The sequence below is a fragment of the Paenibacillus sp. FSL R5-0345 genome, from assembly GCF_000758585.1.
Classification (GTDB): Bacteria; Bacillota; Bacilli; order Paenibacillales; family Paenibacillaceae; genus Paenibacillus_AQ.
On sequence record NZ_CP009281.1, the window covers coordinates 1 to 57,671 of the forward strand.

Below are 57,671 nucleotides of genomic sequence, written 5' to 3' on the forward strand. Positions count from 1 at the left end.
GATAAATATCAGCACCAACCTATTTTCTTCGACATTTCCACTTCATGGCTGATGCCACATTTGGAAGATTTAAAGGAGTGACAGTCTGTGGACAGCCATACTTCCGAATTATGGCAGCAAATTTTATCGATTATTCAAACCAAATTAAGCAAGCCGAGCTTTGATACCTGGTTTAAGGCTACCAAAGCCGTAACCTTCAACTCCCAGGTTCTCATTATTTCGGCACCTACAACGTTCGCAGTAGAATGGCTGGAAAGTCGCTACACCAAACTAGTAGGAGCTACGGTTTACGAAGTTACAGGGAAACAAGTGGATGTAAAATTCGTCATTGAAGAAAGCAAGCCGCCTGAGCTTGTGGTTCAACAATCGGCCCCCACTCCCGTAGTATCACGAGAAGAAGCACAAACGCATCTACTCAATCCCAAGTACACCTTTGACACTTTTGTAATTGGCTCTGGCAACCGTTTTGCGCATGCAGCCTCACTGGCAGTAGCCGAGGCACCCGCCAAAGCATACAATCCCTTGTTTTTATACGGTGGTGTAGGACTGGGCAAAACCCATTTAATGCACGCCATTGGGCACTATGTTCTGGAACATAACCCAAATAACAAGGTTATTTACATCTCTTCAGAGAAATTCACGAATGAATTTATCAATTCAATCCGTGATAACCGCGGTGAAAGCTTCCGCAATAAGTATCGTAACGTTGACATTTTGCTTATTGACGATATTCAATTCCTCGCTGGAAAAGAGTCCACGCAGGAGGAGTTTTTCCATACGTTCAATGCGCTCCACGAAGAACGCAAGCAAATTATCATCTCCAGCGACCGACCGCCAAAGGAAATTCCCACACTGGAAGAACGCCTACGTTCCCGGTTTGAATGGGGCTTGATTACGGATATTCAACCACCTGATCTAGAGACCCGAATTGCGATTTTGCGCAAAAAGGCGAAAGCAGAGAACCTTGATATCCCTAATGAGGCCATGATGTATATTGCTAACCAGATTGACACCAATATTCGTGAACTCGAGGGTGCATTAATCCGGGTTGTTGCTTACTCATCGCTAACCAACCAGGATGTAACCACTCATTTGGCAGCTGAAGCACTCAAGGATATTATTCCTTCCAGCCGGCCTAAGATGATTACCATCGCTGATATTCAGCAAAAAGTCGGTGAATACTACAATTTACGCCTTGAAGACTTCAAAGCACGAAAACGTACGAAAGCCGTAGCATTTCCACGTCAAATCGCAATGTATCTCTCCCGTGAACTAACGGATTATTCGCTTCCTAAAATTGGCGAGGCATTCGGTGGACGTGACCATACGACCGTAATTCATGCGCATGATAAAATTACACAGTCATTAAAGGTCGATCAGGAGTTGTACAAAGTGGTAAATAATCTTGCGGAGAAAATTAAAAATCCTTCCTAAGAGGAACAAAGAGCCTATACACAATCTATACACATGTGGGTAGGCTTAATTTTATGCTATTTGATAGGGTTATCCACATATTAGACGCCCCTACTACTAATACTATTAAATAACTATAATAATTCATCATGTAAAGACGCGTAATAAAGAACAGCAAATACAACGAAATCCCCAATTTTTCAGCTAGGAGTGAAATCATGAAAATAAGCATTCTTAAAAACGAGCTCAACGAATCCATTCAACACGTATCCAAAGCTATCTCCAGTAGAACGACGATCCCAATTCTGACCGGTATTAAGCTGGAAGTTAGCCATCAAGGCGTCACACTAACTGCAAGCGACACCGATATTTCCATCCAATCGTTTATTCCAGCAGAGAATGACAGCCATACGATCGTGAAGATAGACCAGCCAGGAAGTGTAGTTCTTCCCGCTAAGTTTTTCGTCGAGATTATTAAGAAGCTGCCCTCCAAAGAGATTCACATGGAAGTTAAAGAAGGATTCCAAACATATATTTCTTCTGGATCCACGGAGATTCAGATCGTAGGTTTAGACCCTGAAGAATTCCCGGTGTTACCGAGTATTGAGGAGAACGATACCATCTCCCTGCCAGGTGATTTGCTGAAAAATATGATTAAACAAACCGCTTTTTCTATTTCTACCCAAGAGACAACTCCGATTTTAACAGGTATACTGTGGAATCTGGCTGATAATGAGTTTAAGTTCACAGCGACAGACCGTCACCGCTTAGCTACAAGAGCAGCAAGACTAGAAGGTACGGAGAATGTCCAATTTGCAAATATCGTAATCGCCGGTAAAACCCTTAATGAGCTAAGTAAAATTATCCCTGATCAAAATATGCTCGTTGATATTGTGGTTGCAGACAATCAAGTTCTCTTTAAAATCGACAAAGTACTGTTCTATTCACGGATCCTTGATGGAATTTATCCGGATACTTCTAGAATTATTCCAACAACCTACAAAACAGAACTAACTTTGGACACAAAAAAATTAAGCGAATCGATTGATCGCGCTTATTTGCTGTCCCGTGAAGAAAAAACCAATATTGTGCGCATGCAGACGCTTGAACAAGGCGGCATTGAAATTTCTTCTAGCTCTTCTGAGCTTGGTAAAGTTCGTGAGGAACTTGAAGTCATTGATTTCAAAGGTGAACCTCTCAAAATATCTTTCAACTCCAAATATATGCTCGATGTCTTAAAAGTTATTGAGAGTGAGCAGCTTGTCATAGCATTTACAGGAATGATGAGTCCGATCATTTTGAAGCCACTTGACCAAACGAATAGCTTGTATATCATTTTGCCTTACCGTACAACAAATTAATGCCAACATTCATGAACATGTGGATAAGTGGCTGAAAGGATAAAAACCATGAAAAAAATACTTATCCACAGTGGATATATTAAGCTGGATCAATTCCTGAAACTTTCTGATTGTGTATCCACAGGTGGAATGGCTAAAGCTTTACTGCAAGAAGGACATGTACTGGTTAACGGAGAAGTAGAGGAACGACGTGGAAGAAAGCTGTATCCGGGTGACCAAATTGAAGTGCAGGATAACGGCACCTTTCAGGTTGAAGGTGGAGGAGTTAAAGAGGAGTAGGCTAGGGGAGGAACCATTTCGTGTTTGTTAAAAATATCGGTCTGCAGCATTATCGAAATTACGGGCTGCTGCGTCTGGAGAGCCTGGGCGATGTCAATCTGATTCTGGGTCAGAACGCTCAAGGCAAAACAAACCTCATGGAGGCATTGTTCGTCCTGGCGATGACCAAAAGCCACCGCACCTCGAAAGATCGCGAACTTATTTCATTCGATGCCCCTGGAGACGCTGCTCAGATCATTGCCGAGGTAGAACGTAAGTACGGCGATCTCAAGCTAGAGCTCACCCTTTCTGCCAAAGGTAAAAAAGCTAAGATTAACGGTTTAGAACAACGGCGCCTTAGTGAGTTTGTAGGATCACTTAATGTGGTCATGTTTGCACCGGAAGATTTAGAGATTGTAAAAGGCACACCTGGCATCAGACGGCGTTTTCTTGATATGGAGATTGGCCAAGTCCAGCCCAGTTATCTATTTCACCTCCAGCAGTATCAAAAGATTCTCTTACAAAGGGGCAATTTGCTGAAGCAGTTGTGGGGGAAAGAGGCAGCGGGAAAAGATCTTTTGGAAATCTGGGATGCTCAACTTGTGGAGCACGGTGTTAAAATCGTAAAAAAAAGGAAACAATTCATAAAGAAGCTGCAAATATGGGCTGAAAGCATACACCGGGGGATTACGAACGGCGGAGAAGAACTGAAATTGCTCTATGTCCCCTCTTTCGGCGATCGTGATGAGGAAGATGAAGCTGTCTTATTAGACAATTTTATGTTAAAGTTATCACAAACGAGAGAACAAGAAATCAGGCGCGGCATGACGCTGACGGGTCCCCATCGGGATGACCTGTCCTTTTTTATCAACGGAAGGGAAGCTCAGGTCTACGGTTCTCAGGGACAGCAGCGTACCACGGCTTTATCGCTCAAGCTGGCGGAAATCGAGCTGATCCATGAAGAAATCGGAGAATATCCTGTGCTGCTTCTTGATGATGTTTTATCCGAGCTTGATCCTTACCGACAGACCCAGCTTATTGAAACCTTTCAAAGCAAGGTACAGACATTCATTACCGCTACCGGAATTGAGGGTCTGAATGCCGATAAATTAAAAGGCGCCAGCCTATATCATGTTCATGATGGAAAAGTGGAGTTATAAAGAGCGGAGGAAGATCATGTATATTCATTTGGGCGGGGAGAAGATTATTCGCTCTTCGGAGTTAATTGCAATATTTGATATTTCGATTGAGAAATCTTCCAAGGTGTCTAAGCAATTCGTCATTCACTCTGAGCAGGACAAGAAGCTTGAGCGGATTGGTGAAGAGGAAGCAAAATCTATTGTCGTAACTAAAAATATCGTGTATTACTCCCCCATTTCCTCCTCCACTCTCAAAAAAAGAGCCAAAATTTTGCTCGAGATATAACTTGCGTTTAGTAACAAAGAGATAATCTGAAAGAAGTAGGTGAAGGCATGTCAATGAATCAACCGACATATGATGAGAGCCAGATTCAGGTACTAGAAGGGCTAGAAGCTGTCCGGAAACGTCCGGGCATGTATATTGGTTCCACTAGTTCTAAAGGTCTCCATCACTTGGTGTGGGAGGTCGTAGATAATAGTATCGATGAAGCCCTAGCAGGTTATTGTGACCGGATTCAAGTGATTATTCATGAGGATAACGGGATTACTGTTATCGATAATGGACGTGGCATACCTGTAGGTGAAAATGAAAAACTTAAAAAGTCGACGCTTGAAGTTGTAATGACAGTACTGCATGCAGGCGGTAAATTCGGCGGCGGCGGATATAAAGTATCAGGCGGCTTACACGGTGTGGGTATCTCCGTAGTAAATGCCTTGTCTGAGAAGGTTGTTGTTAATGTTAAGCGTGATGGGCATGTTTATCAGCAGGAATACAGACGTGGTGCACCACAGTATGAGATCAAGGTTGTTGGAGATACGGACGAGACAGGTACGACTACAACTTTTCATCCAGACCCTGAAATCTTTACTGAAACCACGGTCTTTGAATATGCGACATTGCTTACACGTATTCGTGAGCTAGCTTTTCTTAACAAAGGAATCGAGCTTTCACTGCATGATGAGCGGACCGATGTTACCAACGTGTTCAAATACGAGGGTGGTATCGTTGAATATGTGAAATATTTGAATGAGAAAAAAGAAGCGCTGCACGAGGAACCAATCTACGTGGAAGGCTCACGAGATATGATCCAGGTTGAAGTAGCTCTCCAATACAATGATTCGTATACAGAGAACATCTACTCTTTTGCGAATAATATTAATACTCATGAAGGCGGAACGCATGAATCCGGCTTCAAAAGTGCGCTAACACGTATCATCAACGATTATGCCCGTAAAGCGGGTGTGCTGAAGGATGGTAATTCAAATCTGACTGGTGACGACGTGCGTGAAGGATTGACAGCGATTATTTCTGTCAAAATTCCAGAGCCTCAGTTCGAAGGTCAAACGAAGACTAAGCTCGGAAATAGTGAAGTACGCGGAATTGTAGAATCACTGTTCGGAGAGAAATTGCAGGAATTCCTAGAAGAGAATCCAGCAGTATCTCGCCGTGTCCTTGAAAAGTCGCTTTCAGCTTCACGTGCACGAGAAGCTGCTCGTAAGGCTCGTGAGTTAACACGCCGTAAGAGTGCGCTTGAAGTTAGTGCACTACCTGGTAAACTTGCAGACTGTTCATCCAAGGATGCGTCTATCAGCGAATTGTATATCGTCGAAGGTGACTCTGCGGGGGGATCGGCCAAGCAAGGCCGGGATCGTCATTTCCAAGCGATTCTACCACTGCGTGGTAAGATCCTAAACGTAGAAAAAGCTCGCTTAGACCGTATTCTATCCAACGCGGAAATTCGGGCGATCATTACGGCTCTGGGTACAGGGATCAGTGATGATTTTGATCTATCAAAGGCTCGTTACCATAAAGTCGTTATTATGACGGATGCCGACGTCGATGGAGCTCATATTAGAACTCTGTTGTTGACATTCTTCTACCGTTACATGCGGAAGCTAGTAGATGCAGGTTATATCTATATCGCACAACCGCCATTGTTCAAGATAGAGCGCAACAAAGTGATCCGTTATGCAGGAAGCGAGAAGGAACGCGATGAGATTATCGCTTCTTTTGGAGAAAATGTTAAGGTCAATGTCCAGCGCTACAAAGGTTTGGGTGAAATGAATGCTACCCAGCTGTGGGACACGACGATGGATCCTGAAGCGCGTATGATGTTGCAAGTAACGATTGAAGATGCGATGCTCGCTGATAGTATTTTTGATACGCTGATGGGCGATAATGTTGAACCAAGACGTGACTTTATCCATGAGCATGCGAAAGACGTCAGATATCTTGATGTGTAAGAATAAAATATAAGGATAATGTATAACGTGAAACTTATACCTACTTATATTTTTAACAAAACCTCCGGCTTCTGTTCCTAATGGAATTAGAATGCTGGAGGTTTTTTTATTTCAGAGCTGTTTTTTAGGCCTTGGTGATTTGTTTGTTGCGGGTAGTGTATGGAGATTTTCTAGCTTTTACACGCCCGTATGCTACAGCATAGCGGTGTATTCTACGATAGATAGATTTATCAGGAAATAACTTAAATATGACTATGGATGGAAGGGTGTTGACCTCAAGCAGCCACATATCCATATGCTGATCCATGGCAATATCCAGACCGATTTCTTTAATCCCTGGATAAGTAGTTTCCAATTGGCCTGCAATTTGTACGCCTAAAGATTTTAATTGATTAACGGTGGAGAGTGTTTCAGAAGAGTTCATATGACTTTTTAATAATGTATTTACTGACACAATACTGCCTCCGTTATGATAATTGGTGACGATTTTCTGAGGGGCAGCTACTCTTCCGAGCATTCCTGTCGTTTCCCATGCGCCTGACGGACTCTTTTGGGCAAGAACTCGAAGGTCGAAGGGACGGTCTTGATAACGTAGAAGGTCAATTCCCTTTTGGATCAGGTAGGTACGGTTCTGAATTCGTTTCTGTAAGGCTTCATGCAGCTCTTCGGGGGAGAAGAAAACTTCTGCCGTTTTTGCATATCTTAAAATATATAGGAGCTGTGTTTCTTGTTGTTCTATCTCCTCGTTATCGGTGGTGGCATTTTTTTCAGACTTCCGCTGGCTAGGGCTCAAAATCACCGTACGCTGCTCGGCTCTCATTACACCAATGCCAAAGCTTCCGCGGTCAGGTTTAATATAGACCATTGTATATAACACAAGCATTTCTTTAAGAACACTTAAATCGTATTTACGAGTATCCGGTACATATAGAGATAGAGATTGATTTTGAAGAATGACTTTTGTTTTTGCCCATTTACTTGGGACACGTTGAATCTTCATTATCTTCCTCCTTAACAATTTTTTGCAGCATTTGGTCTTTTGAATTCCTTTGTACAAAACTTGCTTTGAAAGCATAATCTTTGACGGCTGAAAATCAGGACAAGCTACCTAAACAATGGTATAATATAAGGATATGGGGTTATGCCTTATCGAACGATACTAGGATAATAAAACCGTGTTTCTTGTCTTTACAGTCTATGTACTAAAGACATTTGCGGAAAGGGCGAATACCCTAACCAACGCAAAAGAAATCAATATTAGAAGATAAAAGGCTATCATGTTTAATTGTGCTACTTTTGTGAAAGTAATATAATTAAGGGTAGCGGTTTTTTAACTGAAGGAGGTCCAGCAATTCATGGCTGAACAAAATAACCCACAAGTCAAAGATCGGGACATTGGCGTGGAAATGCGTGAATCCTTTATGGATTACGCAATGAGCATCATTGTTAGTCGGGCTTTGCCAGATGTGCGGGACGGACTCAAGCCGGTTCACCGACGCATTTTGTTTGCGATGTCGGAACTTGGAATGTCTGCGGATAAGCCTCATAAGAAATCGGCAAGAATCGTCGGTGAGGTTATCGGTAAGTACCACCCTCACGGTGACTCAGCCGTCTATGAAACAATGGTACGGATGGCTCAGGATTTCTCTATGCGCTATATGCTTGTGGACGGTCACGGGAACTTTGGTTCGATTGATGGTGATATGGCTGCAGCGATGCGTTATACAGAAGCCCGTCTTTCCAAGATTGCAGGCGAAATGCTTCGAGATTTGAACAAAGAAACAGTTGATTTCGCACCCAACTATGATGGTGAAGAGCATGAGCCAGTTGTATTGCCAGCTCGTTATCCGAACCTGCTCGTGAACGGGGTATCTGGTATTGCTGTAGGTATGGCTACTAATATCCCACCGCATAACCTAGGTGAAGTTATCGATGGTGTGCAGGCGATGATTAAGAATCCCGATATCACACCTATGGAATTGATGGAGTATATCCAAGGCCCTGACTTCCCTACGGCTGGATATATTTTGGGTCGTGAGGGCATTCGTCAGGCTTATCGTACGGGGCGTGGTTCCGTGACCATGCGTGCCAAGGCAACAATTGAAGAGAACAACGGTAAGGCTCGCATCATTGTACATGAGCTGCCATATCAGGTAAACAAGGCAAGACTGGTTGAAAAAATCGCAGAATTAGTACGTGAGAAACGGATCGAGGGTATAACGGATCTTCGAGATGAGTCTGACCGTAACGGTATGCGTGTAGTTGTTGAGATGAGACGTGATGTGAATCCAAATGTTGTGTTGAACAATCTATATAAACATACTTCAATGCAATCCACATTTGGGATCAACATGCTTGCCATCGTCAACAACGAGCCGAAAATCCTTAATCTGCGTGATGTGCTCTATCATTATTTGCAGCACCAGATTGAAGTTATTCGTCGTCGTACAATATTTGATCTTAAAAAAGCTGAAGCACGCGCTCATATTTTAGAAGGTCTGCGTATTGCGCTGGATCATCTGGATGAAGTTATTGCGTTAATCCGCGCTTCGCGGACAACGGATATAGCTCGTGACGGATTGATGAGCACCTTTAGCCTCAGTGTAGAGCAGGCTCAAGCAATCCTCGACATGCGGATGCAGCGTCTGACCGGTCTGGAACGGGAAAAAATCGAGAATGAATATAACGAATTGTTAGCTAAAATTGCAGAGTACCGTGAAATTTTGGCGAATGAGCATCTCGTACTGGAAATCATCAGCAACGAGTTGCAGGATATTCGTGATAGATATTCTGATGATCGCCGAACAGAGATTACGGTTGGTGAAGAAAGTATTCTCGATGAAGACCTTATTCCACGTGAAGAGGTTGTTATCACTATTACGCATACTGGATACATCAAACGTCTGCCTGTCAGCACTTACCGCAGCCAGAAGCGTGGGGGCCGCGGAGTAATGGGGATGGACACCAAGGACCAAGATTTTGTGGAGCATCTCTTCGTGAGTAACTCTCATAACTATCTGATGTTCTTTACCGATAAGGGTAAGGTGTACCGGATTAAGGCTTATGAGATCCCAGAGCTGGGACGTACTGCGCGTGGGACACCAATCATCAACCTGATTCAAATTGAACAAGGTGAGAAGATTAGTGCCGTTATCCAGGTGGAAGAGAGCGATAGTGACAAGTACTTGTTCTTTGCTACCCGCGAAGGTATCGTGAAGAAGACGCCACTTGAGGATTACAATAACATCCGCAAAGGCGGACTTATCGCTATTAATCTTCGGGAAGAGGATTCCCTGATTGAGGTTAAGCTGACAGATGGCCAGCAAAATCTTATTATCGGTACAGCACGCGGAATGTCGATTACGTTCTCAGAGAATGATGTTCGTTCTATGGGTCGTAGCGCAACTGGCGTGAAGGGTATTACACTCGATAGTAATGACCATGTCATTGGTATGGACTGTGTCGATAAGGAGCTTGAGGTTCTGATTGTTACTAGCAAGGGTTATGGTAAACGGACACCAGCCGGCGACTATCGTTCCCAGACTCGTGGCGGTAAAGGAATCAAGACCATTAATCTCACTGAGAAGAATGGACCTGTAGTTGGTCTTAAAGTTGTTAAGAACGACGAAGACTTAATGATCATTACTACAAGCGGTACCTTGATTCGTACCAGCATGGATGGAATTTCTACTATGGGTCGTTATGCGCAAGGGGTTAAGCTAATTAACATCCGCGAGGATGATGCTGTGGCTACCCTGTGCAGAGCCGATAAGAATGAAGAGGACGAAATGTCTGAAGATATAGAAGGCCTCGAGGACCAAGTAACAGTTGATGAATCTGGCGATATAGATCAGCCGGAAACAATCGCTGAAGATCAAGAGGATAACTTAGAATAGTTTATATTCAATAAAGAGCAAGGGGTTCTGTAATAGAACCCCTTGCTCTTTTTACTATGATTAATTAATAGTTAGTTATTTTATGAAATGTAATGAGTAATTTTTAAAAGAATAGTTTTCATTGCACTAGTCGCTTCCTTTTATCCGTACTATAATTAGCCGATAGAGTATAAATCAGTATATAAAGTACTATTTTCTCAGAAATTATCTGTCATATTAGATTTGGGTAATCCTGAGCTTATTGTTATAGAAATTAAGGGGCTGAGTATATGCCAAATGTATTGGTTGGAGAAGTTAAAGCGGGCTCAAAGATAATCAAAGATGTAATTACACCTTTGGGTGGGATTTTGTTTACCAAGGGAAAAATACTACTCCCCCGTGATCTAGAAATTTTGGAAGCTTTCTTAGTTGGGCAAGTGGAGATCGAGGGTGTTCAAGGAGAGGGCAACTCTGATGCTGCCAAAAAAAACTCGAAGCAAACATCACTTAAAGCCGGAGCCATTATAAATGAATCAATGCTGGTTAAGAACAATTCCCCACTACACGATGAATATGACAAAATGATCGGACTTATTAGGACAAGCTATCGTTCGGTAACGGCAGCCTCTCTTCCTATTTTTGAGTTGCGGAGTCAGTTAGAGGTACTAATTAGTCATTTGAAGGATTATCATGTCTTGAAGTTTTCTCCACGTACGCTAAAAGACGAGGATTACAACTATCACAATGCCGTATTGTCCGCGTTAACATCATATAAGATTGCTCAGTGGTGCGGGTATCCGCAAAAGGATTGGATGCAGATCGCTTTTGCTGGATTGCTGCATGATATCGGAAACGCAAAAGTAGATAGTTCTCTCTTACATAAGCCGGAGTCACTTAATAGTGCCGAAATAGAAGAGGTTCGCAGACATACTACATATGGCTATCAATTATTACGTAATGTCACAGCGATTAATGAAGGGGTAAGACTAACGGCGTTGCAGCATCATGAGAAGGTTGATGGGTCTGGTTATCCACTTAAGCTAGAAGGTAGCCAGATTCACTTTTACGCTAAAGTAGTTGCGGTAGCAGATATATTCCATGCTATGACTTTGGAAAGAGCTTATAGAAAGGCGCAGTCCCCTTATCTAGTATTAGAGCAGATTATGACAGAAAGCTTTGGTAAGCTTGACCCAGTCGTTGTACAGACCTTTATACAGAAGAGCACTGATTTATTTAATGGAACCAGAATACGTTTGAGCGATGGGCGTCACGGGGAGATCATATTCACTGATCGTGCGAATCCTACACGTCCTATGATTAAGGTAGAGGGTACAATTGTTAACTTAATGTTGGAGCGGGATCTATATATTCAAGAGATTATTTCTTAGTGTAGTAAGTATTGAAACACTTCAGAGCTGAGGCTGTGCTGCCTAGTGCATACGAGTATATTTAGTATGATTAGTAGCACAGTCTCTTATTTATAGATTATATTAAAAAAAGTGTTGCAATCAATCTCTATACATGATATATTCTAAGTCCGGCCAAGAAATACACATGCCGAGCTCGAAAAAGAAGTTAAAAAAAGAGCTTGACATTAAACAGCCGGACATGATATAGTATAAGAGTTGCTGCTGAGACATTAAACGGCGCCAACGAGAACTTGATCTTTGAAAACTGAACAACGAGTGAGTAGGAAATCACGAAAGTGAAATCCAAAACTGATGAGTTTCACAGCGTATTTTACGCTTTTGAAATTTCATCGTGAGAATTAATTTTCTCGTCAGATGTTTCAAAATGAGCATATCGCTCTTTTCAATACTAATTGGAGAGTTTGATCCTGGCTCAGGACGAACGCTGGCGGCGTGCCTAATACATGCAAGTCGAGCGGAGTTATTTTGAAAGCTTGCTTTCAAAATAACTTAGCGGCGGACGGGTGAGTAACACGTAGGCAACCTGCCCCTTAGACTGGGATAACTACCGGAAACGGTAGCTAATACCGGATAATTTCTTTTTTCTCCTGAAGGAAGAATGAAAGACGGAGCAATCTGTCACTGAGGGATGGGCCTGCGGCGCATTAGCTAGTTGGTGGGGTAACGGCCCACCAAGGCGACGATGCGTAGCCGACCTGAGAGGGTGAACGGCCACACTGGGACTGAGACACGGCCCAGACTCCTACGGGAGGCAGCAGTAGGGAATCTTCCGCAATGGACGAAAGTCTGACGGAGCAACGCCGCGTGAGTGATGAAGGTTTTCGGATCGTAAAGCTCTGTTGCCAGGGAAGAACGTCCGGTAGAGTAACTGCTATCGGAGTGACGGTACCTGAGAAGAAAGCCCCGGCTAACTACGTGCCAGCAGCCGCGGTAATACGTAGGGGGCAAGCGTTGTCCGGAATTATTGGGCGTAAAGCGCGCGCAGGCGGTCATTTAAGTCTGGTGTTTAAACCTTGGGCTCAACCTGAGGTCGCACTGGAAACTGGGTGACTTGAGTACAGAAGAGGAAAGTGGAATTCCACGTGTAGCGGTGAAATGCGTAGATATGTGGAGGAACACCAGTGGCGAAGGCGACTTTCTGGGCTGTAACTGACGCTGAGGCGCGAAAGCGTGGGGAGCAAACAGGATTAGATACCCTGGTAGTCCACGCCGTAAACGATGAGTGCTAGGTGTTAGGGGTTTCGATACCCTTGGTGCCGAAGTTAACACAGTAAGCACTCCGCCTGGGGAGTACGGTCGCAAGACTGAAACTCAAAGGAATTGACGGGGACCCGCACAAGCAGTGGAGTATGTGGTTTAATTCGAAGCAACGCGAAGAACCTTACCAGGTCTTGACATCCCTCTGAATCTGCTAGAGATAGCAGCGGCCTTCGGGACAGAGGAGACAGGTGGTGCATGGTTGTCGTCAGCTCGTGTCGTGAGATGTTGGGTTAAGTCCCGCAACGAGCGCAACCCTTAACTTTAGTTGCCAGCAAGTAATGTTGGGCACTCTAGAGTGACTGCCGGTGACAAACCGGAGGAAGGTGGGGATGACGTCAAATCATCATGCCCCTTATGACCTGGGCTACACACGTACTACAATGGCCGGTACAACGGGAAGCGAAGCCGCGAGGTGGAGCCAATCCCATCAAAGCCGGTCTCAGTTCGGATTGCAGGCTGCAACTCGCCTGCATGAAGTCGGAATTGCTAGTAATCGCGGATCAGCATGCCGCGGTGAATACGTTCCCGGGTCTTGTACACACCGCCCGTCACACCACGAGAGTTTACAACACCCGAAGTCGGTGGGGTAACCCGCAAGGGAGCCAGCCGCCGAAGGTGGGGTAGATGATTGGGGTGAAGTCGTAACAAGGTAGCCGTATCGGAAGGTGCGGCTGGATCACCTCCTTTCTATGGAGAATCGTCTTCTGCAATGAAGACATTCAAATCGGAAGTTAAACTTCCACAATCTCAGGTTTAGGCCTGTTACTCACTCGTTGCTCAGTTTTGAGAGTTTAAGCTCTCAAGTAAGACTTGATCCTTGAAAACTGGATACCGAAACGAATTTGCGTTTTAGAACATCTTTTAGCAACTTGTGCAAACAAGTAAATGTTATTAGTGAGATGATTCCAAGAGAGATATCGTATGATATTTTCCTGCGGAAAAATCAAGGTTAAGCTAATAAGAGCACACGGAGGATGCCTAGGCGCCAGGAGCCGACGAAGGACGTGGCGAACAACGAAACTGCCTCGGGGAGCTGTAAGCAAGCTTTGATCCGGGGGTGTCCGAATGGGGAAACCCAGCTGTGGTAATTCGCAGTTACTCATACCTGAATACATAGGGTATGTAGAGGCAGACCAGGGGAACTGAAACATCTAAGTACCCTGAGGAAGAGAAAACAATAGTGATTCCGTCAGTAGCGGCGAGCGAACGCGGAACAGCCTAAACCTAAGAGCTTGCTCTTAGGGGTTGTGGGACGTCTCACATGGAGTTACAAAGGAATATGGTAGGTGAAGAGGTCTGGAAAGGCCCGCGATAGAGGTAAAAGCCCTGTAGCCTAAACTGTGTTCTCTCCGAGACGGATCCCGAGTAGTGCGGGGCACGTGAAACCCCGTATGAATCCAGCAGGACCATCTGCTAAGGCTAAATACTACCTGGCGACCGATAGTGAAACAGTACCGTGAGGGAAAGGTGAAAAGCACCCCGGAAGGGGAGTGAAATAGAACCTGAAACCGTGTGCTTACAAAAAGTCAGAGCCCTATCTATGGGTGATGGCGTGCCTTTTGTAGAATGAACCGGCGAGTTACGTTTAACATGCAAGGTTAAGTCGAGAAGACGGAGCCGCAGCGAAAGCGAGTCTGAATAGGGCGAATCAGTATGTGGACGTAGACCCGAAACCGTGTGATCTACCCCTGTCCAGGGTGAAGGTGCGGTAACACGCACTGGAGGCCCGAACCCACGCACGTTGAAAAGTGCGGGGATGAGGTGGGGGTAGCGGAGAAATTCCAATCGAACTCGGAGATAGCTGGTTCTCCCCGAAATAGCTTTAGGGCTAGCCTCGGTATAAGAGTAGTGGAGGTAGAGCACTGATTGGGTGCGGGGTCCGCAAGGATTACCAAGCTCAGTCAAACTCCGAATGCCATATACTTATTGCCGGGAGTCAGACAGTGAGTGCTAAGATCCATTGTCAAAAGGGAAACAGCCCAGACCATCAGCTAAGGTCCCCAAGTGTGTGTTAAGTGGGAAAGGATGTGGAGTTGCACAGACAACCAGGATGTTGGCTTAGAAGCAGCCACCATTGAAAGAGTGCGTAATAGCTCACTGGTCGAGTGACTCTGCGCCGAAAATGTAACGGGGCTAAACACACCACCGAAGCTATGGCTAGATACGTATGTATCTGGGGTAGGGGAGCGTTGTATGTGGGTTGAAGGTGTACCGTAAGGAGCGCTGGACAGCATACAAGTGAGAATGCCGGTATGAGTAACGAAAAGATCAGTGAGAATCTGATCCGCCGAAAGCCCAAGGTTTCCTGAGGAAGGCTCGTCCGCTCAGGGTAAGTCGGGACCTAAGGCGAGGCCGAAAGGCGTAGTCGAAGGACAACAGTTTGAAATTACTGTACCACCGTAATCCGCTATGAGCGATGGGGTGACGCAGGAGGGTAGTGACGCGGACTGATGGATATGTCCGTCTAAGCAGTGAGGCTGATGTGTAGGCAAATCCGCACATCATTAAGGCTGGGCTGTGATGGGGAGCGAAAATTGTAGTAGCGAAGGTCATGATCTCACACTGCCAAGAAAAGCCTCTAGCCAGGAGAAGGTGCCCGTACCGCAAACCGACACAGGTAGGCGAGAAGAGAATTCTAAGGCGCGCGGAAGAACTCTCGTTAAGGAACTCGGCAAAATGACCCCGTAACTTCGGGAGAAGGGGTGCCCCGGTAGTGTGAATAGCACGAGGGGGCCGCAGTGAAAAGGCCCAAGCGACTGTTTAGCAAAAACACAGGTCTGTGCGAAGCCGCAAGGCGAAGTATACGGGCTGACGCCTGCCCGGTGCTGGAAGGTTAAGGGGAGTGGTTAGGGGTAACCCGAAGCTATGAACCGAAGCCCCAGTAAACGGCGGCCGTAACTATAACGGTCCTAAGGTAGCGAAATTCCTTGTCAGGTAAATTCTGACCCGCACGAATGGCGTAACGACTTGGGCGCTGTCTCAACGAGAGATCCGGTGAAATTTTAATACCTGTGAAGATGCAGGTTACCCGCGACAAGACGGAAAGACCCCATGGAGCTTTACTGCAGCTTGATATTGAATTTGGGTACGATCTGTACAGGATAGGTGGGAGCCGTAGAAATCGGAGCGCAAGCTTCGGTGGAGGCGCCGTTGGGATACCACCCTGATCGTATCTAGGTTCTAACCTAGTGCCCTAATCGGGTACGGGGACCGTGTCAGGCGGGCAGTTTGACTGGGGCGGTCGCCTCCTAAAGAGTAACGGAGGCGTTCCAAGGTTCCCTCAGAATGGTTGGAAATCATTCGAAGAGTGCAAAGGCATAAGGGAGCTTGACTGCGAGACCTACAAGTCGAGCAGGGACGAAAGTCGGACTTAGTGATCCGGTGGTACCGCATGGAAGGGCCATCGCTCAACGGATAAAAGCTACCCTGGGGATAACAGGCTTATCTCCCCCAAGAGTCCACATCGACGGGGAGGTTTGGCACCTCGATGTCGGCTCATCGCATCCTGGGGCTGAAGTAGGTCCCAAGGGTTGGGCTGTTCGCCCATTAAAGCGGTACGCGAGCTGGGTTCAGAACGTCGTGAGACAGTTCGGTCCCTATCTGTCGTGGGCGCAGGAAATTTGAGAGGAGCTGTCCTTAGTACGAGAGGACCGGGATGGACGTACCGCTGGTGCACCAGTTGTTTCGCCAGAAGCATGGCTGGGTAGCTACGTACGGACGGGATAAGCGCTGAAAGCATCTAAGCGTGAAGCCCCCCTCAAGATGAGATTTCCCAATTAGTAAGACCCCTTGAAGACGACGAGGTAGATAGGTTGGAGGTGGAAGTGCAGTAATGCATGGAGCTGACCAATACTAATCGGTCGAGGGCTTATCCTATACTTAAAACGCAAATTCAATTCGGATTCAGTTTTCAGGCATCAAGCCTGTAACACGCTTAGAAATTTATTCTCACTTCTGGTGATGAACTAAATTTCACGCGGCAGCGTCTGTTTCACAGACGCATGTTTGGTGGCGATAGCGGAGGGGTTCCACGCGTACCCATCCCGAACACGACCGTTAAGCCCTCCAGCGCCGATGGTACTTGGACCGAAGGGTCCTGGGAGAGTAGGACGTTGCCAAGCACGCAAGACCACTGTTGAGTCATCGACAGTGGTCTTTTTGTTGTATCTATTTGCTTAAAGGGTTGGTACGATTTAAATTTTGTTTGACAGACTACAGTGTTTAACCCATAATACAATTCATACTAAACATATAAGAATTGTAGGGGGAGCGGATTATGTCATATTTTAATTTATCTTTTAAGAAGCCGATTCTGTTTGGGGCAATATCTATTTTGCTATTGATGGTAATTGCAGGTTGCTCTGGATCTAATAATAAGGCTGCTTCAAATAAAGATGTGCAGGAAAGTGCGAGTCCAGCAACAGCAACTCAGAGTCCTCAAACAGCAGAGCCGGCAGTAGGAGGAACCTTCGTCTATGGACGCCCTGCTTCTGTAACCTCGCTGGATTTGCATAATCAGATTACATCCAACAATGCTTTTGCTATCGATAAAGTATTTGAATCATTAGTTGCTTTTGACAGCAAGGGCGAAATTGTAGATTGGCTTGCGAAGTCACATAGTATCAGTGAGGATGGATTGACGTATACTTTTGAACTTCGTGAGGGTCTGAAGTTTTCAAACGGTACGGATGTGACTGCGGAAGATGCCGTATTCTCCCTTGAGCGGCACTTGAAGGTTGGCGGCCCGCTGGCAATATCCGCTAAGGTTGATTCAATCAAAGCACAAGATAACAAAACGCTTGTTATTACGCTTAAAGAACCTTATACACCATTTATCTCAGAGCTGTCCAATTTCTCCAATGGCATCGTTCCTAATAATTTTGGTGGAGTTTCCGAAGAAGAATTCTTCAAGAAACCAATCGGAACGGGACCTTTTGTCGTTGAAACATGGGACACTGCGGGTGATTTGACTTTCACTAAGAACAAATTCTACTGGCAAGAAGGTAAACCATATATTGATAAGCTTGTTTATAAGTTGATTGAGGACGATAGCCAAGCGATCAACCAGCTGAAGGCTGGGGAAGTTAATGCTATTGAATCTTTGGCCTTGCAAAATGCTAATGAGATCAAAGATGGAGCCGACACTAAAGTAATTACTAACGGTAGTTGGGTGACAGAGCAATTATTCTTTAATACGCTGGATGAGCATTTTTCGGATGTACATGTCCGCCGTGCACTGGCTCTGGCGCTTGACCGTGAAGGCTTGACCAAAGCGTTAACCTTTGGATATGCACAAACAGCAAACTCATTACTGCCAACAACGATTCCTTATAACGCCAATGATACAATCAAGGCTCTGAACTTCAATGTCGAGGCAGCCAAGGAAGAGCTTGCTAAATCGGCTTTCCCTAATGGTTTTACTACCAAGTTACTTGTAGCCTCCGGTAATAGTACAAGAGCGCAAGAGGCACAAATTATTCAGGCAGCCGGTCAAACCATCGGGATTAAAATTGAGATTGAATCGATTGAGCTTGCCACTTTCCGTGAACGATTCTTTGCTTATGATTTCGCCGCAATGTTGAATAGCGGTCAAGCTGATTCCCCGGAAGCGAATTCGATTATTGCCTTCCAAACCGATCCGGAAGGCTTCAGCAAATCGTATTGGACCCATTATACGAATGATGAAGTAACGAAGCTTCTATATGAGGGCCAAAAAACAGCAGATGGCGATGCTCGTGCGCAAATCTATACCAAGCTGCTGCAGACACTTGCTGATGAAGTACCTTATATTCCGCTTTATTATCCAGATGTTTTGAAAGGTATTCGTTCTTCAGTGGATGGTCTAGTTGTGCTACCTAATGGTAGCGCCCGTTTCGAAGATGTCCGCATCAGCCAATGATGAATCTTAAGCAGGTGTTAAATCAACCTAGAGGAAGTAAGGACTCTTACAACTGGCTTGTAATATCGCTTATAAAAGCATTGGCAGTGATCTGCTGCGTAATGATAGCCGTCTTTTTCATCATCCGAATTGTGCCCGGAGATCCAGCGAAAATGATCTTGGGAGAATACAGTACCCCTGAGGCGCTCAAGAGTATGCATCATACTCTTGGGCTCGACCTCCCTTTATGGGAGCAGTTCATGCGATTTGTGAAGACGCTGTTTACGCAAGGAGATACTGGAAACTCCATTATTATGGGGACATCAACAAGAGAATTGATTACACAGCGGGCTCCTATCACTTTGTTGCTCATAGTGATGGCCTGTGTGTTGGCAATTATCGTATCGCTTCTGCTTGCTACGGTAGCTGCTACGCATAAGGATAAACTGCTGGACCATTTAATACGTATATTTCCTACAATAACTTTGGGTATGCCAATCTTCTGGGTTGGCTTACTTTTAATTTTGCTCTTTAGTGTCCGGCTTGGCTGGTTTCCTGTCGGGGGAGTTAGAGAAGGGTGGGTTGGAACCTTGCACAGTCTTGCACTTCCGGCAATCACCGTTGCTTTTTCACAGATTCCTACCCTGGTCCGTTCCTTAAGAGCGCAGATGCTTGAAGTGTTAGAATCGGATTTTGTAGTCACCCTTAAAGCCGCGGGAATACCAAACAGGGTTATTCTATTAAAACATGTGTTGCGCAATTCTGCTCTTCCTACACTGATGCTGATGGGTGTGAATATTTCTTATCTAATCGGCGGCACATTGGTCGTTGAACAGGTATTTGGAATTAAGGGAATTGGCAGTTTGCTGTTTACTTCAATTTCGAAACGGGACTTTCCAGTTATTCAAGGAATAGCACTTTATTGTGCGCTATCTGTTGTGATCATCAGTCTCTTGATTGAAATCATTTCTTGGTGGCTTGATCCCAGAACGAAGGGAAAACAATGAAAACGATAAGACTAGAGCCACAATTGTATGAAGGCAACAAGATGACAAGCGGCTTAAAGCGCATATGGAATACCCCTTCTTTGTTAGTAGGAATGATTATGTTTGCAGCCCTTATTCTCTTAACTGTGTTTATACCGTATATAAGTTCCTATGATCCATCCGAGCAAAATTTGAGTGCCTTTCTGCAGCCTCCGTCGGCTGAACATTGGCTAGGAACCGATCAACTTGGGCGTGATCTGTTTACTAGACTGATCTATGCAGCGAGGACTGATCTGAAAATCATGGTCTTGGCAGAAATCATTCCCTTTTGCACAGGTGTATTCCTAGGAATGCTAGCAGGGTATTACGGAAAATGGGTTGATGCAGTTATTTCGCTGTTGTCAGATACATTTATCGCTTTTCCTTTTTATCTGATCGTTATTATCGTTGCTTTTGCCAGTGGAGCAGGAGAACGAGGTATTTATATTACGTTTATCCTTGTAGGTTGGATTGTCTTTGCCCGTGTCGTCAGAGGTCTCAGCGCATCTTTCCGCAATCAGGAATGGGTGGCGTCTGCTCAAACATTAGGGCTACCCGGAGTAAGAATTATTTTGCGTCATCTGCTTCCCAATGTACTTCCTCAAGCCGTAGTCGTTCTTATGACAGATATGATTGGATTGCTTGTCGCCATTGTGACGCTCGGGTATCTTGGGATCGGCATTACACCGCCAACTCCAGACTGGGGGACAATGATCTCGGATGGACAGCCCTTCATCACTACAGCTTGGTGGCTATCGGCTGTTCCAGGATTAGCAGTGGTGTATACAGGAATAGCTTTGTCGCTCCTAGGTGATGGTCTGGCAGACTTATGGAGGAAAAAATGATGTCTACACAACCCATTTTAGAAATAGAGCAACTAACACTGGCAGCGAAGACAAATGAGAGATTAGTCAACAATGTTAGCTTTTCGCTGGGCAAAGGAGAGAGTCTAGGATTAGTAGGTGAGTCGGGCTCGGGAAAATCGCTTACGCTGCGTGCAATTCTGGGACTACTTCCAAACGGTGTTGAGCAGATAGGCGGCACCATTAAGAGTGATGTAAGCAGTGCGATGGTTTTTCAAGATCCAAGAGGTGCGCTTGATCCGCTCTGTATGGTTGTTAATCAGCTGGCTGAAGTCGTGTATTACAGACAGAGAGTAAGCCGAAAGGCTTCCCGAATGATTGCGCTGGAACTGCTCGAAAGGCTTGGTCTCCCCGAATCTTTAAAGAAAAAGGACCGGTATCCGAGCCAGCTGTCAGGCGGTCAATGTCAACGGGTAGTCATCGCTTTGGCACTGGCATGTAAGCCAGGTATTCTTCTCTGTGATGAGCCGACGACGGCGCTGGATGTCACGGTTCAACGACAAATTATTGAAACGATCACCAACCTCCAGCAGGAGCTGGGATTTGCCATGGTTTTTGTTACGCATAATCTCGCGATTGCAGCCAACTTGTGCTCACGCCTATGTGTAATGAAACAAGGGCAGATTGTTGAGCATGGCGCTACCCTTGATATTTTGCAAAATCCATCCGACCCTTACACACAGATGCTGATTAATTCGGTGCTTCCTTTGCCAGAGCTTGAAGGGAGTAGAGACTCATGGAACTAGCCTTGCAAATCAAAGATTTAACTGTTCATTATGGCGGCTTTACTGCGCTGGATTGTATTAATCTGAATCTTGAGCAGCATACCACTCTTGGGCTTGTTGGAGAATCTGGATCAGGAAAATCTACGCTGGCACGAGTAATTGCTGGACTGATTGCCCCGCATGAGGGAAAGATCCTGTTAGGTACCCAAGAGTTAAAAAAGAAAAGAAGCCGTGAGCAGCGAAAAATAATCCAAATGATCTTTCAAAATCCGGATGCGTCGCTGAATCCCAAACATTCGATTAGAGAGATTCTTTCTGAGCCCTTATTGTTTCATAAAATTGTGGGACGTACGGGTGTCGAGCAGAGATGTAAAGAGTTACTGAACCAAGTTCATTTGGAGCAAAAGGCATTAGACAAATTCCCACACGAATTTTCTGGGGGGCAGCGTCAACGGATAGCGATCGCCCGCGCATTAAGCGTTGAGCCCAACATCCTGATCGCAGATGAACCTACAAGCGCGTTGGATGTATCTGTGCAGCTAAGTATGCTCGAACTGTTCAATGCACTAAAAGCTGAACTTGATCTCACCATGCTTTTTATTTCTCATGACTTAGGAGTAATCAATGCAATTAGTGATACAGTTGCAGTCATGCGGCATGGGAAGCTTGTGGAGCAGAGTCCGAAAGATCAATTCTTCATCCGACCTAAACATGAATACAGTTACGAGCTGTTGTCGGCGGTTCCCAAAATGCCAAAATCAAGTACATCAGGAGGTTTCTTATGAGCCCAGAACAAGAACATAAAGGATATGTGCCACTTTCAATGGCTGAGTACAATAAGCTTACACATTTGATTTCCGACATCTTGTTTACTGATCATCCACCGGTTATTATCCCAGCTGAGGCAATTTTGGGGATCGAGGCCGTGGCTGCCGGAATAGCCGCACCTGGTCGAACCATTGTAAATATAGTAACAGGTCCCTATGGAAGTTTATTTGGAAAATGGCTTGAACGGGGAGGAGCATCGGTTGTTGAAGTAAAGGTTCCTTTTGATGAAGTGGTCACTGGCAACCAGGTTGCTTCCGCAATTAAAGAGTTTAGCCCTTGTGCCCTTTCCTTTGTTCAGGCTGAAGTGGTTACAGGTGGATCTAATCCGGCTAAAGAAATAGTTAAGATTGCAAAGGAGTTCAATCTCATTACTGTAACGGACTCGGTTTCTGCGGTTGGGGGAGAGGCGTTACTGGTCGATGAATGGGGAATTGATTTTGCTGTGATAGGCGCGCAAAAAGCTTTGGCTGGACCTAACGGTGTTAGCGCCGTCAGTATTTCACCACGTGGCTGGGAATTTCTTGAGTCTAATAAAAATGCACCGCGTAACTCCTTTCTGTCCTTGCTGGATCTCAAACCTTCGTTGGATGGGGCCGCGCCAATACGAGTTGCTCCAAATATTCCTACACTGGAGGCTAGAGCCTTGATTCAAGCTTTGATGCGAATTGAAGAAGAAGGATTGGATCAAGTAATCAAACGCCATGAGAGAGCTGCTGCAGCTGCTGTAGCTGGTATCCAATCCTTGGGGCTTGAACCTTGGCAGAAGGATAGCAGACATTATTCTACACTGACTACAACGGTACGGATTTCTGGAAAGCAAGATTTGCAGATCGAACAGCCCATAGGAATTGTAGCTCCCGGAGACGGAGAATTATTTGGGCTTCTTCTACGAATTAATCATTTTGGAACAAATGCTGCTCGGCAAAGTGTGGAGGAAGCTATATTAACGCTTGCTGAGTTGTTGAAAGAAGACCCTGATCAGGCATTACAGGCTGTTAGGCAGGCTTGGGGGGAATGAAGATGATTCATAAGCATCCAGAGTTACAGACATTTAAGGATATTTATATAGCAGGTATCGAAGGCAGACGTTTTGATGTTGTAATCAAAGATGGGCGTTTTTCATCTATAACTGAAGCGGAGCCACATAAAGGTAACTCAACGCTTAAAGATACAGATCTATGGATAAGTCCAGGTATTATTGATCTTCATACGCATCTTGCTTGGACAGACTTTGATCATGCGGACCAATTGAAGCGCGATACCCGCGAGATTGAAACCATGCAGGCGCAGGCTTTTGAAGCTACTCTTAGGACGGGTGTAACGACTGTACGGGATGCAGGTGGAATTCTGCCAAGCACAGTGCAGCATCTTGTTCATCAGTATCAACAGCCTTTAAGAGTGGAGACCAGTAGCGACATGCTTGGAGCAGCAGATGCTCGTGGTCTTAAGCATTTGGAACAACGGATGGCGGAAATCTTTGCAACAGGAGCGGGCTGGATAAAAATCATGGCCACAGGCGGTCTTGGAGCACCTACTGAGAAGGTCGTTGATCCGATCTTTTCCGAAGAAGAGTTCTCATTTATTGTTCGTAATGCACATGCCCATGATAAAAAGGTGTTGGTCCATACCTGGGGAGGAGTGACGATAGACTGGTCCATCCAGTCTGGCGTGGAATCTATAGAGCACGGGATGTTTCTAACAGAGGATCAGGCGGGAAGACTTGCTAACTCGGGGGTAGCTTTTGTACCTACTACATCCATCTATCGTATTGCTGCAGATCCGAACGGTGTTCTAGCATTGAACCCTATCATTTGCGAACGAGCTGCCCGTGCTGCCGAATCACATTCCAAAGCTATTAATTATGCCAAAAGAGAAGGTGTAAGCATTGGATTCGGCACAGATTATGCCACACCTGCACTACATGGTTATAATCTTCAAGAACTGGATACGTTGATTGATTATGGTTTATCTCGAAGAGAAGCGTGGCAGTCTGCAACAAAAACCGCTGCTGACATTCTAGGTAGTGGCAACGAGCTGGGGCAAATTGCAGAGGGGTTTATTGCAGATGCTGTTGTTTTCAAAGTGAATCCGTACGAGGCCCACAATGCAGAGGTACTTCGAAAGAGTATCGTTTCCGTGGTTACTGGAGCGAAGGAAGCAGATTTAATCTAGATTCGTCTAAGCTATTTTCTAAAACAACTGATAACCTTGCAGTTGTTTTTCTTTGTAGTTTATAGAAAAATATAATTCCCTTTTCATATTTCATATATAGGGTATACACTCCTTCTTATGCCGCTAAGTAACGAATGTATGTAAGGCGGCAGAATAGAAGGGTGAGTGGATGCTTTAATACATGATGTACTTTTAAAACTTTTATAAAAAAAGTGTTGCAATCAATCTCTATACATGATATATTCTAAGTCCGGCCAAGAAATACACATGCCGAGCTCGAAAAAGAAGTTAAAAAAAGAGCTTGACATTAAATAGCCGGACATGATATAGTATAAGAGTTGCTGCTGAGACATTAAACGGCGCCAACGAGAACTTGATCTTTGAAAACTGAACAACGAGTGAGTAGGAAATCACGAAAGTGAAATCCAAAATTAGAGAATTAATTTTCTCGTCAGATGTTTCAAAATGAGCATATCGCTCTTTTCAATACTAATTGGAGAGTTTGATCCTGGCTCAGGACGAACGCTGGCGGCGTGCCTAATACATGCAAGTCGAGCGGAGTTATTTTGAAAGCTTGCTTTCAAAATAACTTAGCGGCGGACGGGTGAGTAACACGTAGGCAACCTGCCCCTTAGACTGGGATAACTACCGGAAACGGTAGCTAATACCGGATAATTTCTTTTTTCTCCTGAAGGAAGAATGAAAGACGGAGCAATCTGTCACTGAGGGATGGGCCTGCGGCGCATTAGCTAGTTGGTGGGGTAACGGCCCACCAAGGCGACGATGCGTAGCCGACCTGAGAGGGTGAACGGCCACACTGGGACTGAGACACGGCCCAGACTCCTACGGGAGGCAGCAGTAGGGAATCTTCCGCAATGGACGAAAGTCTGACGGAGCAACGCCGCGTGAGTGATGAAGGTTTTCGGATCGTAAAGCTCTGTTGCCAGGGAAGAACGTCCGGTAGAGTAACTGCTATCGGAGTGACGGTACCTGAGAAGAAAGCCCCGGCTAACTACGTGCCAGCAGCCGCGGTAATACGTAGGGGGCAAGCGTTGTCCGGAATTATTGGGCGTAAAGCGCGCGCAGGCGGTCATTTAAGTCTGGTGTTTAAACCTTGGGCTCAACCTGAGGTCGCACTGGAAACTGGGTGACTTGAGTACAGAAGAGGAAAGTGGAATTCCACGTGTAGCGGTGAAATGCGTAGATATGTGGAGGAACACCAGTGGCGAAGGCGACTTTCTGGGCTGTAACTGACGCTGAGGCGCGAAAGCGTGGGGAGCAAACAGGATTAGATACCCTGGTAGTCCACGCCGTAAACGATGAGTGCTAGGTGTTAGGGGTTTCGATACCCTTGGTGCCGAAGTTAACACAGTAAGCACTCCGCCTGGGGAGTACGGTCGCAAGACTGAAACTCAAAGGAATTGACGGGGACCCGCACAAGCAGTGGAGTATGTGGTTTAATTCGAAGCAACGCGAAGAACCTTACCAGGTCTTGACATCCCTCTGAATCTGTTAGAGATAGCAGCGGCCTTCGGGACAGAGGAGACAGGTGGTGCATGGTTGTCGTCAGCTCGTGTCGTGAGATGTTGGGTTAAGTCCCGCAACGAGCGCAACCCTTAACTTTAGTTGCCAGCAAGTAATGTTGGGCACTCTAGAGTGACTGCCGGTGACAAACCGGAGGAAGGTGGGGATGACGTCAAATCATCATGCCCCTTATGACCTGGGCTACACACGTACTACAATGGCCGGTACAACGGGAAGCGAAGCCGCGAGGTGGAGCCAATCCCATCAAAGCCGGTCTCAGTTCGGATTGCAGGCTGCAACTCGCCTGCATGAAGTCGGAATTGCTAGTAATCGCGGATCAGCATGCCGCGGTGAATACGTTCCCGGGTCTTGTACACACCGCCCGTCACACCACGAGAGTTTACAACACCCGAAGTCGGTGGGGTAACCCGCAAGGGAGCCAGCCGCCGAAGGTGGGGTAGATGATTGGGGTGAAGTCGTAACAAGGTAGCCGTATCGGAAGGTGCGGCTGGATCACCTCCTTTCTATGGAGAATCGTCTTCTGCAATGAAGACATTCAAATCGGAAGTTAAACTTCCAAATCTCAGGTTTAGGCCTGTTACTCACTCGTTGCTCAGTTTTGAGAGTTTAAGCTCTCAAGTAAGACTTGATCCTTGAAAACTGGATACCGAAACGAATTTGCGTTTTAGAACATCTTTTAGCAACTTGTGCAAACAAGTAAATGTTATTAGTGAGATTTTTCGAAAGAAAAATCAAGGTTAAGCTAATAAGAGCACACGGAGGATGCCTAGGCGCCAGGAGCCGACGAAGGACGTGGCGAACAACGAAACTGCCTCGGGGAGCTGTAAGCAAGCTTTGATCCGGGGGTGTCCGAATGGGGAAACCCAGCTGTGGTAATTCGCAGTTACTCACATCTGAATACATAGGGTGTGTAGAGGCAGACCAGGGGAACTGAAACATCTAAGTACCCTGAGGAAGAGAAAACAATAGTGATTCCGTCAGTAGCGGCGAGCGAACGCGGAACAGCCTAAACCTAAGAGCTTGCTCTTAGGGGTTGTGGGACGTCTCACATGGAGTTACAAAGGAATATGGTAGGTGAAGAGGTCTGGAAAGGCCCGCGATAGAGGTAAAAGCCCTGTAACCTAAACTGTGTTCTCTCCGAGACGGATCCCGAGTAGTGCGGGGCACGTGAAACCCCGTATGAATCCAGCAGGACCATCTGCTAAGGCTAAATACTACCTGGCGACCGATAGTGAAACAGTACCGTGAGGGAAAGGTGAAAAGCACCCCGGAAGGGGAGTGAAATAGAACCTGAAACCGTGTGCTTACAAAAAGTCAGAGCCCTATCTATGGGTGATGGCGTGCCTTTTGTAGAATGAACCGGCGAGTTACGTTTAACATGCAAGGTTAAGTCGAGAAGACGGAGCCGCAGCGAAAGCGAGTCTGAATAGGGCGAATCAGTATGTGGACGTAGACCCGAAACCGTGTGATCTACCCCTGTCCAGGGTGAAGGTGCGGTAACACGCACTGGAGGCCCGAACCCACGCACGTTGAAAAGTGCGGGGATGAGGTGGGGGTAGCGGAGAAATTCCAATCGAACTCGGAGATAGCTGGTTCTCCCCGAAATAGCTTTAGGGCTAGCCTCGGTATAAGAGTAGTGGAGGTAGAGCACTGATTGGGTGCGGGGTCCGCAAGGATTACCAAGCTCAGTCAAACTCCGAATGCCATATACTTATTGCCGGGAGTCAGACAGTGAGTGCTAAGATCCATTGTCAAAAGGGAAACAGCCCAGACCATCAGCTAAGGTCCCCAAGTGTGTGTTAAGTGGGAAAGGATGTGGAGTTGCACAGACAACCAGGATGTTGGCTTAGAAGCAGCCACCATTGAAAGAGTGCGTAATAGCTCACTGGTCGAGTGACTCTGCGCCGAAAATGTAACGGGGCTAAACACACCACCGAAGCTATGGCTAGATACGTATGTATCTGGGGTAGGGGAGCGTTGTATGTGGGTTGAAGGTGTACCGTAAGGAGCGCTGGACAGCATACAAGTGAGAATGCCGGTATGAGTAACGAAAAGATCAGTGAGAATCTGATCCGCCGAAAGCCCAAGGTTTCCTGAGGAAGGCTCGTCCGCTCAGGGTAAGTCGGGACCTAAGGCGAGGCCGAAAGGCGTAGTCGAAGGACAACAGTTTGAAATTACTGTACCACCGTAATCCGCTATGAGCGATGGGGTGACGCAGGAGGGTAGTGACGCGGACTGATGGATATGTCCGTCTAAGCAGTGAGGCTGATGTGTAGGCAAATCCGCACATCGTTAAGGCTGGGCTGTGATGGGGAGCGAAAATTGTAGTAGCGAAGGTCATGATCTCACACTGCCAAGAAAAGCCTCTAGCCAGGAGAAGGTGCCCGTACCGCAAACCGACACAGGTAGGCGAGAAGAGAATTCTAAGGCGCGCGGAAGAACTCTCGTTAAGGAACTCGGCAAAATGACCCCGTAACTTCGGGAGAAGGGGTGCCCCGGTAGTGTGAATAGCACGAGGGGGCCGCAGTGAAAAGGCCCAAGCGACTGTTTAGCAAAAACACAGGTCTGTGCGAAGCCGCAAGGCGAAGTATACGGGCTGACGCCTGCCCGGTGCTGGAAGGTTAAGGGGAGTGGTTAGGGGTAACCCGAAGCTATGAACCGAAGCCCCAGTAAACGGCGGCCGTAACTATAACGGTCCTAAGGTAGCGAAATTCCTTGTCAGGTAAATTCTGACCCGCACGAATGGCGTAACGACTTGGGCGCTGTCTCAACGAGAGATCCGGTGAAATTTTAATACCTGTGAAGATGCAGGTTACCCGCGACAAGACGGAAAGACCCCATGGAGCTTTACTGCAGCTTGATATTGAATTTGGGTACGATCTGTACAGGATAGGTGGGAGCCGTAGAAATCGGAGCGCAAGCTTCGGTGGAGGCGCCGTTGGGATACCACCCTGATCGTATCTAGGTTCTAACCTAGTGCCCTAATCGGGTACGGGGACCGTGTCAGGCGGGCAGTTTGACTGGGGCGGTCGCCTCCTAAAGAGTAACGGAGGCGTTCCAAGGTTCCCTCAGAATGGTTGGAAATCATTCGAAGAGTGCAAAGGCATAAGGGAGCTTGACTGCGAGACCTACAAGTCGAGCAGGGACGAAAGTCGGACTTAGTGATCCGGTGGTACCGCATGGAAGGGCCATCGCTCAACGGATAAAAGCTACCCTGGGGATAACAGGCTTATCTCCCCCAAGAGTCCACATCGACGGGGAGGTTTGGCACCTCGATGTCGGCTCATCGCATCCTGGGGCTGAAGTAGGTCCCAAGGGTTGGGCTGTTCGCCCATTAAAGCGGTACGCGAGCTGGGTTCAGAACGTCGTGAGACAGTTCGGTCCCTATCTGTCGTGGGCGCAGGAAATTTGAGAGGAGCTGTCCTTAGTACGAGAGGACCGGGATGGACGTACCGCTGGTGCACCAGTTGTTTCGCCAGAAGCATGGCTGGGTAGCTACGTACGGACGGGATAAGCGCTGAAAGCATCTAAGCGTGAAGCCCCCCTCAAGATGAGATTTCCCAATTAGTAAGACCCCTTGAAGACGACGAGGTAGATAGGTTGGAGGTGGAAGTGCAGTAATGCATGGAGCTGACCAATACTAATCGGTCGAGGGCTTATCCTATACTTAAGACGCAAATTCAATTCGGATTCAGTTTTCAGGCGATGAAGTCTGAGCATTACGCTGTAATGCCCGTTTGGTGGCGATAGCGGAGGGGTTCCACGCGTACCCATCCCGAACACGACCGTTAAGCCCTCCAGCGCCGATGGTACTTGGACCGAAGGGTCCTGGGAGAGTAGGACGTTGCCAAGCAGATTAAGCCATTGTTGATAATATCAGCAGTGGCTTTTTTATTTTTTTATTATGCGACTGTTTAAGGCTAGTAATAGTATTAGAATAGGTTACTGTGGAATGACATTTTTGTTACCGACGCCGCGTTGGATACAAGTATAATAGAAAAGTGCTAATAGTTAGCAAATCTTTAATACGAAGGAACTACTCATAAATTCTAACTTTGAATTTTCTTGTGTCTTTAGATGCATTGTAGAGGTAAGGAGGATTTAAGGCATGAAACAATTTAAAATATTTAGTTTAATAATGATTTCTTGTATTTTAACTTTAATACTAGCAAGTTGCGGGACCAAAGAACCTACGTGGGATACTTTTGAGGGTGCACTGAATGAGAAAAGCTTCCCTGTGCCCCATGAGGCCAACTCGCCCGACCAGACTACTACTAATGTTGCTATGGATTATGTACGTTATTCTTTACCTGGCCTAAAGGAGAAGAATGGTATTCCGGATCCTTATATGGAGGCTATTAAAGCTTGGGGCTGGACCGAAGAGGAAGATGATGATAGTGATTCCTCAGGTGTTTTTTTAAAGGATGGGTTAACGGTTCATTTAACAGTGCATGATGATTATTTTGTAGTGATGATTCCTAAAGAAAAGAAGACCTCTATTAAAGGCCTTAAGACCAAATAAACAATCGCCATCCTTAAAGGATGGCGATTTATTTTTTTAATGTGAAAATGTATGAGCTATATTAGGGACTGCCCTTTACTGAGAGTAATAGGATACATCGGTTGGATTGAATTTCAGCATGCCTCCCTGACCCTGTTTATTCAATCTCAGCAGTGTATAAAGACGGGGCAGTAAGAGCCATAAGTGGCAAGTGATCAGAGATACTGTAAATGCTGGTGGTGACCAAAAAATAAAGAGTGCTGCAATACAAAGGCCGATATAGAAGTTATGTAATTGTACTTTTCGGAATATACGGTAACTAATGTGTTGATCAGGCATAAACCCCAGCCAAGGCAGTTTAAATGAGACAGACCACCTTTTTGAAATGGGATGCCCTGAGATTAAAAGAACCGAGCGTGAAATGACATATTGGACCCAAAAGGCTACAGGCGCTGCTATGACGATGTAGAGAATGCTCCACCAGGAAAGAAAAACGGTTTCAAGCACAAGGACTAATAGGGGAAGCATAATATAAATAGGCAGCAGGCGTGCCGTTAGATTGATTTTTTTAATTAGTTTATATTGATAGAATGTAGCTGCACCTTTGGTAGTGGGTTCCATAGATAATAGTCTAACCTCCTCGTGAATTCGTATGTTCTTAATATCGGCGATTAGCTGTATTTTATTAAACTGGTGCGGAAATTCACCGATATAACGGCAACGGAATATATATAAAGCACGATACAAAGGATATGAAAAAACTATGAAAAGGTTTAAAATGATAGAAGGTGTATCATACTGTTCTTAAAAGAGTCAAGGTGGGATGGTTATGGAACAGCAAACCGGGCAAGCTTGTATCATTTGTGGACAGGTAAAAGAGGAAGGTATTGTGATTGTCTCGCATTTTATTTGTGAGGAATGTGAGGCTGAGATGATACGTACCGAGGCTGAGGATGCCAAGTACCGTTTTTTTATCGGCCGGATGAAGAAGATCGGATTGCAAAAGAACGCTTAAGTAGAGTAACTCTGTTAAATGATGCGGTTAAGAGAGCAGTCTGGATGAAAGATACGATGGCTGCATTAGTGATATTTAGTATACGGCTTCCTCGTTCTTCAGGCGGGAGAAGCCGTTTTGTTGTCCGTGGGGTTGCTTTTGTACTGAAGCATAGGCGTTTATGAATATTTACGTTAAAATAGAAGGAACCCTATGGGAAGGAATTTAATATGAATAAATTACAACGTTGTAGGGCGCCTATATACGAAATGCTGGAACAATATAGAATTATGGGTAATAGATCATATCATGTGCCAGGTCATAAAAATGGAAAGGCATATGATGGCGTTGAAGGCGCTGGCTTTTTAGGTGAGGTAATGAAGTATGATGTTACGGAAATTTCCGGAACGGATGATCTTCATCATCCTGAGGGAGTTATCAAGGAAGCGCAAGAGCTGGCAGCAGATTGCTTTGGAGCAGAGGAAAGTTTTTTTCTAGTGGGTGGGAGTACAGCCGGCAATCTGGCTCTTATTCTAACCGCTTGTCCCGAGCCTGGAATGCTTATGATCCTTCAACGCAATGTGCATAAGTCAGTCATTCATGGGCTGATGTTGGCTGGAGTGCGTGCTGTTTTTCTGGAGCCGCTGATTGACCCTCTTAGCGGCTTAGCAGTGGCGCCGGCGGCAGAAGCTGTTAAGGCTGCACTTGCAGCATACCCTGAAGCCGCAGCCGTACTTGTAACCATGCCGAATTATTACGGCATGGGGAGTGACCTTGCGCCCCTCGCGCGTATCTGTCACGACAGCAGTGTACCGCTGCTTGTGGATGAGGCGCATGGGGCGCATTACGGGCAGCACCCGGCGCTGCCTGCCGGGGCACTAGCTTGTGGCGCGGACGGTGTCGTGCAGTCCACGCACAAGATGCTCACAGCGATGACCATGGGCGCTATGCTGCATGTTCAAGGGCCGCGGCTCGACCGCGCCCTGCTCCGGCAGCGGCTCGCCATGGTGCAGAGCTCCAGCCCATCATATCCTATGATGGCGTCGCTGGATCTTGCCCGGCGGCTGCTACACAGCCGGGGCAAGGGTGCCTTCACGGCGGGGCTGGCCGCCGTGGACATCCTGCGGCGCGGGCTCGCGGAGCTGCCGCGCTATGGGCAGGTGCAGCCGGCAGAGCTGCTGCACCCAAATACGCCGCCTGATTCTATGGCGGCGTACGTGACACAGGACCCCTTCAAAGTCGTCATTTATGACGCCACCGGGGTCCTGAGCGGCTTCGAGCTGCAGCGCAAGCTCGAGGCTAAGGGCTGTGTGCCGGAGATGAGTAATGACCGGCACGTAGTGCTGTTGTTCAGCCTTGGATCAAGGGCTGAAGATGCAGAGCAATTGCTGCTGGCGCTGCGGGAAATAGATTCGGAGCAACCTTCCGAATCACCGCATACGCTTAGCAAACCAGACGCTCGTAATATTTCCACGTGGAACAATTTCGATTCTTTACAAATCTCAGAGCCTGTCTCCTTTTCATTGAAGCCAGTGTTAGCTAGTGAGATTGAAAGCATTGATCTTGAATGTAGCGTGGGGAGAGTGGCGGCGGAGATGGTTATTCCATATCCACCGGGGATCCCGATATTATATCCGGGTGAAGTGATCACAAATCAGATACAAAGAAGGCTGGCTGGTTTAGCCAAAGGAGGCGCCAAATTTCAGGCTTGTGCTGATCCGGTCTTACAGCGTATTGAGGTATACAACATTCAGAAGGGCGGAGAAGCATAAGTGGGAAAAGAAGGTTTCTTCATTACATTAGAAGGGGGCGATGGCTCCGGCAAAACAACGGTATTAGGTAGAGTAGCAGCCTATTTACAGAATCGGTCCATGCCTTATCGAATAACACGTGAACCCGGTGGCGTTGAAATTGCCGAGAAGATTCGCTCTATTATTCTAGATCCTGCCCATACAGCAATGGATGCGCGCACAGAGGCATTACTATACGCTGCATCAAGAAGCCAACATCTCGCCGAAGTCGTTGAGCCGGCTCTTAGAGAAGGGCTAACAGTGCTCTGTGACCGCTTTGTGGACAGCAGCCTTGTTTATCAAGGACATGCGAGAGGGCTTGGAATTGAAGAAGTATGGAGTATTAATCGCTTTGCGATTGGAAACCGTATGCCGGATCTAACCTTTTATCTGGATGTAGATCCAGAGATAGGGCTGTCACGGATTGCAGCGAATCAAGAACGGGAAGTAAATCGTCTGGATCTGGAGAGTCTTTCCTTTCATCAGAAGGTTCGCGAAGGCTATCAATTATTAGTTGAAGCAAATCCGGACAGAATAGTAGTTCTAGATGCTAATCGCCCTATTCATATGGTAGAACAAGATATCGTGAGAACACTTGAAGAGAGAGTATTAAAGGGTTTTTAGGGTGTTTTGTCTAATATACTAAGAGAAGTGACATATAACTAGGCGTTTGTTTATCAAGCAAGGGTTACTACGAGAAACTCTATGTAGTAATACACCATAAAAGTATTGGGAGGGAATGCGAAGATGAAGTTGATCATTGCAATTATCCAGGATAAGGACAGTAACCGGTTGTCCAGCGAGCTAGTCAAAGCCAATTTCCGTGCTACTAAACTTGCAAGTACTGGTGGCTTTTTACGGGCGGGTAATACGACATTTATGATCGGGGTAGAAGACGGTCAGATTGAATCCGTATTGACCGTAATCCGTAACAGCTGTAAAGTGCGTGAGCAGTTGGTCACTCCGGTAACACCGATGAGTGGTACAACGGATTCGTATTTGCCGCTTCCTGTCGAGGTGCAAGTCGGTGGAGCTACTGTATTCGTACTTCCTGTAGATCGTTTTGAACATTATTAAGTATAATATAAATTAGCAAGTCATTTACAAAAAGGGCGGTAGATAACCTTTGAAGATCAATCCGGGGTATAGGCCCTTAAAGAGTGAGATGACAAATACAGAAGGGGCTAACAAACCCGTTCAGCAAAAAACGTTCTCTGACGTTTTTCAGCAGCAAAGTGAGCAGAAAACCAAAGATGAACTAAACCGCCAGATCAAAGAAATACAGTCTCAAGGGGATCGTTTATCTAAGTCTATGACGATTCGTGAACTTACCATTTACCGGATGATGATCAAAAGGTTTCTGGAAGAAACGGCTCGAAGAGGCGTTACTCTGAAAGAAACACGCGGTTGGGATCGACGTGGCCGTGGCAAGCGTTACAAGCTGCTTGAGGAAATTGATTCGGCTTTGCTATCTATGGCAGATGATTTGCTGAATAGTGAGCAAGGCCGGATAGATCTGTTGGGACGTGTTGGAGAAATTCGCGGGTTGTTAATCAACCTTTCTTTTTAAAGTTTTGGGAGGAAATTATGCCTTTTCATGATATAGTAGGCCAGGAGAACGCTAAGCGGCTTCTCCAAAATGCCTTGCGCAAAGAAGCTGTGAGTCATGCTTATTTATTTACAGGACCGGCAGGCAGTGGACAAATGAAAACGGCGCTGATGTTTGCCCAAGCAATATTTTGTACCCAGAGCAAGGACGATGCCTGTGGGGAATGCCTGGAGTGCCGGAAAGTAGAGCATGGAAACCACCCTGATTTGTCACTGCTGCAGCCAGATGGAGCAAGTATCAAAATAGATCAAATCCGTGAGCTGCAGCGCGTCTTTTCCTATCGTTCAGAGGGTGTGAATCCGAAAGTTTATATTATAGATGGAGCAGACAAAATGACAGTACAAGCTGCCAATAGTCTGCTGAAATTTCTGGAGGAGCCACCGGCTCCGGCTGTTGGAATCTTAATTTCTGATAATAGCCGTTCCTTATTGCCAACGATTCAGTCGCGGACTCAGCGGATTCCATTTAGTCCGTTAAATCCGGATATTATGCTGCAAGCTCTGGCAAGTGAGGGCGTTCCTATACCCTTAGCTCGATGTGCAGTATCACTTAGTTCAGGACTTGATGGTTGCAGGAAACTTTTGGAACAGAATTGGTTTGCAGAAATGAGAAATGTAATGTTACAATTAGCTAAGGAGTCCTTAGGCAAGGGCAGCTCCGCGGTAGCAACTGCTGGGCAGAAGCTGTTCAAGACCGGGCTCGCTGAACATTTGGATATCTTCTTCAGCATGTTCCATCTGTGGTTTAAAGATATGCTCTACTTCCTGTACCGTAAGCATGAGAGTATCGTTTTCATAGATCAGTTAGACTTTATTTCCAGGCATGCCCGTGAGCGGAGTGCGGAACAATGGGTGGCTTATATGGGATTTGCCGCAGAGAGTACTAAGAAGCTGCGATCCAATGCCAATGCCCAGTTGTGTCTGGAGCAGTTTTTAATCCGACTGGAAAGTTAAAGGATTAGTTATGATATATCCTCCGGATGTCGCTTTACCTGGAAGTATCGTTTTAACCGACGAGGAAGGACAAGCATGAATCATCAGGGAGCGGACATGCCCATAGGTTCCTTTTACCGGCAAACAAGGGGGTTAATTTTTGTACAGCGTAGTAGGTGTCCGTTTTAAAAAAGCGGGTAAAATATATTATTTCGATCCACTTGATTTTCCGATTGAACGGGATCAATATGTTATTGTGGAGACAGCACGTGGGGTTGAATACGGTAAAGTTGTCGTAGGCAAAAAAGAGGTGGAAGAATCCGACGTAGTGTTGCCCCTCAAAAAAGTGATGCGTATTGCCGGAGAAACCGACGCACGCGTGGTTGAAGAGAACAAAGGGGCCGCTAAAGAGGCGTTTACCACCTGTTTAAATAAAATACGCGACCATGGTCTCAAAATGAAGCTCGTCGATGTAGAGTTTACTTTTGACCGTAATAAGATTATATTTTACTTTACGGCCGAAGGTCGGGTCGACTTTAGAGAATTGGTTAAAGATCTAGCAAGTATCTTCCGGACCCGCATTGAGCTACGGCAAATTGGGGTGCGTGATGAGGCCAAAATGCTTGGTGGACTTGGACCTTGTGGACGAGTGCTTTGTTGTTCATCTTGGTTAGGGGATTTTGAACCCGTATCCATAAAAATGGCCAAGGATCAGAACCTATCACTTAATCCGACGAAGATTTCAGGACTTTGTGGACGTCTGATGTGTTGTTTGAAGTTTGAGCATGACAATTATGAGAGTGTAAAGGAAGAAATGCCAGCGGTCGGCAAGATTGTCGTGACCTCATTGGGTGATGGCAAAGTAGTAGGACTTAATGCCGGAAGCCGTACGGTTCATGTACAGTTGTTTGAAGTGGGCAAAGTTAAGGAACTTCCAATGGATGATGTTGTCGTCAAGTAAACCATTATAAGGTTACTTTCGGGGTGGAAACTTGGAGAAGAAAAATATATTTGCACACATGCAGGATATGGAAGCACAGATGGAAACGATGCGCGCCAATCTTGGAGAATGGAAACAGACGGTAAAAGAGCTGATGGAAGCTAATCAGAGGTTAACTCTGGAGAATGAACAGCTTCGCAAAATTTTAAAGCGGGATGCACCTTTGGATCCTACCGTAGATTCTGCGGAGGCGGAAGCTCTTTTAGCTGCCGGAGAGGGAACAGAAGAGGTTGTCGGGGAAGGTTATGACAACTTGGCCCGGCTTTACCATGAAGGCTTTCACATCTGTAATGTTTATTTTGGACATTTACGCACGGAAGGTGATTGTCTGTTCTGTCTTTCTTTTCTTAATAAATGAGGATATCCAGCCGTAGGAGATTGATCCTACGGTTTTTTTTGAATTTAGGCTAAATGAGGTTAACGAATTCAATGAAGCTTGACTCAACAAAACAAAGCATGTGCTTCCCAAGCAAGTTTTGTCTCAGTGATATATTCAATGAAGCTTAGCTCAACAAAACTTTTAGGAGATTATTACATGACTAATTCTTATAACGATATACCTGTTCCACTGTTACCAACGGAGCGGGTGGATGATTTACTAACGCATGATTTACGAATTATTCAAAGCGACGAAGTATTTAGCTTTTCTATGGATGCTGTACTGCTTGCCCGTTTCGCCAGCGTTCCGCCACGCGGGAGAGTCCTGGATCTTTGTACTGGAAACGGTGTAATACCTATTCTGATGACAACCCGAACAAAAGCTTCTATAGAAGGGATTGAAATTCAGCCCCGTTTAGCGGATATGGCTCGGCGTAGTGTGGCTTTGAATGGACTTCAGGATCAGGTTGTGATCCATGAAGGTGATTTACGTGAGTTATATAAAGTAGCAGGGCATGGCGTATATGATGCGATAACGGTTAATCCTCCTTATATGCCGCTTAACGGTAGTGACCTAAAGCTGAACACGCATCAAGCTATGGCTCGTCACGAAATAGGGTGTACACTGGAGGAGGTCATTCAAGCCTGTGTGCGACTAGTTCGGACCGGAGGAAAGGTAAGTATGGTTCACAAGCCACAACGGTTGGTGGATATTATTAGTCTTATGAGAAAATATAGGCTAGAGCCTAAGATTATTCGCTTTGTACATCCACGTGCGCATCTGGAAGCCAACATGGTATTAATTGAAGCGATGCGTGACGGTAAACCAGAGGTTCGTTTACAACCACCACTCATTGTATATAATGAGGACAATCAATACTGTCCAGAAATTATGGACATCTACTACGGTGCTAAAGAGGGTAAATCATGACGATATCATGCCAAAGCAGTTTCCAAAACAATAACAATACACATAAGCAGGAATCAACAGGTTCACTCTTTTTGGTGGCAACACCCATCGGTAATTTAGAGGATATGACCTATCGCGCTGTTCGCACATTGCAGGAATGCGATATTATAGCTGCTGAGGATACAAGACAAACTCGAAAATTGTTAAGCCATTTTGAAATTACACCTTCTATGCTGTTCAGTTACCATGAGCATAATAAGGCTGCCAGTGGACCTGAACTTATCCGCTATATAATAGAAGGAAAAAATTTGGCTCTCGTCAGCGATGCTGGATTACCAGCCATTTCTGATCCTGGTGCAGACCTTGTAGCCCTTGCCATAAGTCACGGTATACCAGTGATTCCTATACCTGGAGCTAACGCAGCTTTGTCAGCTTTAATTGCTTCTGGTTTGCCTACGACTACGTTCACTTTTATCGGTTTCTTACCACGTGAACGTAAAGATATCCGTGCGGTATTAAGTCCTCTTCGTTCGGCACAAGGGACCATACTGTTCTATGAGTCTCCACATCGAGTGGTGAAGACGCTGGCTCATCTCCAAGAAGCATTCGGCAATCGACGAATTGTACTGGCTCGTGAATTGACGAAGAGATATGAAGAGTTTTTACGTGGGACGATTGAGGAATGTGCGGATTGGCTTGCTGAACATCCACCGCTTGGCGAGTATGTAATCGTTGTTGAAGGTGAGAGTAAGGAAGATGCCGAATTGGCAGAATCGGCTTGGTGGCGCCAGTTAAGTATTGAGGAGCATGTTGCACATTACGAAGCGGCAGATTTACCACGTAAAGAAGCTATGAAAAAAGCAGCTTCTGATCGTGGTGTTGCAAAGCGGGATATTTATAACGCACTTCTTGATAAAGCTGAGCAGTAAGTGTTATAGACCGGTTCTTATGCTGAGAGGCTAAGAATACAAAGTTTAATTGTGCTTAAGAGATTTACATGTAGGTTAATGTACTTTGTACAAAGAGGGGAATAAGTCCTTTTAGACACCCTTTTGAGGCGGGAAACTGAAGTAAAAGCAGAAAAAAAATACCTCCCGCGGTCACGGGAGGTCAAGGAGATATGAAAAGGTTAGAATTAACAATTTGATTAGTTCTATTATATACTATTTATTTTAGTTTGTCACAGGGGTAGGAATAGTAGAAATGCATTCATGACAAACTATTTTTCCTTTAAAGTAAGTTACGTTCTCAGCGTTGCCACAGAAAATGCAGGCAGGCTCATATTTCTTAAGCATAATGCGCTCACCATCAACGTAAATTTCAAGTGCGTCTTTTTCACCAATACCAAGAGTACGGCGCAATTCAATGGGAATAACTACCCGACCAAGTTCGTCTACTTTTCTTACAATTCCTGTTGATTTCATCATAACAATCGTTACTCCTCTCAATGTCCAAAAACGCCATTATTCGACATTGTTCACTGTTTTATGATATTCATAATACCAACGATTCCCAAAACAGTCAACCTTTTTTCATATGCTAATTAAGAACTTTTTCACAAAAACTTTGAATTGCCTATCATAATCACGAATTCTAAAAAAAGTGTAAAAATAAACTTTGTCGATTTACCAAGACTAAAATCGGCATCATTCGACAAAGTACGACATAATTACTTATTATATACTTAAATTGGTTAAAATCATATTAAATTTAAAAAAGGAGTTGATCTCATGAAGCAGCCGCTCACAGAAGAAAAGGTTTTCAAAGATCCGGTTCACAACTATATACACGTGCAGGATACTATTATTTGGCGACTAATAAATACAAAGGAGTTTCAGCGTCTACGCCGAATCCGCCAGCTGGGTACCTCGTATCTCACTTTTCATGGTGCAGAGCATAGTCGGTTTTCTCATTCCCTTGGGGTATACGAAATTACACGTAGAATCATTTCGCAATTTGAACGAAGCGGGTATAAGGATTGGATTCCTGAAGAAAGTCTGCTGACCTTGTGTGCGGCTTTGCTTCATGATCTGGGACATGGTCCATTTTCTCATTCTATAGAAGAAGCTTTTGAAATGAACCATGAGGATTGGACTTGTCGTATTATTCTGGAGGACACAGAGATAACTGAGATCTTGCGTGATGTGGAGGAGGATTTTCCTCGTAAAGTAGCTTCAGTGATCTCCAAAACTTATGAGCATGAAATCGTTGTTAATCTGGTTTCCAGTCCGCTAGATGCTGATCGCATGGATTATTTGTTGCGTGATGCGTACTATACAGGTGTAAACTATGGAACGATCGATATTGATCGGATTTTGAGAATGCTGCGTCCTTATAATGGTCGGGTTGTGGTAAAAGAATCGGGAATGCATGCGATTGAGGATTATTTAATGTCGCGTTATCAAATGTACTGGCAAGTATATTTTCATCCGGTGACACGCAGCTCTGAGATTATTTTGCGACAAATTTTCCGTAGAGCTAAGGAGCTTTTCCAAGAGGGGTACCATTTTAGTTTTATGATTCATCCGCTGGAGGATTTGTTCCGTGGAGAGGTGACAGTGAAGCAATATTTAATGTTAGATGAGGCGCTGGTACAGACGGCTTTTATGCAGTGGACGCTTGAAAAAGATGAGCTATTAAGCGACTTGTGTACCCGTTTTATTCATCGTAAACTGTATAAATATGTTGAGATGGAGAATCTTGATACAGATATGATTACTGAAATTCGGAGCAGTTTTGCGGCAGCGGGACTTCACCCGGAATATGACTTGGAGATTGATTTTCCGACAGATTTGCCCTATGATGTGTTCCGTCCGGGAGAAGCCTTTGACAATAAGCAAATCTTGCTGCTTGATCGACATGATCAGCTGAGGGAAATTTCAGAGGTGTCGGATATTGTACGCTCTATTAGCGGCATTCATCGTGGCAGGTATCATCTGTATTTTCCTCAAGATAAGTTGAGACAAGCGCTTACACGATTGCCATCTTCAATAGCAGAGATTTTTGCAAAATAATACAAGAAAATATGGGATTTTTGACAAGAAGGAACGATGTTTTCGTCTTTTGAAATCAATAACTGCTTCTCGTAGAAATAGACGATACAATAGATGGCATGAAATTCACACTGTCTTATGTTAAAAAACAACAAGGAGTGACGGCAAAAATGTTTCTGTTTGACACACATACGCATCTGGATGCACCTCAATTCGACGAGGATCGCGAAGAAGTTATCGCTCGTGCTGTAGAGGCTGGCGTTAGTAAGATGATTAATATCGGATTTAATCGGGAGACGATTCCCTCTACGATGAAGCTGGCAGAATCTTATGATTATATTTATGCTGCAGTGGGCTGGCATCCGCAGGATGCGATAGATATGAAAGAAGGAGACCTCGATTGGATCGCTTCTTTGTGCAGTCATAAAAAAGTGGTGGCTATTGGGGAAATTGGACTGGATTATTACTGGGATACCTCTCCCAAGGATGTGCAACATGAGGTTTTTCGCAAGCAAATCGGACTAGCCCGTGAACTAAAGATGCCGATTTGTATTCATGACCGTGATGCCCATGAAGATGTTGTACGGATTTTGCGGGAGGAAAAGGCAAATGAGGTTGGAGGCGTAATGCACTCATTCTCAGGAAGCTGGGAAACGGCAAAAATGTGCTTGAATCTTGGTTTTCATTTATCGTTTGGAGGACCCATTACGTTCAAAAATGCACGAGTGCCAAAAGAAGTGCTTGCGCAGACCCCGTTAGACCGATTATTGATCGAAACGGATGCTCCATATTTGACTCCTCATCCCTTCCGCGGGAAGCGAAATGAGAGTGCTCATGTGAAGTTGGTAGCAGAGGCGGCAGCTGAAATTAAAGGGCTAACATGGGAAGAATTGGCTAAAATAACGTATGCCAACGCACTGGAACGATTTGGGATTGAGTGAAAACGGGAGTAAAACAGGCGAAAAATAGAGAATGGCCGATATATTAAACTTTTTTAATATAAAAACGGCTGAATATTACAATATTTTAACCAAATTTTTGCTTAAACGTGGTTGAATCGTCCTTTACAACATGCATCAAAACAGGATATCATCTTTTCAGTGATGTGAGCTGTGTTATAGTGACAGCCACTGATTCATGGATCGTCTCGCTGAGTCTCCGTATGGAGAACGGGGGAACCAATATTGACCTGTCGCATGCCTGTATTTTGAATACGGCTTCGACGTGCCACAGGACAGTATTTGATTTCTTCACGTGGTCTTTGGGGTGAATTTAAGGGCAACCGCCATGAGCGGGTGACCTGAAATAGGGCGTCTCTCTTTCGTCCGAACCCGACAGCTAACCCCGTAAGCGCAAGTAAGAGAGGCAACCTCGTGCACAAGCATTCTCTATTCTGAATTTGGAGAAGCCACGAAAGAGTCCTCAATTGAACTCTTTTTAGGCTTTTTTATTTTTGAATAAATAGAATGTTGCCCACATACTGTTATATAACAGGGGTGGGAGTAGCTGTGCCGAGCAGGCGATCCATGAGCAGGAGACGCTAAGTTATTAAGTGCGTGTCCTGTGACAATCTCAAATAGTTTCGTCAAAGGAATTCAGTCCTCATGATATACAATTGACGACGGGGCTATGTAAGGAGGATGGAGAGAATGGGCGTATTCCAACCAGAAGTATCCCATGATTCGCAGTCATCCAGCAGGTCTTTCGCACTACGGTGGGAGCAAGTAAATACTCGCGTACTTTTACTTGCAGGCGTGATTTCAGTCGCTATCGCGCTACTTATTCTGCTGTACGTACACGGTCAAAGTAACAAACAATTATTTTTAGTAATAGACGGGCAGACACAGACGCTTGAAACGCGAGAAGCGCTTCTTGGTGATGTGCTGGAGAAAGAGCAAATTTCGCTGCAGCCGCATGATGAACTATCTTTAGGTCTGAGTGATGAAATAAAAGACGGTGACCGTGTCGTTATCAATCGTGCGCAGAAAATTAGCCTTATTGCGGACGGAGCAACAAAAACGTTATATACAACCGAGGATACAATCGGTAAAGCAATTGACAAAATGGGCATCACCCTAGAAGGTCATGATAAGATTTTCCCTTCGTTAGACACCGCCATTTCTGCCAATATGGAGATTAAGATTGTTCGCATCAACAAACAGACTGTACAGCGGACAACTAACTTACCCTTCAGAGTCATCAAGACAGCAGACCCCTCCCTTACTGTGGGAACAGTTAGAGTGGCACAGGCAGGCAAACCAGGCGTCATGATTCAGCATATTGAAAAGATCTACCAAGACGGAGAACTGGCCTCTATGCGCATGATTGGTAAGGAAGTACAAACGGTAACGAAAGATAAAGTTATTGCCGTTGGTACCAAACCACTTCCTAAGCCGGCTGTAGCTAAGACTACAACAACTTCCAAATCAAACACTACTTCCAAAACGGCTAAGGTTAGCGCCAAGACTAATAACGTCACAAGTAAGGCTGGCGTAGACTTTGAGTACAAGAAGATGATTAAGAACGTCTCCATGACAGCTTATTCATCAGAAGAGCCAGGTATAGGTACCAAAACTGCCTCCGGAACACGCGTAACGGAAGGTCGTACAATTGCAGTAGACCCGAATGTAATCCCTATTGGCTGGTGGGTATATATTGAGGGGCTTGGATTCCGCCGAGCTGAAGATACTGGCGGTGCCATTAAAGGCAATAAAGTAGATGTCTATTACGATTCACTGAGCCATGTGCGTAATTTCGGTCGTAAATCACGTACCGTTTATGTGATTGGACCTGTGAAGCCGGAGTTAAATTAGTTCGGAAGCTTTTGCAAATTATTCTTTGATAAGCTATAGTGATGATAACCGTTAAGGAACGCCAGATGATCATTTCGTTGATCGCAGAGCAACCGCTCATCACTTATAAATTCTTTAACCAAAAGAAGAGGAGCGAAACCTCTTCTTTTTTGCTTTTTTTGGAAGGAGTCAAGAGATATGATTAAGGAATTAATTGTCGTTGAAGGTAAGAGTGATACCGTCGCTGTTAAACGCGCTGTAGAAGCAGATACGATCGAAACAGGGGGCTCGGCGGTAGACCGGACCGTAATTGCGAAGATCGCGCTTGCTATGGAGCGTAGAGGGGTGATTATTCTTACAGATCCGGATCACGCGGGTGAACGAATTCGTAAGATTGTGTCCGCAAAGGTGCCGGGCTGCAAGCATGCTTTCATTCCGGAGAAGGACGCAACCCGTAAGGGAGATATCGGTGTGGAGAACGCCTCTCCAGAGGCGATTCGTCATGCGCTACGAAACGTACATACCTCTTTTGAAGGAGCACCTGCAATAATTGGAATTGACGATCTAATGGCCGCTGGAATGCTTGTACACCCTCGGGCAGCTGAAAGACGTATGGCACTTGGTAATTTGCTTGGAATCGGATATTGTAATGGCAAGCAGCTGTACAAGCGGCTGGCGATGTTTGGAATTACGCGGGAGGAATTTGCCGGAGCTCTCGCCCAAATTGATCAGGGGGGCATTACTTCATGAGTGGTAGAGAGGAAATTTCAACTCCAAAACGGACAAAAGAGATTATTCAACGTTATGGATTTAAGTTCAAGAAGAGCTTAGGACAGAATTTTTTGATTGATCAAAATATATTGGACAAGATTGTAGACGCTGCTGGGCTAGATAGCGACTCAGGGGCTCTAGAGATCGGTCCTGGGATTGGAGCACTGACGGAGCGTTTGGCGCTAACAGCCGGTGCGGTAACCGCTGTGGAGATCGACCGTAGGTTGATCCCTATTTTAAGGGACGTACTTTCCCCTTACCCGCATGTTAAGGTTCGTAATGATGATGTTCTGAATGTAAACCTGCAGGAGCTGTTTAAGGAAGACTTTTCATCCGTGAACAAGGTAAGCGTAGTTGCCAATTTGCCGTATTATGTGACTACACCGATCCTGATGAAGCTGCTCGAAGAGAAGCTTCCGCTTGATAACATCGTTGTAATGATTCAGAAAGAGGTTGCGGAGCGTATGGCTGCTTCTCCGGGAGGGAAGGAATACGGAAGCCTTAGCATTGCCGTGCAGTATTACAGTGAGCCTGAGCTCGTCTGCATTGTACCGCGTACAGTATTCATTCCTCAACCTAATGTGGAGTCGGCTGTAATCCGTCTAAAGGTAAGAGAGCGTCCACCGGTAGAAGTTGAGAGTGAGAAGCATTTCTTTGAGGTCGTCCAAGCTTCTTTCACACAGCGTCGCAAAACGATTGCTAACAATCTCAAGGCTCGTTATTTCCCTGAAGAGGGACGTGAACGTCTGGAGGCTTTACTTGCAGAAGCTGGTATTGAACCAACCCGTCGCGGAGAAACGTTAAGTTTAGAAGAATACGCCCGATTGAGCGGTGTTCTGTTGGCTGCTGGAATCGTATAAGCTAAAAACACGGCTAGTTATGAACCAACTGAGGCCTTTGCCCATACGATGGGGTAGAGGTGGTGGTTGTAATGAATTTAGGAGACTTGGTCGTTCGTAAATCGTATGGCGGTGATTTGACTTTTCGTGTAGATCATATTGTGCAGGACAGAGCCGTCATTAAAGGCACAGATTTCCGTCTGTTGGCGGATTCTCCTCTGAATGACTTGGTTCAAGTGCCTCCTACCCGAATTACGGAACGAGGACAACAAGCACAGATTAAAGCGAATGAATCACTGACACAGCTGCGGAAAGACCGACAGGAGCAAAGTCAGCGGAGCGGGAGCGCTCTATCAGAGGGGGCATGGGCTCCATCGCCCAAGGAAGCTGCTTATTTTGAAGTGCCGGGGAAAGTACTACATCTGGATGGCGATCCGGCGTACTTGAATAAGAGTCTGAGCTTATATGAGCAATTGCGGATCCCTGCTGAAGGTCATCATGTTCATGAGTCCGCAATGGCTGACACTTTATACCGGCTGCTGCCCCGCGTGCGTCCAGATATTGTGGTGATTACCGGTCATGACGGGGTGCTGAAGCAACAGCATACTTACGATCTTCACAGTCTGAGCAGCTATAAAAATTCGCAAAACTTCGTAGCTGCTATTAGGGTAGCTAGGGATTATGAGCGAAATTTTGATGCGTTGACGATTGTTGCAGGTGCTTGCCAGTCACATTTTGAAGCGCTGCTGGGGGCAGGGGCGAACTTTGCCAGTTCCCCTGGACGCATATTGATCCATTCCTTAGACCCAGTATACGTAGCGGCAAAATCGTCGTTCACGCCCATTAGGGATACGGTGAATCTGAGTGATGTTTTGAACAACACCATTAGTGGTAATCAGGGAATCGGCGGTATTGAGACCCGTGGCAGCTTCCGTATTGGGATGCCGCGCCTGCAGAACCTGTCGGCACTAAAAGTGACACCTTCTGCGATTTAATCGACAGGGGTAGGTCTATTTTCCAAGGCTAATAGGTAATTTGGAGTGGCCGAATAGAATAATGTGAAGAGAGGGTGAGCGATATGCTTGACCCTTTTTTTATGTTCAGAGCATATATATTGGGGCACCCGCAAAGTACCTGGGCACGGATCGAAGCCCCCACTTTGGGGGATTTATTACGTGAAATAGCTGCTATCTTTAAAGAACTACAAGGATATGTTTTCTTGCTTAGTAGCAATCGCATTACAGATAACAAGGATATTAGTTCGCCTCTGATTGCCCGCAAAAAAATTCCGTTGACAACCAAATATTCATCATCTATAATTATTTATTTGCTTTGACAAACGCCTGAGAAAGTTGTATAATGGACAAGAAAAGAGGTGGTCGTCAGGCAATGGCTAATAACGCGCTGTTGGAAATTAAACGCAGTCTCGAAGCTCACGTCGGTCATAAGATCACGTTGCGTGCAAACGGAGGTCGTCGTAAAACCGTTGAACGCACCGGTGTCCTGGAAGAAACGTACCCTTCTGTATTTATTGTCAAACTGGATCAGGAGCAGCAAACATTCAAGCGAGTCTCCTATAGCTATGCCGATATCCTTACTGAATCTGTGGAAATCACAGTATGTGAAGACGATGGGCAGATGCGGATTATGTATATTAAAGCTTAATGTCTCACAGGCAGCTTCCTTTGGAGGCTGTTTTTTATTTCTACGAGAACCGGTTGTCCTTGATAAAGGACGACCGGTTCTTTTTGGCGGTTAACATGTCCGGTGAATGATCCTTGTTCTTAGCAAGCATACTAATTGAGCAATGGGTTTATCATTTACTTTCATAAGGGAGGAATTCCGTAATGAGCCGAAGAAAACGAGGCACGATGTCGGAAGAACTAAAGACGGAGTTAGCCAAGGAGCTTGGTTTTTACGAAACTGTAGAACGTGAAGGCTGGGGAGGAATCCGGGCAAAGGATGCCGGCAATATGGTAAAAAGAGCAATTCAGCTCGCTGAACAAGCTGCCCGGAAATCTTAATCTTTAGGGTGTGAACATTTATTTAACGAATAAGGGTGCGTCCAACTGGCGACACCCTTTTATTATTGGACTTCATTAGAAGTTTTTCATATAATATGTTAAGTTGTTTTTACGGGAAAAGCTGAAGGTGGGTGAACGCCTTGAAAATGTATGAGAAGGCACCAGCGAAAATTAATTTGATGCTGGATGTGCTGCACAAGCGTGCTGACGGTTTTCATGAGGTGGAAATGATTATGACCATGGTGGATCTAGCAGACCGTTTAGAGCTGTCTGAGCTGCCAAGGGATACTATTATAATATCAAGTCAAGCGGGTTATATTCCTCTAGATGAGAAGAACCTGGCCTTTCAGGCGGCTAGGCTTATTAAAGAGCGTTATAACGTGAAGAGTGGTGTACATATCCATCTGGACAAAAGAATACCGGTCGCTGCTGGCCTGGCTGGCGGAAGCAGCGATGCAGCAGCTACGCTACGCGGCCTTAATCGGCTGTGGCGTCTAGGCATACCTTCACAGGAGCTACAGGAGCTTGGTGCTGAGCTTGGTTCAGATGTGCCGTTCTGCGTTACAGGCGGTACTGCCTTGGCAACAGGTCGTGGCGAAAAGCTGACGCCGATTAAGAACCCTCCGCAATGCTGGGTAGTATTGGCTAAGCCACCTATCAATGTATCGACTGCGGAAGTATACGGTCGCATTCGGAGCAATAATATCGCTGTTCATCCTTCGGCTAGAAAGATGCAGGACGCGATCGAAGCTGGAGATTTTGGGGGCGTGTGTAATCATCTGGGCAATGTGCTTGAGGATGTTACCTTAAAGCTGCATCCAGAGGTACAGCAGCTCAAAGAGGCGATGGTTAAGCTCGGAGCAGACGGAGTCTTAATGTCCGGCAGCGGTCCTACAGTGTTCGGTTTAGTGTCCAAGCAGTCTAAAGTAGCAAGAATTTATAATGGACTGCGAGGGTTCTGCAAGGAAGTCTACGCAGTGAGATCACTCAATTAGTATGCTTCTCTTGTGTAAACCCGTACAAAAGTGATATATTTTTCATAAAATATTCGGTTTTGGCGAGGAGCATTCCGTGAAGAAATTAAAAAGAAGCCAACGTTTGGTAGACATGACTCAGTTTTTACTTGAGCGGCCACATGACCTACTGCCGCTGTCTATATTTGCCGATCGGTATGGAGCGGCTAAGTCCTCCATCAGTGAAGATTTGGCAATCATAAAAGAAGTATTTGAAGGTGAAGGCATCGGTGAGCTTCAGACCTTAGCCGGCGCAGCAGGTGGAGTACGTTATATTCCTGTTATGCCTAAAGAAATGGCGCTCTCTTTTGTTAAACGTTTATGTGTGCAGCTAGAACAGACAGATCGGATACTGCCCGGTGGTTATTTGTATATGTCGGATCTGCTTGGACTGCCATCTTTGATGGAGCAGGCGGGGAAGATCATCGCAACGGCCTTTTATGGATCGGAAATCGATGTGGTGATGACAGTAGAAACTAAGGGGATTCCGTTAGCCTATGCAACGGCAGCACAGCTCGGCTTGCCAGTAGTACTGGTACGACGTGACCATCAGGTTACAGAAGGCTCGGCAGTAAGTATTAACTATGTATCTGGATCACATAAGAGCATACACACCATGTCTCTTTCCAGACGTGCACTCAAGGAGAAATCGCGGGTACTCATCGTAGATGACTTCATGAAGGCAGGCGGAACCGTTCGAGGGATGGTCGACTTACTGGGAGAGTTTAATGCCGAGGTTGCTGGAGTGGGTGTGTTAGTTGAGTCAGGCGCAGTAGAGTCGGAAGAACGCCTGTTGCATGACTATGTGTCTTTAGTAAAGCTGAGCGAGGTCGATTCGAAAGAGCGGCGGATTTCAGCGCATCCGGGTAACTATTTTTCCTCTTGATGGTTTGACGTTTCTACGTTTTCAAAAAGCGTGGAAATTGTCGAAAACGTAAGGAATATTAAGAAAATCACCCGATGCATGTCGAAAACAACAGATCCTAAAAAATATATTTCTTTTTTAGGTATTTTATGGAATCAAAAAGAAGGAATTCGCTTTGCTGTGTGGAATTATACACCAAGTCTCTGATGGAAAAAGGTGGTGAACACACACATGCAAATTACGGATGTCAGACTCCGCCGCGTTAACTCTGAGGGGAGAATGAAAGCAATCGCATCCATTACAATCGATAACGAGTTTGTTGTTCATGACATTCGCGTCATCGATGGTAATAACGGGATGTTTGTTGCAATGCCCAGCAAGCGTACACCGGATGGCGAATTCCGCGATATCGCTCACCCGATCTCTTCGGGAACACGCGAGAAGATTCAATCCGCGGTTTTAGCCGAGTACGATCGCGCCGCTACTGAAGAAGAAGAAGAAGTTATTGAAGAGGGAGCTTAGGCTGCCTCGGAAGACGGCTACCTTTTGGGTGGCGTAGGATCCGCCGTTTTTGATAAGATCATACCGAATACACTTCAGGACTTAAGCAGCTTGATCTTGCAAGAAAAGCTACCGCTAGTGAAGGATTTGACGACATCTTCGAAAGGCAGCGATAAATGCTTTTCTAACATGGGGTTTATAGAAAAGGGAACCATGACTTCATGGTTCTCTTTTCTTTTTGCCCGGAATGAGATATATTCAGTAGTGAGTTCAAGAGTAGGAGGTTGGCATTCTTGAAAAGAATGGCTATAGTTCTTGCCGCAGGTCAAGGCAAGCGAATGAAATCTAAATTATATAAGGTGCTGCACCCCGTTTGCGGTAAGCCAATGGTAGGGCACGTGCTTGATACAGTAAAAGCTACCGGATGCCAGCGCACCGTTGTTGTTGTTGGGCATGGCGCAGAGAAAGTTAAGGCCTTTGTAGGGCAAGGTGCGGAATACGTGCTGCAGGAAACTCAGCTCGGTACTGGTCACGCTGTCAAACAGGCTAAGGATTTGCTCGGTAGTGAAGAGGGAACAACGATTGTTGCCTATGGCGACACTCCGCTTATTACATCGGAGACGCTGATAGGATTAATGGCTCTGCATGAGGAACGTCAGGCAGCAGCGACTGTATTAACTGCAGTAATGGATGATCCATCCGGGTTAGGACGGATTATTCGTAGTGAAGATGGCGGTTTATTGAAGATTGTAGAACAGAAAGATTGTAATGCCGAACAGGCTGCTATTCATGAAATTAATACAGGAATTTATTGCTTTGATAACATTAAGTTATTTTCAGCGTTAGAGAAGGTTACTAACAGCAATAATCAACAAGAATATTATTTAACAGATGTTATCAGTATTCTGCGTGAGCAAGGTGATCTTGTTCTAGCTTTTCAGACTGAGGATGCTAACGAGTCTATTGGTGTTAATGACCGTCTAGCTTTGTCAGATGCGGAAGCAATTATGCGTCAACGTATCAACCGCAAACATATGCTGGGTGGCGTAACCATAATCGATCCTGCCTCCACTTATATCGGAGCAGATGTGGTCATTGGTTCTGATACAACGATCTATCCAGGAACCATCTTGAAGGGGAAAACTGTAATCGGTGAGAACTGTGTGATCGGACCGGCAAGTGAAATCGAAGATTGTCAGATCATGGACGACGCGACGATTAAGCAGTCCGTATTGAATCAAGCACAAGTTGGCGCACGGACTACCGTTGGGCCTTTTGCCTATTTGCGTCCAGGTTCTATACTTGGAGAAGAAGTGAAGGTTGGAGATTTCGTCGAGATCAAGAATGCTACGATTGGTGACGGTTCTAAGGTGTCGCATCTTAGCTATATTGGCGACGCATCTGTGGGTAAGAATGTAAACTTCGGTTGCGGTGCGATTACTGTTAACTACGACGGGTATAATAAATTTACGACAACAATTGAAGACGATGCCTTTATCGGCAGTAACGTTAACCTTATTGCACCGGTTTCTGTGGGCAAGGGGGCTTTTGTTGTAGCTGGTTCGACAATTACGCGTTCCGTTTCAGAGAACGATCTGGCTGTTGCCAGAGTGCGGCAGGAGAATAAACCGGGATATGCAGAGAAGATCCGTTCCCGTGCAAAAGCGAAGAAAGACCACTCGAGTCCATCGTAAAGCGTTGCTAAGAAGCGCCGGACGGACTTGTATTTCCGCGCCGGCGCCTTTGGAAAGCTAAATTCCGTCACGGAGGGTTTAAATTTTATGACTTATTGTGATTCCAAATTAAAGATTTTCACCTGTAACTCCAACCCAAAGCTTGCTAGTCAAATCGCTGATTACATCGGAATTCCGATGGGTGAATCGCATACTACAAGTTTTAGCGATGGAGAAATTCAGGTCAAGCTGTCAGAGAGCGTTCGGGGTTGTCATGTGTATATTGTACAATCCACCTGCGGCCCGGTTAATGACAACCTAATGGAGCTTTTAGTTATGGTGGATGCACTCAAACGCGCCTCCGCAAAAAGCATCAATGTGGTTATCCCTTACTATGGTTACGCTCGTCAAGATCGGAAAGCTCGTTCCCGTGACCCTATTACGGCCAAGCTGGTAGCAAATTTGATTGAAAAAGCCGGCGCCCACCGTGTAATTACGATGGACCTCCATGCTATGCAGATTCAGGGATTCTTTGATATTCCAGTAGATCACTTGCTGGGAGTTCCCATCCTGGCTCAGTATTTCCGTTCCAAACAAATCGAGAACCCAGTTGTCGTATCGCCAGATCACGGCGGTGTAGTACGTGCAAGAAAGCTTGCTGATTTCCTGAACGCTCCGCTTGCAATTATAGACAAGCGTCGTCCAGAGCCGAATGTCAGCGAGGTCATGAACATTATCGGTAATATTGAAGGTAAAACAGCCATTCTGATCGATGATATTATCGATACTGCTGGAACCATTGTACTTGGTGCTAATGCTTTGATGGAAGGCGGCGTGAAGGAAGTATACGCTTGCTGTACACACCCAGTATTGTCTGGTCCTGCACATGAACGTCTGGAGAATTCTCCAATTAAAGAGATTATCGTGACAGATACGATTCCAATTCGCAGCGCGAACCCAACTTCTAAACTCAAAGTGTTGTCCGTGGCTCCACTTATGGGTGAGGCAATTATCCGCGTTCATGAAGAGTTGTCGATTAGTAAATTGTTTGAGATTGAATAAATATAATCAATGAATTGCGAGAAATATAAGGATAATGTATAGCGTGAAACTTATACATTCTTATATTTTACAAAAGGGTTACACCTCCGTTCTCGGAGATGTAACCCTTATCGGCGTGATGCAGGTAGAAGCGCTGGCTTCAATACCCGGCGCGGGAGACGAAGGTGAATATGCTGCGGTTATAGAGTGTCCCTTGCAGCTCCACGAATCCTTCGTCCACTGCTGTCAATACACCAATGTCAATGTGCACGTCGCCTCTGTATATTTCCACAGGCACAGCATATTGGATATGGTACTGAAAATCGCGCTGATGTGTTAAGATTCTACTTTGATGTAGCATAGGTTATCACCTGTCTTCGGAGTATAATTTCGCTCTGGTTGCACAGAGATATGTAGATAAGATCTATTGTACCAAAAACGGACTTCTCTTGCCGGAGAGCCCGAATGGAAAGGAAAGGTTCGATAATGAAATGGATTGTCGGATTGGGAAATCCGGGAACACAATATGCGAAAACAAGGCATAATGTTGGTTTTATGGCATTGGATGAGCTTGCGGCTCAGAACAGGATTTCCTTCAACCAAAGCAAATGTAAATCCGTGATCGGTGAAGGGGTTATCGGGGGAGTCAAAACCGTATTGATTAAACCGATGACCTTTATGAATTTGTCCGGTGAGGCCGTTCGCGCTTATATGGATTATTATAAAGTTAAACTAGAAGATATGATCGTCGTCTACGATGATCTGGATACCGAAATCGGAAAAATTCGCTTGCGTTATCAAGGTAGTGCTGGTGGGCATAACGGAATTAAATCGATCATTCAGCATGTAGGTACACAAAGCTTTAATCGGGTACGCATGGGTATTTCTCGCCCTGAACCGGGTTTTGCAATAGTGGATTATGTTCTCTCTTCTTTTCCTAAAAAGGAAGGCGATCCTCTGAAGCAGATGATCCTTAATACTTGTGATGCACTGGAGTTCAGCTTACAGAATTCATTCGAACAGACGATGGCTAAATTCAATGGTTGATCTGTAAACTCTGTTGGTTATGAGGCTAAAGATGATGCTCCCCGGACATACTGAAGGTATATAGTACCTTCAGGAGGCATATAGATGGCAATAAACTATGTATGTAGGCACTGCAAGACATCTCTAGGCAGCATTAATAGAAGTGATGTAACAGAAATGCAGTTGGGCCTTCATTCCTTGACCCCTGCGGAGCGCAGAGATATAATAGCGTATAATTCAGAAGGTGAGATCACGGTAAAGGTGACTTGCGACTATTGCAAGGAGGCTTTAGAGCATAATCCGGAGCTTAGCCTGCTGACGAGTCCGCTTCAGTAGGTGATAGCGCCTGTCTCTATCGTCATCCGCAAGCCTTGGCGTTACAGCTGAGGCTTCTTTTCGATTCCAATCATAATAGGTGACGGTGGCTTTGGCTTCCGTTAGCCTGTTTAGTAAGAGAGGTGCGCCTGTTGTTACAAGGTATTATAGAAGCTTTTTCCAAGGATCCCGATTTCCAGTCTATCACCCAGGGTGTAGCTGCAGGTATGAAAGAGCAGCTCATATCGGGGCTTACAGGTTCAGCTAGACAGATCATGCTTGCAGCACTGCATGAAGAGACAGCTCGTCCCTTGCTTGTGGTGACTCATAATATGTTTTCGGCTCAGAAAATGGCCGATGATTTACAGGAAGCGCTTTCCCCGGAACGAGTACTGCTCTATCCTGCTAATGAACTTGTGGCTGCGGAAGCGGCTGTCTCAAGTCCAGAGACATTAGCCCAGCGTATTGATGTACTGACCAAATGTGCCCAGGGCTTCCGTGGTATTGTTGTAGTTCCCTACTCGGGAGTGCGCAGATTGCTCCCTGCACCAGAGGTTATGGCAGAGGCACAGGTTACGGTTTCTCAGGATGGAACGCTTGCTCTGGATGAATTCTTGATGTCCATGATCGAAATGGGTTATGAAAGAGTAGAGCGGGTTGAGAATCGCGGTGAACTGAGCGTAAGAGGTGGAATTATTGATTTTTATCCAATGACTTCTCCTTTGGCATATCGTGTTGAGTTATTTGATGATGAGGTTGATTCGATCAGAACTTTTGATCCAGTCGATCAGCGTTCTATTGATAAAGTACGAAGTGTGAAGATTACACCGGCTAAAGAGATTATAGCGAGCAGGTTTCGCCAGGAATCTGCTTCTGCTGAAGCATCTGTTATGCTGGAACGGCAGCTAGAGAAAATGGCGGATCGGCAGGCTAAGTTGCGTCTAAAAGAAGAAATTGGACGCGAGCTAGAAATGCTGCGCGAAGGAACCTATTTTCCTGAAATCTATAAATATATCAGTCTTTTATACCCTGAACGCTCTCATTTATTTGATTACATGGCCCAGGATACGATCCTTATTCTCGATGAGCCGACAAGACTGCTTGAAACGGCGAAACAGCTCGAAAGAGATGAATCGGAATGGAACCTCCATCTGATGCAAAACGGCAAAACATTGCCGGATCTGGATCTCTCTGTCGAGACAGATGTTGTGATGTACAAACGTCCGTTCCAAAGCCTGTTTATGTCGATCTTTTTGCGCCAGGTCCCACACATTCAACCACAGAACATTCTTGGGTTTATTAGTCGTGGGATGCAGGATTTCCATGGTCAGATGAATGTGCTTAAATCGGAAATGGAGCGTTGGCAGAAGTCCGGTGTAAAGGTAATGATGCTTGCGAGCAGTGAAGAACGGATTGAACGTGTGCGCAGAGTCCTTTATGACTACGGCATTGATGAGCCAACGATCGTACAAGGAAACCTGGGTTCAGGCTTTGAGCTGCCTTCTATTCATTTAGCCGTTATCACTGAAGGAGAGATGTTCTCTCAGAAGCAGCGGAAGGCACGGAAGATCTCCAAAGGGATAGATAATGCTGAACGGATCAAGAGTTATACTGAGCTGAAAATTGGTGATTATGTTGTTCACCAGAACCATGGTATCGGTAAGTATATGGGGATCGGCACGCTGGAGGTCAGCGGTATTCATCGCGACTATATGCATATTTTATATGCGGGTGGCGATAAGCTCTCGGTTCCGATTGAGCAAATTGACTTGATTCAGAAATATGTCGGTTCAGAAGATAAAGAGCCGAAAGTATATAAATTAGGCGGTAATGAATGGACGCGGGTGACCAATAAGGTCCGCTCTTCCGTTCAGGATATTGCTGATGATCTAATCAAACTGTACGCTGAACGCCAAAGTGCAGCAGGGTATGGTTTTGAGAAGGACACACAGGAACAGCGTGAATTTGAAGAAATGTTCCCTTACGAGGAGACTCGGGATCAGCTTCGAGCGATTGAAGAGATTAAGAAGGATATGGAACAGAATCGTCCAATGGATCGGCTCCTTTGTGGAGACGTTGGATATGGTAAGACGGAAGTAGCTATACGAGCAGCCTTTAAATCAGCGATTGAAGGTAAACAGGTGGCTGTGCTGGTACCGACAACGATTCTAGCTCAGCAGCATTATGAGACCTTCCGGGAACGCTTCGCAAATTATCCGCTAAATATTCAAGTCCTAAGTCGTTTCCGCAGCCGTAAGGAGCAGAATGAGACGATTAAAGGTGTTCGGGCAGGAACGGTTGACGTGGTTATTGGTACCCACCGTTTATTGTCTCAGGACCTTGTATTTAAGGACTTAGGTTTATTGATCGTGGATGAGGAACAGCGATTTGGCGTGACTCATAAAGAGAAGCTGAAGAAGTTAAAAACGAATGTAGATGTTCTTACCCTGACAGCAACTCCAATTCCTCGTACATTGCATATGTCGATGCTGGGAGTGCGTGATTTGTCTGTCATTGAGACGCCGCCGGAGAACCGTTTCCCCGTGCAGACTTATGTTGTTGAGCATAGTCAGACGCTTACGCGGGAAGCTGTAGAGCGCGAATTAGCTCGTGGCGGTCAAGTTTACTATCTCTATAATCGTGTGCAGGGCATTCAAGAAATGGCCGCTCAAATTTCCATGCTAGTTCCTGAGGCTAGGGTAGGCATCGGACATGGTCAAATGTCGGAAGCTGAGCTCGAGAAGACGATCCTTGATTTTCTTGATGGAGAATACGATGTGCTGGTCAGCACAAGTATTATTGAGACGGGTGTAGATATTCCTAACGTAAATACACTTATTGTGCATGATGCGGATAAGATGGGCTTGTCTCAGCTGTATCAGTTGCGTGGACGTGTAGGCCGGTCCAACCGGATTGCGTACGCCTATTTCACGTATCAACGGGACAAGGTTCTGACGGAAGTGGCAGAGAAGCGGCTGCAGTCTATTAAGGAATTTACGGAACTCGGTTCTGGTTTCAAAATAGCGATGCGAGATTTATCTATTCGCGGTGCCGGCAACTTACTTGGCGCAGAACAGCATGGTTTTATTGCATCCGTAGGATTTGATCTATACTCACAAATGCTGGCGGAGGAAATTCGCAAGCGTAAGGTTACTGTACTTGGTGAGGAGGATACGTCCCTTAAAGAAGGCAATACTGTCATTGATTTGTCGATTGACGCGTATCTGCCATCCGAGTATATTTACGACAGTATCCAGAAAATTGAAATCTACAAAAAAGTTGCGGCAGTGACATCCTTCGATGATGCTTCTGAGCTTGAGGATGAGCTCTTGGATCGGTTCGGAGAACTGCCTGAAGCAGTTGTTAATCTACTAACTGTGGCTCGTCTGAAAGTGTATGGGAAAATGTATGGTATTGATTCCATGATCAGACGTGGTGATGATGTTACCCTGAATTTCTACGAGGGGAGTCTTGGCGCTCTGGATACAGCAAAACTCGCTAAAGTTGGAAATAGCTTCGAAAGACGTGTACAATTCGATAGAGATGCTAAAGCCAGTATCCGAGTTAAATCGAAAGATTTAAGTGATAAACAGCTGCTTGACTTGCTTGAACAGTTTCTTAAGGAAGCTAAACAGTCTTTTAAATCGAAGGGAGAACTACACAATGTCGTTAAATAAAAAAAAATCAT

48 protein-coding genes, 6 rRNA genes and 1 riboswitch (1 of these 55 running past the window's edge) are annotated in these 57,671 nt (G+C 45.6%); of the genes, 50 read left to right on the top strand and 4 right to left on the bottom strand.

The window, feature by feature from the left end; genetic code table 11:
- The first annotated feature begins 87 nt into the window (after positions 1 to 87).
- The 6 genes from dnaA (at position 88) to gyrB (ending at position 6,415) form a co-directional block, all read left to right on the top strand.
- The gene (dnaA, locus tag R50345_RS00005) at positions 88 to 1,434 is read left to right on the top strand and encodes a chromosomal replication initiator protein DnaA (RefSeq protein ID WP_042123043.1); all 1,347 of its coding nucleotides are present in this window, start codon (positions 88 to 90) and stop codon (positions 1,432 to 1,434) included.
- Between the two features lie 197 nt (positions 1,435 to 1,631).
- Positions 1,632 to 2,774 (top strand): DNA polymerase III subunit beta, encoded by a 1,143-nt coding sequence (gene dnaN / locus R50345_RS00010; RefSeq protein ID WP_042123045.1) that lies wholly within the window; start codon positions 1,632 to 1,634, stop codon positions 2,772 to 2,774.
- Between the two features lie 48 nt (positions 2,775 to 2,822).
- The gene (gene yaaA / locus R50345_RS00015; RefSeq protein ID WP_042123047.1) at positions 2,823 to 3,053 is read left to right on the top strand and encodes a S4 domain-containing protein YaaA; all 231 of its coding nucleotides are present in this window, start codon (positions 2,823 to 2,825) and stop codon (positions 3,051 to 3,053) included.
- 20 nt (positions 3,054 to 3,073) lie between these two features.
- Positions 3,074 to 4,192 carry a DNA replication/repair protein RecF gene (gene recF / locus R50345_RS00020; protein ID WP_042123050.1) on the top strand — a complete coding sequence of 373 codons (1,119 nt, stop codon included), beginning with the start codon at positions 3,074 to 3,076 and terminating at the stop codon, positions 4,190 to 4,192.
- Positions 4,193 to 4,208: 16 nt separating this feature from the next.
- Positions 4,209 to 4,457, top strand: coding sequence for an extracellular matrix regulator RemB (gene remB, locus R50345_RS00025; RefSeq protein WP_036677731.1), 249 nt, complete (start codon positions 4,209 to 4,211; stop codon positions 4,455 to 4,457).
- Positions 4,458 to 4,504: 47 nt separating this feature from the next.
- On the top strand, positions 4,505 to 6,415 hold the full coding sequence (gyrB, locus tag R50345_RS00030; protein ID WP_042123053.1) for a DNA topoisomerase (ATP-hydrolyzing) subunit B: 1,911 nt from the start codon (positions 4,505 to 4,507) through the stop codon (positions 6,413 to 6,415).
- Positions 6,416 to 6,539: 124 nt separating this feature from the next.
- Here the strand turns inward: gyrB and R50345_RS00035 are convergent, their stop codons facing one another.
- Positions 6,540 to 7,415 carry a YheC/YheD family protein gene (locus tag R50345_RS00035; protein WP_042123055.1) on the bottom strand — a complete coding sequence of 292 codons (876 nt, stop codon included), beginning with the start codon at positions 7,413 to 7,415 and terminating at the stop codon, positions 6,540 to 6,542.
- A 355-nt stretch (positions 7,416 to 7,770) separates the two neighbouring features.
- On the opposite strand from R50345_RS00035, the gene gyrA reads away from it, so the two are divergent.
- The 16 genes from gyrA (at position 7,771) to R50345_RS00115 (ending at position 30,538) form a co-directional block, all read left to right on the top strand.
- Positions 7,771 to 10,311 (top strand): DNA gyrase subunit A, encoded by a 2,541-nt coding sequence (gene gyrA, locus R50345_RS00040; RefSeq protein ID WP_042123056.1) that lies wholly within the window; start codon positions 7,771 to 7,773, stop codon positions 10,309 to 10,311.
- Positions 10,312 to 10,580: 269 nt separating this feature from the next.
- Positions 10,581 to 11,678, top strand: a complete 1,098-nt coding sequence (locus tag R50345_RS00045; protein ID WP_042123058.1) for an HD-GYP domain-containing protein — start codon at positions 10,581 to 10,583, stop codon at positions 11,676 to 11,678.
- A gap of 431 nt (positions 11,679 to 12,109) precedes the next feature.
- Positions 12,110 to 13,667, top strand: a 16S ribosomal RNA gene (locus R50345_RS00050).
- A 260-nt stretch (positions 13,668 to 13,927) separates the two neighbouring features.
- Positions 13,928 to 16,856 (top strand): 23S ribosomal RNA (locus tag R50345_RS00055).
- Between the two features lie 128 nt (positions 16,857 to 16,984).
- Positions 16,985 to 17,101: ribosomal RNA gene (gene rrf, locus R50345_RS00060) — 5S ribosomal RNA — on the top strand.
- Together the 16S, 23S and 5S rRNA genes form the textbook arrangement of a ribosomal RNA operon.
- Positions 17,102 to 17,256: 155 nt before the next feature.
- On the top strand, positions 17,257 to 18,879 hold the full coding sequence (locus R50345_RS00065; protein WP_042123059.1) for an ABC transporter substrate-binding protein: 1,623 nt from the start codon (positions 17,257 to 17,259) through the stop codon (positions 18,877 to 18,879).
- The gene (locus tag R50345_RS00070; RefSeq protein WP_231573998.1) at positions 18,876 to 19,865 is read left to right on the top strand and encodes an ABC transporter permease; all 990 of its coding nucleotides are present in this window, start codon (positions 18,876 to 18,878) and stop codon (positions 19,863 to 19,865) included. The genes R50345_RS00065 and R50345_RS00070 overlap by 4 nt, the downstream gene beginning before the upstream one ends.
- A complete protein-coding gene (locus tag R50345_RS00075; RefSeq protein ID WP_139328659.1) occupies positions 19,862 to 20,728 on the top strand; it encodes an ABC transporter permease in 867 nt (288 codons plus the stop codon). Before R50345_RS00070 ends, R50345_RS00075 begins: the two co-directional genes overlap by 4 nt.
- Entirely contained in the window at positions 20,728 to 21,492 is a 765-nt protein-coding gene (locus tag R50345_RS00080) for an ABC transporter ATP-binding protein (RefSeq protein ID WP_042123062.1), read from the top strand. Before R50345_RS00075 ends, R50345_RS00080 begins: the two co-directional genes overlap by 1 nt.
- The gene (locus tag R50345_RS00085; protein WP_042123065.1) at positions 21,483 to 22,256 is read left to right on the top strand and encodes an ABC transporter ATP-binding protein; all 774 of its coding nucleotides are present in this window, start codon (positions 21,483 to 21,485) and stop codon (positions 22,254 to 22,256) included. The genes R50345_RS00080 and R50345_RS00085 overlap by 10 nt, the downstream gene beginning before the upstream one ends.
- Positions 22,253 to 23,317 (top strand): pyridoxal-phosphate-dependent aminotransferase family protein, encoded by a 1,065-nt coding sequence (locus tag R50345_RS00090; protein WP_042123067.1) that lies wholly within the window; start codon positions 22,253 to 22,255, stop codon positions 23,315 to 23,317. Before R50345_RS00085 ends, R50345_RS00090 begins: the two co-directional genes overlap by 4 nt.
- A gap of 2 nt (positions 23,318 to 23,319) precedes the next feature.
- Positions 23,320 to 24,471, top strand: coding sequence for an amidohydrolase family protein (locus R50345_RS00095; RefSeq protein ID WP_042123068.1), 1,152 nt, complete (start codon positions 23,320 to 23,322; stop codon positions 24,469 to 24,471).
- 490 nt (positions 24,472 to 24,961) lie between these two features.
- Positions 24,962 to 26,519: ribosomal RNA gene (locus tag R50345_RS00100) — 16S ribosomal RNA — on the top strand.
- A 232-nt stretch (positions 26,520 to 26,751) separates the two neighbouring features.
- A 23S ribosomal RNA gene (locus tag R50345_RS00105) occupies positions 26,752 to 29,680 on the top strand.
- Positions 29,681 to 29,752: 72 nt separating this feature from the next.
- Positions 29,753 to 29,869, top strand: a 5S ribosomal RNA gene (gene rrf, locus R50345_RS00110).
- A 255-nt stretch (positions 29,870 to 30,124) separates the two neighbouring features.
- Positions 30,125 to 30,538 (top strand): hypothetical protein, encoded by a 414-nt coding sequence (locus R50345_RS00115; RefSeq protein WP_042123070.1) that lies wholly within the window; start codon positions 30,125 to 30,127, stop codon positions 30,536 to 30,538.
- A 75-nt stretch (positions 30,539 to 30,613) separates the two neighbouring features.
- Here R50345_RS00115 and R50345_RS00120 read toward each other — a convergent pair whose 3' ends face one another.
- The gene (locus tag R50345_RS00120) at positions 30,614 to 31,138 is read right to left on the bottom strand and encodes a hypothetical protein (protein WP_042123072.1); all 525 of its coding nucleotides are present in this window, start codon (positions 31,136 to 31,138) and stop codon (positions 30,614 to 30,616) included.
- A gap of 208 nt (positions 31,139 to 31,346) precedes the next feature.
- On the opposite strand from R50345_RS00120, the gene R50345_RS00125 reads away from it, so the two are divergent.
- The 10 genes from R50345_RS00125 to rsmI all read left to right on the top strand — a co-directional run bounded on the left by R50345_RS00125 (position 31,347) and on the right by rsmI (position 39,059).
- A complete protein-coding gene (locus R50345_RS00125) occupies positions 31,347 to 31,532 on the top strand; it encodes a sigma factor G inhibitor Gin (protein ID WP_042123074.1) in 186 nt (61 codons plus the stop codon).
- A 209-nt stretch (positions 31,533 to 31,741) separates the two neighbouring features.
- A complete protein-coding gene (locus R50345_RS00130) occupies positions 31,742 to 33,283 on the top strand; it encodes an aminotransferase class I/II-fold pyridoxal phosphate-dependent enzyme (protein ID WP_042123076.1) in 1,542 nt (513 codons plus the stop codon).
- Positions 33,284 to 33,925 carry a dTMP kinase gene (gene tmk / locus R50345_RS00135; RefSeq protein WP_042123078.1) on the top strand — a complete coding sequence of 214 codons (642 nt, stop codon included), beginning with the start codon at positions 33,284 to 33,286 and terminating at the stop codon, positions 33,923 to 33,925.
- Between the two features lie 123 nt (positions 33,926 to 34,048).
- Positions 34,049 to 34,378 carry a cyclic di-AMP receptor DarA gene (locus R50345_RS00140; RefSeq protein ID WP_042123080.1) on the top strand — a complete coding sequence of 110 codons (330 nt, stop codon included), beginning with the start codon at positions 34,049 to 34,051 and terminating at the stop codon, positions 34,376 to 34,378.
- Between the two features lie 49 nt (positions 34,379 to 34,427).
- Positions 34,428 to 34,871, top strand: coding sequence for a YaaR family protein (locus tag R50345_RS00145; RefSeq protein ID WP_042123083.1), 444 nt, complete (start codon positions 34,428 to 34,430; stop codon positions 34,869 to 34,871).
- A gap of 17 nt (positions 34,872 to 34,888) precedes the next feature.
- Positions 34,889 to 35,863, top strand: coding sequence for a DNA polymerase III subunit delta' (holB, locus tag R50345_RS00150; protein WP_042123085.1), 975 nt, complete (start codon positions 34,889 to 34,891; stop codon positions 35,861 to 35,863).
- Between the two features lie 139 nt (positions 35,864 to 36,002).
- Positions 36,003 to 36,803, top strand: a complete 801-nt coding sequence (locus R50345_RS00155) for a PSP1 domain-containing protein (protein WP_042123087.1) — start codon at positions 36,003 to 36,005, stop codon at positions 36,801 to 36,803.
- A gap of 31 nt (positions 36,804 to 36,834) precedes the next feature.
- A complete protein-coding gene (yabA, locus tag R50345_RS00160; RefSeq protein ID WP_042123089.1) occupies positions 36,835 to 37,200 on the top strand; it encodes a DNA replication initiation control protein YabA in 366 nt (121 codons plus the stop codon).
- Between the two features lie 177 nt (positions 37,201 to 37,377).
- A complete protein-coding gene (locus tag R50345_RS00165) occupies positions 37,378 to 38,151 on the top strand; it encodes a tRNA1(Val) (adenine(37)-N6)-methyltransferase (protein WP_042123091.1) in 774 nt (257 codons plus the stop codon).
- Complete coding sequence (gene rsmI / locus R50345_RS00170) at positions 38,148 to 39,059, top strand: 16S rRNA (cytidine(1402)-2'-O)-methyltransferase (RefSeq protein ID WP_042123093.1); 912 nt, start codon at positions 38,148 to 38,150, stop codon at positions 39,057 to 39,059. Before R50345_RS00165 ends, rsmI begins: the two co-directional genes overlap by 4 nt.
- A gap of 243 nt (positions 39,060 to 39,302) precedes the next feature.
- Here the strand turns inward: rsmI and R50345_RS00175 are convergent, their stop codons facing one another.
- Positions 39,303 to 39,557, bottom strand: a complete 255-nt coding sequence (locus tag R50345_RS00175) for an AbrB/MazE/SpoVT family DNA-binding domain-containing protein (RefSeq protein WP_042123095.1) — start codon at positions 39,555 to 39,557, stop codon at positions 39,303 to 39,305.
- Between the two features lie 303 nt (positions 39,558 to 39,860).
- Here R50345_RS00175 and R50345_RS00180 point away from each other — a divergent pair, with 303 nt between their 5' ends.
- From R50345_RS00180 to R50345_RS00250, 14 genes are all read left to right on the top strand, one after another.
- A complete protein-coding gene (locus R50345_RS00180; RefSeq protein ID WP_042123097.1) occupies positions 39,861 to 41,144 on the top strand; it encodes an HD domain-containing protein in 1,284 nt (427 codons plus the stop codon).
- A 149-nt stretch (positions 41,145 to 41,293) separates the two neighbouring features.
- Positions 41,294 to 42,064: a TatD family hydrolase gene (locus tag R50345_RS00185; RefSeq protein WP_042123099.1), complete on the top strand. Its 771-nt coding sequence runs from the start codon at positions 41,294 to 41,296 to the stop codon at positions 42,062 to 42,064.
- A gap of 197 nt (positions 42,065 to 42,261) precedes the next feature.
- Positions 42,262 to 42,491, top strand: a riboswitch (cyclic di-AMP (ydaO/yuaA leader).
- 281 nt (positions 42,492 to 42,772) lie between these two features.
- Positions 42,773 to 43,936, top strand: coding sequence for a resuscitation-promoting factor (locus R50345_RS00190; RefSeq protein ID WP_042123100.1), 1,164 nt, complete (start codon positions 42,773 to 42,775; stop codon positions 43,934 to 43,936).
- A gap of 177 nt (positions 43,937 to 44,113) precedes the next feature.
- Positions 44,114 to 44,665: a ribonuclease M5 gene (gene rnmV, locus R50345_RS00195; RefSeq protein WP_042123102.1), complete on the top strand. Its 552-nt coding sequence runs from the start codon at positions 44,114 to 44,116 to the stop codon at positions 44,663 to 44,665.
- On the top strand, positions 44,662 to 45,546 hold the full coding sequence (rsmA, locus tag R50345_RS00200) for a 16S rRNA (adenine(1518)-N(6)/adenine(1519)-N(6))-dimethyltransferase RsmA (RefSeq protein WP_042123104.1): 885 nt from the start codon (positions 44,662 to 44,664) through the stop codon (positions 45,544 to 45,546). Before rnmV ends, rsmA begins: the two co-directional genes overlap by 4 nt.
- Before the next feature lie 71 nt (positions 45,547 to 45,617).
- Positions 45,618 to 46,520 (top strand): sporulation peptidase YabG, encoded by a 903-nt coding sequence (gene yabG / locus R50345_RS00205; protein WP_042123106.1) that lies wholly within the window; start codon positions 45,618 to 45,620, stop codon positions 46,518 to 46,520.
- A 74-nt stretch (positions 46,521 to 46,594) separates the two neighbouring features.
- The gene (locus R50345_RS00210) at positions 46,595 to 46,861 is read left to right on the top strand and encodes a hypothetical protein (protein WP_197069729.1); all 267 of its coding nucleotides are present in this window, start codon (positions 46,595 to 46,597) and stop codon (positions 46,859 to 46,861) included.
- 53 nt (positions 46,862 to 46,914) lie between these two features.
- On the top strand, positions 46,915 to 47,190 hold the full coding sequence (gene veg / locus R50345_RS00215; RefSeq protein ID WP_019914493.1) for a biofilm formation stimulator Veg: 276 nt from the start codon (positions 46,915 to 46,917) through the stop codon (positions 47,188 to 47,190).
- 182 nt (positions 47,191 to 47,372) lie between these two features.
- Positions 47,373 to 47,549, top strand: a complete 177-nt coding sequence (locus R50345_RS00220) for a small, acid-soluble spore protein, alpha/beta type (RefSeq protein WP_042123112.1) — start codon at positions 47,373 to 47,375, stop codon at positions 47,547 to 47,549.
- A gap of 140 nt (positions 47,550 to 47,689) precedes the next feature.
- Positions 47,690 to 48,544: a 4-(cytidine 5'-diphospho)-2-C-methyl-D-erythritol kinase gene (gene ispE / locus R50345_RS00225; RefSeq protein WP_042123114.1), complete on the top strand. Its 855-nt coding sequence runs from the start codon at positions 47,690 to 47,692 to the stop codon at positions 48,542 to 48,544.
- 76 nt (positions 48,545 to 48,620) lie between these two features.
- Positions 48,621 to 49,448 carry a pur operon repressor gene (gene purR / locus R50345_RS00230; RefSeq protein WP_042123117.1) on the top strand — a complete coding sequence of 276 codons (828 nt, stop codon included), beginning with the start codon at positions 48,621 to 48,623 and terminating at the stop codon, positions 49,446 to 49,448.
- A 210-nt stretch (positions 49,449 to 49,658) separates the two neighbouring features.
- Positions 49,659 to 49,949: a septation regulator SpoVG gene (gene spoVG / locus R50345_RS00235; RefSeq protein ID WP_042123119.1), complete on the top strand. Its 291-nt coding sequence runs from the start codon at positions 49,659 to 49,661 to the stop codon at positions 49,947 to 49,949.
- 281 nt (positions 49,950 to 50,230) lie between these two features.
- On the top strand, positions 50,231 to 51,622 hold the full coding sequence (gene glmU, locus R50345_RS00245) for a bifunctional UDP-N-acetylglucosamine diphosphorylase/glucosamine-1-phosphate N-acetyltransferase GlmU (protein ID WP_197069785.1): 1,392 nt from the start codon (positions 50,231 to 50,233) through the stop codon (positions 51,620 to 51,622).
- 87 nt (positions 51,623 to 51,709) lie between these two features.
- Entirely contained in the window at positions 51,710 to 52,663 is a 954-nt protein-coding gene (locus R50345_RS00250; RefSeq protein ID WP_036678796.1) for a ribose-phosphate diphosphokinase, read from the top strand.
- 139 nt (positions 52,664 to 52,802) lie between these two features.
- Here R50345_RS00250 and R50345_RS00255 read toward each other — a convergent pair whose 3' ends face one another.
- Complete coding sequence (locus R50345_RS00255; RefSeq protein WP_042123126.1) at positions 52,803 to 53,003, bottom strand: hypothetical protein; 201 nt, start codon at positions 53,001 to 53,003, stop codon at positions 52,803 to 52,805.
- A gap of 125 nt (positions 53,004 to 53,128) precedes the next feature.
- On the opposite strand from R50345_RS00255, the gene pth reads away from it, so the two are divergent.
- The 4 genes from pth to R50345_RS00275 all read left to right on the top strand — a co-directional run.
- Positions 53,129 to 53,689, top strand: coding sequence for an aminoacyl-tRNA hydrolase (pth, locus tag R50345_RS00260; RefSeq protein WP_042131738.1), 561 nt, complete (start codon positions 53,129 to 53,131; stop codon positions 53,687 to 53,689).
- An 84-nt stretch (positions 53,690 to 53,773) separates the two neighbouring features.
- Positions 53,774 to 54,004 carry an anti-sigma-F factor Fin gene (locus R50345_RS00265; protein ID WP_042123127.1) on the top strand — a complete coding sequence of 77 codons (231 nt, stop codon included), beginning with the start codon at positions 53,774 to 53,776 and terminating at the stop codon, positions 54,002 to 54,004.
- A gap of 131 nt (positions 54,005 to 54,135) precedes the next feature.
- Positions 54,136 to 57,660: a transcription-repair coupling factor gene (gene mfd / locus R50345_RS00270; protein ID WP_042123128.1), complete on the top strand. Its 3,525-nt coding sequence runs from the start codon at positions 54,136 to 54,138 to the stop codon at positions 57,658 to 57,660.
- Positions 57,647 to 57,671 carry the beginning of a peptidylprolyl isomerase gene (locus R50345_RS00275; protein ID WP_042123130.1) on the top strand. 1,004 nt of this gene lie beyond the right edge of the window, so only the first 25 of its 1,029 coding nucleotides appear in the window; its start codon is at positions 57,647 to 57,649; its stop codon lies beyond the right edge, outside the window. Before mfd ends, R50345_RS00275 begins: the two co-directional genes overlap by 14 nt.

Excerpts from the sequence above, each read along its gene's own strand:
- dnaN (WP_042123045.1), top strand. The coding sequence starts at position 1,632 with ATGAAAATAAGCATTCTTAAAAACGAGCTCAACGAATCCATTCAACAC.
- yaaA (WP_042123047.1), top strand. The coding sequence starts at position 2,823 with ATGAAAAAAATACTTATCCACAGTGGATATATTAAGCTGGATCAATTC.
- remB (WP_036677731.1), top strand. The coding sequence starts at position 4,209 with ATGTATATTCATTTGGGCGGGGAGAAGATTATTCGCTCTTCGGAGTTA.
- gyrB (WP_042123053.1), top strand. The coding sequence starts at position 4,505 with ATGTCAATGAATCAACCGACATATGATGAGAGCCAGATTCAGGTACTA.
- R50345_RS00035 (WP_042123055.1), bottom strand. The coding sequence starts at position 7,415 with ATGAAGATTCAACGTGTCCCAAGTAAATGGGCAAAAACAAAAGTCATT.
- gyrA (WP_042123056.1), top strand. The coding sequence starts at position 7,771 with ATGGCTGAACAAAATAACCCACAAGTCAAAGATCGGGACATTGGCGTG.
- R50345_RS00045 (WP_042123058.1), top strand. The coding sequence starts at position 10,581 with ATGCCAAATGTATTGGTTGGAGAAGTTAAAGCGGGCTCAAAGATAATC.
- R50345_RS00065 (WP_042123059.1), top strand. The coding sequence starts at position 17,257 with ATGTCATATTTTAATTTATCTTTTAAGAAGCCGATTCTGTTTGGGGCA.
- R50345_RS00070 (WP_231573998.1), top strand. The coding sequence starts at position 18,876 with ATGATGAATCTTAAGCAGGTGTTAAATCAACCTAGAGGAAGTAAGGAC.
- R50345_RS00075 (WP_139328659.1), top strand. The coding sequence starts at position 19,862 with ATGAAAACGATAAGACTAGAGCCACAATTGTATGAAGGCAACAAGATG.
- R50345_RS00080 (WP_042123062.1), top strand. The coding sequence starts at position 20,728 with ATGTCTACACAACCCATTTTAGAAATAGAGCAACTAACACTGGCAGCG.
- R50345_RS00085 (WP_042123065.1), top strand. The coding sequence starts at position 21,483 with ATGGAACTAGCCTTGCAAATCAAAGATTTAACTGTTCATTATGGCGGC.
- R50345_RS00090 (WP_042123067.1), top strand. The coding sequence starts at position 22,253 with ATGAGCCCAGAACAAGAACATAAAGGATATGTGCCACTTTCAATGGCT.
- R50345_RS00095 (WP_042123068.1), top strand. The coding sequence starts at position 23,320 with ATGATTCATAAGCATCCAGAGTTACAGACATTTAAGGATATTTATATA.
- R50345_RS00115 (WP_042123070.1), top strand. The coding sequence starts at position 30,125 with ATGAAACAATTTAAAATATTTAGTTTAATAATGATTTCTTGTATTTTA.
- R50345_RS00120 (WP_042123072.1), bottom strand. The coding sequence starts at position 31,138 with ATGGAACCCACTACCAAAGGTGCAGCTACATTCTATCAATATAAACTA.
- R50345_RS00125 (WP_042123074.1), top strand. The coding sequence starts at position 31,347 with ATGGAACAGCAAACCGGGCAAGCTTGTATCATTTGTGGACAGGTAAAA.
- R50345_RS00130 (WP_042123076.1), top strand. The coding sequence starts at position 31,742 with ATGAATAAATTACAACGTTGTAGGGCGCCTATATACGAAATGCTGGAA.
- R50345_RS00140 (WP_042123080.1), top strand. The coding sequence starts at position 34,049 with ATGAAGTTGATCATTGCAATTATCCAGGATAAGGACAGTAACCGGTTG.
- holB (WP_042123085.1), top strand. The coding sequence starts at position 34,889 with ATGCCTTTTCATGATATAGTAGGCCAGGAGAACGCTAAGCGGCTTCTC.
- R50345_RS00165 (WP_042123091.1), top strand. The coding sequence starts at position 37,378 with ATGACTAATTCTTATAACGATATACCTGTTCCACTGTTACCAACGGAG.
- rsmI (WP_042123093.1), top strand. The coding sequence starts at position 38,148 with ATGACGATATCATGCCAAAGCAGTTTCCAAAACAATAACAATACACAT.
- R50345_RS00175 (WP_042123095.1), bottom strand. The coding sequence starts at position 39,557 with ATGATGAAATCAACAGGAATTGTAAGAAAAGTAGACGAACTTGGTCGG.
- R50345_RS00180 (WP_042123097.1), top strand. The coding sequence starts at position 39,861 with ATGAAGCAGCCGCTCACAGAAGAAAAGGTTTTCAAAGATCCGGTTCAC.
- R50345_RS00185 (WP_042123099.1), top strand. The coding sequence starts at position 41,294 with ATGTTTCTGTTTGACACACATACGCATCTGGATGCACCTCAATTCGAC.
- R50345_RS00190 (WP_042123100.1), top strand. The coding sequence starts at position 42,773 with ATGGGCGTATTCCAACCAGAAGTATCCCATGATTCGCAGTCATCCAGC.
- rnmV (WP_042123102.1), top strand. The coding sequence starts at position 44,114 with ATGATTAAGGAATTAATTGTCGTTGAAGGTAAGAGTGATACCGTCGCT.
- rsmA (WP_042123104.1), top strand. The coding sequence starts at position 44,662 with ATGAGTGGTAGAGAGGAAATTTCAACTCCAAAACGGACAAAAGAGATT.
- yabG (WP_042123106.1), top strand. The coding sequence starts at position 45,618 with ATGAATTTAGGAGACTTGGTCGTTCGTAAATCGTATGGCGGTGATTTG.
- veg (WP_019914493.1), top strand. The coding sequence starts at position 46,915 with ATGGCTAATAACGCGCTGTTGGAAATTAAACGCAGTCTCGAAGCTCAC.
- R50345_RS00220 (WP_042123112.1), top strand. The coding sequence starts at position 47,373 with ATGAGCCGAAGAAAACGAGGCACGATGTCGGAAGAACTAAAGACGGAG.
- spoVG (WP_042123119.1), top strand. The coding sequence starts at position 49,659 with ATGCAAATTACGGATGTCAGACTCCGCCGCGTTAACTCTGAGGGGAGA.
- glmU (WP_197069785.1), top strand. The coding sequence starts at position 50,231 with ATGGCTATAGTTCTTGCCGCAGGTCAAGGCAAGCGAATGAAATCTAAA.
- R50345_RS00250 (WP_036678796.1), top strand. The coding sequence starts at position 51,710 with ATGACTTATTGTGATTCCAAATTAAAGATTTTCACCTGTAACTCCAAC.
- R50345_RS00255 (WP_042123126.1), bottom strand. The coding sequence starts at position 53,003 with ATGCTACATCAAAGTAGAATCTTAACACATCAGCGCGATTTTCAGTAC.
- pth (WP_042131738.1), top strand. The coding sequence starts at position 53,129 with ATGAAATGGATTGTCGGATTGGGAAATCCGGGAACACAATATGCGAAA.
- R50345_RS00265 (WP_042123127.1), top strand. The coding sequence starts at position 53,774 with ATGGCAATAAACTATGTATGTAGGCACTGCAAGACATCTCTAGGCAGC.